This window comes from Streptomyces sp. NPDC003635 (assembly GCF_053587635.1).
Map to the genome: position 1 here is coordinate 56784 of NZ_JBSFOK010000004.1, position 54958 is coordinate 111741.

The window sequence follows — 54958 nt, forward strand, 5'->3', positions numbered from 1 at the left end:
GCTGCGGTCCAGCACGGTGGTGCTCGGCGGTATGGGAGTCGTCGCGGCGGCACTGACCTCCTGCGGTTCCGAGCCCGACCGCCGCTGCGTCGACCGGGACAGCTACACCTGGGACGGCTACAAGGTCATCGCGGACAAGAACTGCAAGTCCGGCTCCTCGGGCTCCTCCGGCTCGTCGTACGGCAAGAGCGGCAAGAAGAAGACCGGCGGTGGCTCCGACGCGGCCTGGTACTACGACGCCGAAGTCGACGGCGGCCGCGCCGACTACGGCACCTTCAGCCGCAGCGAGGCCGTCGACCGCGGCGGATTCGGCTGCTCCGGCTCCGGCAGCGGCGGCGGCTGAGACCCTCGGGACGCACCCCCATGGAACGCCGCACCATCGCCCCCCGCCCCGACTGGCAGCACACCGTCGAGGAACAGGGGTTGATCTACCCGCTCACCCGCTACCCCGACGACTCCCTGCGCCCGTACTGGGACGAGAGCGCCTACTACGTCTTCTCGCTGGAGGAGGTCGAGGCGCTGGAGGAGGTCGTCGAGGAACTGCACCGCATGTGCCTGCGGGCGGCGGACCACATCATCACCTCCGGGCGCCTCGCCGACCTCGGCATCACCGACCCGCGCGTGGCGGAAGCGGTCACCGAGGCCTGGCACCGCCGCGCCGAACTGCCCTCCGTCTACGGCCGCTTCGACCTGCGCTACGACGGCCGCGGCCCGGCGAAGCTGCTGGAGTACAACGCCGACACCCCCACCTCCCTGGTCGAGGCCGCCTCCCCGCAGTGGTTCTGGATGGAGGAGCGCTTCCCCGGCGCCGACCAGTGGAACTCCCTGCACGAACGCCTGGTCGCCGCCTGGAAGAAGCAGGCCGCCCTCCTCCCGCCCGGCAGCCCCCTGTACTTCGCGCACTCCTCCGCCGACGAACTCGGCGAGGACCTCATGACGGTCGCCTACCTCAAGGAAACCGCCGAGCAGGCCGGCCTGGACACCGACTGGATCTCCATGGAGGAGATCGGCTGGGACCGCCTCTCGGGCCGGTTCGTCGACAACCGGCTCCGCTTCATCCGCAGCTGCTTCAAGCTCTACCCCTGGGAGTGGCTCACCACCGACCGCTTCGCCGGTCACGTCCTGGACACCCTCGACAACGGCGGCGGCACGGGGACGACCCTGTGGATCGAGCCGGCCTGGAAGATGCTCCTGTCCAACAAGGCCCTGCTGGCCATCCTCTGGGAGCTCTACCCGGGCCACCCCAACCTCCTCCCGGCCCACCTCGACGGCCCGCGCGACCTCGCCCGCACCACCGGCTACGTCGCCAAACCCCTGCTGGGCCGCGAAGGCGCGGGCGTGACCGTCCACGAACCGGGTGCCGACCCCGTCATCCGCGACGAGCCCTGCTGCTACCAGGAGCTGGCGCCGCTGCCCGACTTCGACGGCAACCGGGTCGTCCTCGGCGCCTGGGTCGTCGAGGACGAGTCGGCGGGCCTGGGCATCCGCGAGTCCGGGGGACTGGTCACGGACGAGTACGCGCGCTTCCTCCCGCACGTGATCCTCTGAGGCCGGTACGGCGCACGTGATCCTCCGGTACGGCTCGATCCATGCCCGGGTCGACCCGATCGGCTACAGCCCCAGTACGAAACGGAGTTGGGCGAGCCCCCAGTCCAGGTCCTCCTTGCCGATCACCAGCGGCGGGGCGATCCGGACCGTGGCGCCATGGGTGTCCTTCACCAGCACACCCCGGTCCATCAGCTTCTCCGACACCTCACGCCCGGTGCCGTAGCGCGGTGCGATGTCAACGCCCGCCCACAGTCCCCGCCCCCGCACCGCCGTGACACGGCCGGTGTCGGCCAGCGCGGTCAGCTCCCGGTGCAGATGATCACCCAGCTCCGCCGAACGCGCCTGGAACTCGCCCGTCCGCAACATCGCGATCACCTCCAGCGCCACCGCACAGGCCAGTGGGTTCCCGCCGAACGTCGAGCCGTGCTCCCCGGGTCCGAACACCCCCAGCACCTCGGCCGAGGACACCACCGCCGACACCGGCACCACCCCGCCCCCGAGCGCCTTGCCCAGCACGTACATGTCCGGCACGACCCCCTCGTGCTCACACGCGAACGTCCGCCCCGTCCGCCCGAGCCCCGACTGGATCTCATCGGCCACGAAGAGCACGTTCCGCTCCCGGGCCAGCTGCCGCACCGCCGCCAGATAGCCGGACGGCGGCACCAGTACCCCCGCCTCGCCCTGGATCGGCTCCAGCAGCACCGCCACCGTGTTCTCGCTCAGCGCCGAACGCATCGCCGTCAGATCCCCGTACGGCACGATCTCGAACCCCGGTGTGTACGGCCCGAAGTCCGCCCGCGCCTCCGGGTCCGTGGAGAAGCTGATCAGGGTCGTCGTCCGACCGTGGAAGTTGTTGCCCGCGACCACGATCTTCGCCATCTCCGCGGGCACGCCCTTGACCCGGTAGCCCCACTTGCGGGCCGTCTTCACCGCGGTCTCCACCGCCTCCGCGCCCGTGTTCATCGGCAGCACCATCTCCATGCCGCACAACTGCGCCAGCTGCTCGCAGAACGCGGCGTACCGGTCGTGATGAAACGCCCGCGACGTCAGCGTCACCCGTTCCAGCTGCGCCTTCGCCGCCTCGACGATCCGCCGGTTGCGGTGCCCGAAGTTGAGGGCCGAGTAGCCGGCGAGCAGATCCAGATAGCGCCGCCCCTCCACATCCGTCATCCAAGCCCCGTCGGCCGACGCGACGACGACCGGCAGCGGCGCGTAGTTGTGCGCACCGTGCGCCTCGGCCGCGGCGATGAGGGTTTCCGTAGTGGTCACGGCACCTCCAGAAGACACCCGAAGACAAGCGGGACCCCCTTCCTATCCTTGCTCGGATGGTGGACGCGGGACCTTCACCCGACGGCGCGCCCGGTAGGCTGACCAGCGGGCCGTGACTGGCGCGCTGGGATGGGACCGACCATCGGGGAGCGGCCCGGTCGTGACTGTGTGCCGTGCGCCTGGGCCGAACCGTGAACGCTGAACGCCACGCCGTCCGGAGGCCGACTTGTCCGAGCAGCCCCTGTCCAACGAATCCACCGCCTTCCGCGCCGCCCTCGACGTCATCCGCGCCGTGGAGCCGCGGGTCGCCGACGCCATCGGCCAGGAGGTCCACGACCAGCGCGAGATGCTCAAGCTGATCGCCTCCGAGAACTACGCCTCCCCGGCCACTCTGCTGGCGATGGGCAACTGGTTCAGCGACAAGTACGCCGAGGGCACGATCGGCCGCCGCTTCTACGCCGGCTGCCGCAATGTCGACACCGTCGAATCCCTCGCCGCCGAACACGCCAAGGAGCTTTTCGGCGCCCGCCACGCCTACGTCCAGCCGCACTCCGGAATCGACGCCAACCTCGTCGCCTTCTGGTCCGTCCTCGCCGCCCGCGTCGAGGCCCCCGCCCTGGAGAAGGCAGGCGTCCGCCAGGTCAACGACCTCTCCGACGCCGACTGGGCCGAGCTGCGCCAGGCCTTCGGCAACCAGCGCATGCTCGGCATGTCCCTGGACGCCGGCGGCCACCTCACCCACGGCTTCCGTCCGAACATCTCCGGCAAGATGTTCGACCAGCGCTCCTACGGCACCGACCCGGCCACCGGCCTCCTGGACTACGACGCCCTGCGCGCCTCCGCCCGGGAGTTCAAGCCGCTGATCATCGTCGCCGGGTACTCCGCCTATCCCCGTCTGGTGAACTTCCGGATCATGCGGGAGATCGCCGACGAGGTCGGCGCGACCCTCATGGTCGACATGGCCCACTTCGCGGGCCTGGTCGCAGGCAAGGTCCTCACCGGCGACTTCGACCCGGTCCCGCACGCCCAGATCGTCACCACCACCACCCACAAGTCGCTGCGCGGCCCGCGCGGCGGCATGGTCCTGTGCGACGACTCCCTCAAGGACCAGGTCGACCGAGGCTGCCCCATGGTCCTCGGCGGCCCGCTCCCGCACGTCATGGCCGCCAAGGCCGTCGCCCTCGCCGAGGCCCGGCAGCCCTCCTTCCGGGACTACGCCCAGCGCATCGTCGACAACTCCCAGGCCCTCGCCGAGGGCCTGATGCGCCGGGGCGCCACCCTGGTGACGGGCGGCACGGACAACCACCTCAACCTGATCGACGTGGCCACCTCCTACGGCCTGACCGGCCGCCAGGCCGAGGCCGCGCTCCTGGAGTCCGGCATCGTCACCAACCGCAACGCCATCCCGGCCGACCCCAACGGCGCCTGGTACACCTCCGGCATCCGCATCGGCACCCCCGCCCTGACGACCCGCGGTCTCGGCACCGCCGAGATGGACGAGGTCGCCGGCCTCATCGACCGCGTCCTCACCACCACCGAGGCCGGCACCACCAAGTCCGGTGCCCCCTCCAAGGCCGCCCACGTCCTGGACGCGAAGATCGCGGACGAGATCTCCCGCCGGGCGACCGACCTGGTGGCCGGCTTCCCGCTGTACCCGGAGATCGACCTCGGCTGATCAACGCCCTGTTGAGTTGTCAAGGAGCAGCGATTCCCAGGATGACTCTCAAAGATCGATGAGCTGCTGACGCGGCCCCTCCCGCGGCGGTCCGGCACCCGGCCGGGCCGCCGCGCGGCGTATCGCGAGCGTGCCGCCCACCCCGGCCGCGAAGCCCACGGCCAGACCCGGCAGCGCCCACCACACGGCGTCCTCCGCCGGCGCCGGGCCGTCGGCCCCGGCCAAGGCGTGGGCACTCGGTTCGCCCAGTACTCCGGCCCGGTCGAGGTGCTCGAAGACCGAGCGGGGTGCCCGGTGCCAGCGGATGTCGTCGTCCTCCACCTCCGGCGCCGGATCCGAGCGCACCCACGGTGTGCCGTCCGCCGCGACCAGCAGCTGGTCCTGCCGCTCGACGGCCACGTCCCCACCCGGCGCCCGATGCGTCATGGGCCGCCCGCCCACCCCCGTCAGCCCCCACACCACCGTGATCCGCACCGGCGGATGGCGACCCTCGACCCAGGCCTCGGGCACCCGCTCCGTCCCCGTGTACATCGGCTCCAGCAGCTGCCACAGCCGGGCGAACCGCGGCTCCCCGGACCGCACCGAGGTCGGCTGCCCGACACCCCCACCGACCACCATCGCCAGGTCCGGTGCCTCCGTCGCGGCCCCCGCACCGCCCCCCTCCGCCTCGACCGCCCCGGCTGCCGCCGCCCCTCCGACCAGCACCAGCCCCACCGCTCCCAGCAGCACGAGCCGTGCCGCCGTTCGCCCCCTTCGGACCCTCATCCGTCCCCTCACCCTCCCCTGCCTCCCCCGCCGATCGCATCCGTGACTCACACGTCCCGCAGCTCCTGCCGAGGCCCCGGTTCCCCCCGACCGCCCAGCCGCAACCGTGCGGCGAAGGGCCGCAGGACCAGCGCCAGCGCCGCTCCCGCCGCACCCCCTGCCAGGGCCCACCACCAGCCGGTGTCGTCGTCCGACCGCGCTGTCGCCGTGCTCCGGGGCGCGGGCGGGGTTTCCGCCCCGGTCGCCTCGGCCGGAGCTTCCGCCGCCGCGTCGTCGCGATACACGTCCCGCAGGGAGAAGGCGGACAGGTCCTCCCCGGAGCCGGGGCGCTCCAGCAGGTCCAGGTCGGAGAGCAGGGCGCGGATGGGTCCGGGGTCCGCGGCGCGGTGCCAGCTGGGGGTCGTCGGATCGGCGGGGATCATCGCCCGGCGCATCCAGACGTCCTCGCCCTCGCTGACCGGGAAGATCCAGTCGATCCGCCAGGGGCTGCTGTCATGGATGAGCCAGGTGAGGGTGATCCGAAGGTCGGCCCGCACGCCCTCGGGCGGCGCCCGGAAAGAGCCCGCCCTGAGGAGGGAGTCCAGCCGGCCGTACTCCCGGTCCGAGTAGTACAGCCCTGCCGTCCGACCGGTCTCCGGCGAGACCAGGAACACGCTCGTCGGCCCCCCGGCCGACGCGGGCGCCGCACCCCACACGAGCATCGCCAGCGTCACCGTCAACGCCCCCGCCGACGCCGTCAGCCGGTGCCGTCCCGCCCTCGGTCCCCGCCCTCGACCGCGCATCCGAACCCCCAGTGAGTCGATTGCCGTCCGGCCCGTCCCCGAGCCGCGTGTCACTTCTGGTACACCGCCCGAGCCGCCGGGGTTCCCGTCCCCGGCCGACTATTCGGAGGTCTTCTCCAGCGACTTGGCGATCTCCACCGCCCGCTGTTTCGACGCCACCCCTTCCAGCCGGAGCGTGAGCGTGCCCTCGACCGCCGGGTCCGCCTCGTGCATCCACAGCAGCGTCGGCCCGGCCGTCCGCTCCTGGTGCGTGTGGGTGGAGCCGTCCGCGCCGATCAGGGGGAAGCTCAGCAGATGCGGGCGCGCGAACCACAAGGCGGTGTCCTGGGGCGCCGCGCCGTCCCCGGTGCCCAGGCTGATCCACTCCGGCTGCTCCCGCACGGTCTTCACGAAGGCGGGGTCCAGACGGGCCCGGAACTCGTCGAGACGGACCGTCCGCCCGTCCTCCTGCCAGCACAGGCTCACCAGGAACCGTCCGCTCGGCTGGTCCGTGACCGTCACCGCGTCCGGCGCGCCGAGCGCCTCCGGCACCACGGGGGCGAACCCCGCCCTGCGCTCGGCCCCCGGAAGCGACACCGACCCCGAGCCCGGACAGCGAGGCACCTCGGCGCTCGCCGACGGCCGGGCCGAGGGGTCGTAGCGCACCTCGACCCCGCCGAAGCCGAACCAGTCGAAGACCGCCGCCCGCACCGGGGGCGTGAGCACGAGCACCGTGAGCAGACCGCACAGCGCGGCCGTCAGCGAACGCCAGCGCGCCCGGGTCCACCGGCGTGCCGCGCGCAGCCGCTCCCCGGCCCCGGCCGGCTCGGCCACCGGGGTGGGGACGTGCTCGGCGAGTATCTGCTGCAGCACCCGCTCGACCATCGTCTCCGCGCCGTCGGCCCCGGGCCGGTCCAGGGACCTCCCGAGCGAGCGCAATTCCTCCGGCAGCCCGCGGCCACCCCCACCGTCGTGGGAACGACGCTCCTCATCCATGCTCCTCACCCCCTTCCCCGGGCTCGAAGTCCGGCAGCAGCCTGCCCAGCTTGCGCAGCGCGCGATTGAGCCGGGACTTCACCGTCCCCCGGGGCCAGCCCAGGGCCTGGGCCGTCTCCGGTTCGTCCATCTCCAGCAGATAGCGGTAGGTGACGACCAGGCGGTGCTCCTCGCTCAGCTTCTCCAGGGCGGCCAGCAGGGCCGCGCGGCGCTCCGTCCGCAGCGTCGCCGCCGCCGGGTCCGCCGATTCCGGTATCAGCGGCTCGGCCTCCACGAAGGCCGCCTCCCGGCCGGCGAGCGTGCGCTGCCGGGCCGCCGTCCGCACTGTGTTCCTCGTCTCATTGGCGACGATCGACAGCAGCCACGGCTTGAAGGCCGCGCCGTCCTTGAACCGGCCCAGCGCGCAGTACGCCTTCACGAAGGCCTGCTGCACCACGTCCTCCGCGTCCGCACCCGCGCCGAGCGCGGCGGCCGCCCGCAGGGCGATGCCCGTATGGGCACGCACCAACTCCGCGTACGCCTCCGGCTCTCCGGCGCGCACCCGGGCGATCACCGCGGCCTCATCGACGATGCGGCCCCCCTCCCGCGTTCTCACACCCTTGTTACACCGCCGGGGACGGATCGGTTCCCACCTGTTGCCGACCAGTTCGCCAAGGGTTCCGGATCGCCACCCGAGACCTGAGAGAATGGTGAACATGGCCTCTGATCGTCCCCGCGTGCTCTCCGGAATCCAGCCCACCGCAGGCTCGTTCCACCTCGGCAACTACCTCGGCGCCGTCCGCCAGTGGGTGGCCCTGCAGGAGACCCACGACGCGTTCTACATGGTCGTCGACCTGCACGCGATCACGGTCCCGCAGGACCCCGCGGAACTGCGGGCGAACACCCGGTTGGCCGCCGCTCAGCTGCTGGCGGCCGGCCTCGACCCGGAGCGCTGCACGCTCTTCGTCCAGAGCCACGTCCCCGAGCACGCCCAGCTCGCGTGGGTCATGAACTGCCTCACCGGCTTCGGCGAGGCCTCCCGCATGACCCAGTTCAAGGACAAGTCCGCCAAGCAGGGCGCCGACCGGGCCTCCGTCGGCCTGTTCACGTACCCCGTCCTGCAGGTCGCGGACATCCTGCTCTACCAGGCCAACGAGGTCCCGGTCGGCGAGGACCAGCGCCAGCACATCGAGCTGACCCGCGACCTCGCCGAGCGCTTCAACGGCCGCTTCGGCGCGACCTTCACGGTCCCCAAGCCGTACATCCTCAAGGAGACGGCGAAGATCTACGACCTGCAGGACCCGTCGATCAAGATGAGCAAGTCGGCGTCCACGCCGAAGGGCCTGATCAACCTTCTCGACGAGCCCAAGGCCACCGCGAAGAAGGTCAAGAGCGCGGTCACCGACACCGACACGGTCATCCGGTACGACACCGAGAACAAGCCGGGCGTCAGCAACCTGCTCACGATCTACTCGACCCTCACGGGGGAGGGAATCGCGGAACTGGAGCAGAAGTACGAGGGCAAGGGCTACGGTGCGCTCAAGACCGACCTCGCCGAGGTCATGGTCGAGTTCGTGACGCCGTTCCGGGAGCGGACCCAGCAGTACCTGGACGACCCCGAGACGCTCGACTCGATCCTGGCCAAGGGCGCGGAGAAGGCGCGAGCCGTCGCCGCGGAGACGCTGGCGCAGGCCTACGACAGGGTCGGCTTCCTGCCCGCCAAGCACTGAGGCGCACCACCGCACAGACGTACCACTGGGCAGAGCGCTGCACATCACTACGGTTGCGCCTGCCCACGGCACAGCCGTGGCCGTACAGTCGATAGCCGACGGCTGACAGAACCGACCGTCACGACGACAGGAGACGACGTGGGGACCGTAACGATCGGCGTGTCGATCGCGGTCCCGGAGCCTCACGGCAGCCTGCTCCAGGAGCGGCGCGCGGGCTTCGGCGACGCCGCTGCTCACGGCATCCCCACGCACGTCACCCTGCTGCCGCCGACCGAGGTGGCCGCCTCACTGCTGCCGGCGATCGAGGCGCACCTCGTCGCGGTCGCCGCCGCGGGGCGGCCGTTCCCCATGCGGTTGTCCGGCACGGGCACCTTCCGTCCCCTGTCGCCGGTCGTCTTCGTCCAGGTCGTCGAGGGCGCGGCGGCGTGCACCTGGCTGCAGAAGCAGGTGCGGCACCCGTCCGGACCCGTGGCACGGGAACTGCAGTTCCCCTACCACCCGCATGTGACCGTCGCGCACGGCATCGACGAGCCCGCGATGGACCGCGCGTACGAGGAACTCGCCGACTACGAGGCCGAGTGGCCGTGCACCGGGTTCGCTCTGTACGAGCAGGGCGCGGACGGCGTATGGCGCAAGCTGCGCGAGTTCGCCTTCGGCGGCGCGGTGGTGCCGCCGCAGGCCGGCCCCGTGGAGCGCGGGTCCATCCCGGCGAGCTAGCCCCCGGCCGCCGTCAGCCCTGGACCGGCAGGCTCGGGCCTAGACCGGCAGGCGTCGGAACAGCGCCCGTGGCATGTGCCGCAGCGCCGACATCACCACCCGGAGCGTCCCGGGCACCCACACCGTCTCCGCGCGGCGCCGAAGCCCCAGCTCGATCGCCGTCGCCACGGCCTCCGGTGTCGTCGACAGGGGGGCCTCCTCCAGCCCGGCCGTCATCTTCGAGCGTACGAAGCCCGGGCGTACGACCATGACGTGGGCGCCCGTGCCGTGCAGGGCGTCGCCCAGGCCCTGGGCGAACACGTCGAGGCCCGCCTTGCTGGAGCCATAGATGAAGTTGGCGCGGCGGGCCCGTTCACCGGCCACCGAGGACAGCACGACCAGCGAGCCGTGGCCCTGGGCCTGCAGAGCCCGGGCGCAGACCAGGCCCGCCGAGACCGCGCCGGTGTAGTTGGTCTGCGCGACGCGTACGGCGGCCAGCGGCTCGCGTTCGTCATGGGCCTGGTCGCCGAGGACGCCGAAGGCCATCAGAACGAGGTCGATGTCGCCCTCGGTGAAGACCTTGCCGAGCACCCACTCGTGGGACTCGGTGTCCAGGGCGTCGAACGCCACGGTGTGCACGCGGGCGCCCAGGGCCCGCAGTTGCTCCGCCGACTCCTCCAGGGCGGGGGTCGGGCGGCCCGCCAGCCACACCGTGCGGGTGCGGCGGGCGATCAGCCGCCGGGCGGTGGCCAGCGCGATCTCGGACGTGCCGCCGAGGACGAGCAGGGACTGGGGGAGGCCGAAGGCGTCCTTCATGACGGGCTCCTTAGGGGGAGGGGCGTAGGGCCGGTCTACAGACCCAGGCGGCGGGACAGGTCCGAGGTGAACACCCCGCGCGGGTCGGCCTCGGCGCGCAGCGCGCGGAAGTCGTCCACGCGCGGGTACATCGCCGCGAGCAGCTCGGGCCGCAGCCGGGAGTCCTTGGCGAGGTAGACGCGGCCGCCCGCCGCGGCCACCTCCTCGTCCAGTTCGTCGAGGAAGGCGCCGAGGCCCGGCAGGTTCGCCGGGACGTCCAGGGCCAGCGTCCAGCCCGCGAGCGGGAAGGACAGCCAGCCGGGGTCGGCGTCCCCGAAGCGCTTGAGGACGGCGAGGAAGGACGGGCAGCGGCGCTCCGAGACGCGCCGCACGATCCGGCGCAGGGCGTCTTCCTGGCCGTACCCGACGACGAACTGGTACTGCACGAAGCCGCCGCGGCCGTAGACGCGGTTCCAGTGGGGGACGCCGTCCAGGGGGTGGAAGAACGCGGAGATGCGCTGGAGCCGGCCGGTACGCGCGCGTGGGGCCTTGCGGTACCAGAACTCGTTGAACAGGCCGACCGTGCCGCGGCCGAGCAGGCCCTCGGGGAAGAGGGCGGGCGGGGACGGGAGCTGGGCGGGACGGAAGGCCAGCGGGTCCCTCCGCGCGCGCGTGCCCGCGCGCAGCGCCTCCAGGGGGGCGTGGTCGCCGCGGGTCAGCACCGCGCGGCCGGTGGCGGAGCCGCGGGCCAGGAGGTCGATCCAGGCCACCGAGTAGCGGTAGCGGTGGTCCGTGGCGGTGAGGCGGGCCATGAGGTCGTCGAGGTCCGTCGCGCGCTCGGTGTCCACCGACATCAGCGAGGTCTCGACCGGCAGCAGTTGGAGCGTGGCCGTCAGGATCACGCCCGTCAGGCCCATGCCGCCCGTGGTCGCGTCGAACAGGGGCGTGCCGCGGCTGACGGTGTGGATCGCGCCGTCGGCGGTGAGTAGTTCGAGGGAGAGGACGTGCCGGGAGAAGGAACCGGACACATGGTGGTTCTTGCCGTGGATGTCCGCGCCGATCGCGCCGCCGACGGTGACCTGGCGGGTGCCGGGGGTCACCGGCACGAACCAGCCGAGCGGCAGGAGGACCTCCATCAGGCGGTGCAGGGAGACGCCCGCGTCGCACAGGAGGGTGCCGCCGGTGGCGTCGATGGCGTGGATCCGGTCCAGGCCCGTCATGTCGATCACGGCTCCGCCGGCGTTCTGCGCCGCGTCGCCGTACGCCCGACCCAGGCCCCGCGGGATGCCGCCCCGGGCCCCGCAGTCACGGACGGCGGCCGCGGCCTCCTCGTACGTCCGGGGGCGGATCACGCGGGCGGTGGTGGGAGCGGTGCGGCCCCATCCCGTGACGGAAACGGTGTCGGCAGGCATGTCGGCGACCGTATCGCCGGTTTCGGGATGATTGGTTGTGAAACATCACATGCCTCCCCGAAATGGGTGATTAATGGGATGTCGCTCAATATTGCCGGAGTTCCGGCGGGGTCGGCGTGAACAGTGAGTCCACATGGACCAACTGGACCACCGAATCCTTTCGGCGCTGCGCGCGTACGGCGGTGACCCGCGCGTCGCCGGCGCCGCGCGCGCCCTGTCCTGGGCCGGCGAGCACGGTGCGCTGTGGCTGGCGGCCGGCCTCGCGGGCGCCGCCGTGGACGGCTCGCGGCGGGGCGCCTGGCTGCGCGGGACCGCGCTCACGGCAGGCGCGCACGTCGTGAGCATGGGCGTGAAGAGAGTCGTACGCCGCCCGCGTCCCTCACACGTCGAACCCCTGGTGCGCACCGCGGGCCGCCACTCCTTCCCGAGCTCCCACGCGGCCTCCGCCACCGCCGCCGCGATCGCCTTCGGCATGTTGGGAGCGCGCGGAGGATTCCGCACGCCCACGGCCCGTGCCGCCGCCCTCGCCACGACCCGCGAAGCCCTCCTCCCCGCGGCCCGTGCCGCCGCGCTCGTCACCGCCCGCCGCGCCCTCCCTCCCCTCGCCGTCGCCATGTGCCTCTCCCGGATGGTCGTCGGCGTGCACTACCCCTCCGACGTGGTGGCGGGCGCGGTGCTGGGGGCGTTCACGGCGGGCGTGGGAGCGCGCTGGATGGAGGCAGGCACGCATGACTGAGACCGCGCCCCTCGCCGGGGCAGCCGCCCGCACCCGCGAACCCGCGCTCCACGAACAACGCACGCCCCCACGCGACACCAACCCCCAGCCTCCCGCCCGCGGCCTCCTGCGCGGACTGCTCCGGACCGCCCGCCCCAAGCAGTGGGTCAAGAACGTCCTGGTCGTGGCCGCCCCGGCCGCCGCCGGAGAGCTCTTCACCACCCACGCCCTCACCCAACTCGCGCTGGTCTTCACCCTCTTCACCGCCTGCGCCGCGGCCGTCTATCTCATCAACGACGCCCGCGACGCCGAAGCCGACCGCGCGCACCCCACCAAACGGCACCGCCCGGTCGCCGCCGGACAGGTGCCCGTGCCCGTCGCCTACGCCGTAGGCGGCGCGCTCGCCGTCCTCGCGCCCGCCGCGGCCCTCTGGCTCAGCCACCCCCTCGTCGCCGCCCTGCTCGCCGCCTACCTCGGCATGCAACTGGCCTACTGCGTCAGCCTGAAGCACGTCCTGGTCGTCGACCTCGTCGTCGTCACGACCGGCTTCCTGATGCGGGCCATGGTCGGCGGGCTCGCCCTCGGCATCCCGTTGTCCCGCTGGTTCCTGATCACGACCGGATTCGGCGCGCTGTTCATGGTGTCGGCCAAGCGCTACTCCGAAGCCGTGCAGATGGCCGGGAAAGCGGGCGCCACGCGCGCGTTGCTCACCGAGTACACCACCGGATACCTCCGCTTCGTCTGGCAGCTCGCGGCCGGCGTCGCCGTCCTCGGGTACTGCCTGTGGGCCCTGGAGGAGGGCGGGGTCCCGCACACCAGCGTGCTGCCCTGGCGGCAGCTCTCCGTGGTCGCCTTCATCCTCGCGATCCTCCGGTACGCGGTCTTCGCCGACCGCGGCACCGCCGGTGAGCCCGAGGACGTCGTCCTGCGCGACCGCGCCCTCGCCCTGATCGCCGTGGTGTGGCTGGCCATGTACGGCCTGGCGGTGGCCAATTGGTGATCCGGCGTCACAGCCGATCCAAAGGCACGCGCGCGAACACGCACCGCCGCGAGCTCCTCGGCTTCGCCGCCGCCGGCCTGCTCGCCTACGCCGTCGACACCGCCCTCTTCGTCGCCCTGCGCGGACCGGCGGGCCTCGACCCGCTCACCGCCAAGGTGCTCTCCTTCGTCGCAGGATGCTCGGTCGCCTACGCGGGCAACGCCCTCGGCACCTACCGGCACACCCGGGCCGGCGGCCTCAAGACGTACTCCGCCTTCGTCGCGGTGAACATCGCCGGCGCCGCCGTACAACTGCTCTGTCTCGCCGTCAGCCACTACGGCCTCGGCCTCACCTCCCGGCGCGCCGACCTCGTCTCGGGTGCGGGAGTGGGCATGGCATTGGCGACTGTCCTGCGGTTCTGGGGAACCCGTACATGGGTTTTCCGGGATGAGGGGAGAGTCGGATCATGGACTGGCTGAAAAAGCTCCCCGGCGTCGGGCCGTACCTCGCCCGGCTGATGACCACGCACGCGTGGCGGTCGTACGAGCGCATGGACCGGGTGAAGTGGACACGGCTGGCCGCGGCGATGACGTTCACCAGCTTCCTCGCGCTGTTCCCCATGCTCGCCGTGGCCGCCGCCGTCGCGGCGGCCACGCTCAGCCAGGATCAGCAGGACACGCTGGAGGACAAGATCGCCGACCAGATCCCCGGCATCTCCGACCAGCTGAACATCGACGCACTGGTGGACAACGCCGGCACCGTCGGTCTCATCGCCGGTGCTCTGCTGCTGTTCACCGGCATCAGCTGGGTCGGCTCCATGCGCGAATGCCTGCGCGCGGTGTGGGAGCTGGACGACGAGGAGGACAACCCCGTCCTGCGCAAGGCGAAGGACGCGGGCGTCCTGGTGGGCCTCGGGGGCGCCGTGCTCGTCACGTTCGCCGCCTCCGCCGTGGCCTCCGCGATGGTCGGCCGGATCACGCGTGAGATCGGCATCGAGGACGGCGGCTGGGGCGGCGTCCTGCTGCGTGTCGTCGCCTTCTCGGTCGCCGTCCTCGCCGATTTCCTGGTCCTGCTCTACGTCCTCACCCTGCTGCCCGGCGTCGAACCGCCGCGCCGCCGGCTGATGGTGGCCGCGCTGATCGGCGCGATCGGCTTCGAACTGCTGAAGCTGCTGCTGAGCGGCTACATGCAGGGCGTGGCCGCGAAGAGCATGTACGGCGCCTTCGGGGTGCCGGTCGCCCTACTGCTGTGGATCAACTTCACCACGAAACTCGTGGTGTTCTGCGCGGCGTGGACGGCCACCGGCACCAAGGCGGAGGAGGTCACCGCCGACGACGTACCAGATCAGGCAGCGGCCACCGGCGGTTGACCAGGAACGCGCCCGCCGCGAGCAGCGCCAGCAGACCGCCGGTCACCCCGAGCGCGATGCCGATGCCGCTGGAGCCGCCGGCCGCCGCGCCCGCCACCGGCTGCTCCGACGAGGAGCCGCCGCCGGACCCGCCCCCGGCCTCACCCGAGTCCGAGCCCGATCCCGAGTCGGCGTCGTTGGCACCCGGCTGCGCGCTCGCCTCGGCCGCGCTCTTCGGCGGGACCAGCTCACCCACCGGCTGCACCTTGCCGGCCGCCTTGAAGCCCCAGTCGAAGAGCTTCGCGGTCTCCTTGTAGACCTCGTTGGACTCGTCCTTCTCCGGGTGCATGACGGTGACCAGCAGCACCCGGCCGTCGCGCTCGGCGACCCCGGTGAAGGTCGCGCCCGCGTTGGTGGTGTTGCCGTTCTTCACCCCCGCGATGCCCTGGTAGACCGGGACGTCGGAGTCCCCGCTCAGCAGCCGGTTGGTGTTCTGGATCTCGAAGGTGCCGCGGACCGACTTGCCCTTCTTGTTCTTCTTCGTCTCGCCCGGGAACTTCGCGTTCACGGTCGAGCAGTACTCCCGGAAGTCCTCCTTCTGCAGCCCGGAGCGCGCGATCAGGGTCAGGTCGTACGCCGAGGACACCTGGCCCGGGGCGTCGTAGCCGTCGGGGGAGACCGCCTCGGTGTCGAGCGCCTGGAGCTCCTCGGCATGCGCGTTCATCTGCGCGACGGTGTTCTTGATGCCGCCGTTCATCTTCGACAGCACGTGCACGGCGTCGTTGCCGGAGCGCAGGAAGACCCCCAGCCACAGGTCGTGGACGGTGTAGGTCTCGCCCTCCTTTATCCCGACCATGCTGGAGCCGGAGCCCACGTCCGCCAGGTCGGAGGGGACCACCTTGTGCTCGGTGGAGGACGGGAACTTCGGCAGCAGGGTGTCGGCGAACAGCATCTTCAGCGTGCTGGCCGGCGCGAGCCGCCAGTGCGCGTTGTGCGCCGCGAGCACCTCGCCGGACTCGGCGTCGGCGACGATCCAGGACCGCGCCGACAGGCCCTTGGGCAGCACGGGCACCCCGCTCGCCAGATCGACCTGCGTCCCCGGCTGTCCGAGCCGCTCGCCGCCCACCGTCGACATGGTCGCGGGGGGAGTGGCGGACGGCGTCGGTGACGGGCTCGGGGCCGCGTACGAGACGGGCGCGGTCAGCGCCAGGGACGACAGAAGTGCGGAAGTGACCAGCAGTGATCGCCTGGTGGTCTTCTGGGGTGCGGACACGGACGAGAACGTACAGGGCACAGCCGGTGAAGTCGTGCCCCGACCCCCACCCCGGCCACGGATCAGGACACGCGGCGGTGATACTGAACGTATGAAGCTCAGCCGTCCCGTCTCCTGGTTCCTGCTCGCCTTCGGGGTGTGGAGCTGGGTCATCTGGATCACTTTCGTCAAGAACCTCGTCAAGGACGGCAGCGGGCTCGCGTTCGACGACGCGGGCGATCCGACCGGGTACTTCTGGGTGCACCTGCTGCTCGCGGTCGTCTCCTTCGTATTGGGGACGGTCGTCGGGGGCATCGGGTTGCGCGGAGTGCGCGCATTGCGCCGGACGTCATAACCAGCGGCACCTCCCACCCAGGCAGAGAGATACGGCTCCGTGGTCCTCGTCTTCATCGCCCTCGTCCTGGCCGTCCTGGTGACGGCCAACTGGTACGTGTGGCGCCGCCTGTTCCGTGACACGACCAGCGGCCCCGGCTGGGTGCGGCGCGCGGGCGCGGTACTGATCGGCGGCGGCTGGCTGATGGCGTTCGGCGCGCTGATCGCCGAGCGCACCGGCGCGCCGTTCTGGCTCCAGCAGGTGCTGGCCTGGCCCGGCTTCCTGTGGCTGGCGCTCTCGATGTACCTGCTCCTGGGTCTGCTCGCGGGTGAGGTCGTACGACCGCTGCTGCGGCGCCGGCTGGAGCGGCGCAGCCCCGCCGAGGTGCCGGTACGGCGGGCCGAGCCCGTGCCGATGGGCGCTCCCACGACGCCGGGGCCCGACGAGGACGGCGCTCCCACGACGCCGGGGCCCGACGAGGACGGCGCCCCCACCACGCCCGGGCCCGACGAGGACGGCGCCCCCACCACGCCCGGGCCCGACGAGGACGGCCCCTCGCTGCTCGCCCCCTCCCGCCGCCTGTTCGTCTCCCGCGTGATCGGCGGGGCGGTGGCCGCGGGGGCCGTGGGGACGGTCGGTCTTGGCACGTACGGCGTGCTGAACGGCCCGAGTGTGAAGCGGGTCACCGTCCCGCTGGCCAAGCTCCCGCGCGGGGCGCACGGTTACCGCATCGCGGTGGTCAGCGACATCCACCTGGGCCCGGTCCTCGGGCGGGGCTTCGCGCAGAAGGTCGTCGACACGATCAACTCGACGCAGCCGGACATCGTCGCGGTCGTCGGCGACCTGGTCGACGGCAGCGTGCGGGACCTCGGCCCGGCCGCGGCCCCGCTGCGGCAGCTCAGGGCACCGGCCTACTTCGTCACCGGCAACCACGAGTACTTCTCCGGCGCCGAGCAGTGGGTCGAGGAGGTGCGGCGACTGGGCCTGCTGCCCCTGGAGAACGCCCGCACCGAACTGCCCTGGTTCGACCTGGCCGGGGTCAACGACATCGCGGGCGAGAGCGAGGGCCAGGGCCCCGACTTCGCCAAGGCGCTCGGCGACCGCGACCCGGCACGCGCGTGCGTGCTCCTCGCCCACCAGCCGGTCCAGATCCACGACGCCGTCGAGCACGGCGTCGACCTCCAGCTCTCCGGCCACACCCACGGCGGCCAGCTCTGGCCCGGCAACCTCGTCGCCGCGGGCGCCAATCCGACCCTGGCCGGACTGGAGCGCTACGGCGACACCCAGCTCTACGTCACCCGCGGCGCCGGAGCGTGGGGTCCGCCCACGCGCGTCGGGGCCCCGTCGGACATCACGGTGATCGAACTGGCCTCCAGGCGGACCTGATCCACCGGCCTGGATTCCGCCGCTGTGCGCCGCCTGTGAAACATGGCGGAAACACCGAAAGGTAAGTTCTTTCTCAACCCGCCAAATCCCCCTTCCGTCGGCTGAAAAACGTGTGATTAGGTGTGCCCGCCACTAGGGGAGTGGCATATCGCTGGGGTCCGGAAACGGGCCCGGGGAGGGCACCATGCGATCGGTTCGCATGCGGATTCTCGCGACGCTGCTCGTGCTGGCGGCCGTGGGAGCGGTCGGCTGGCAGCTGCTGCCGTCGCGGGGCGACGAGGACCGGACCATCACGGTCGGCACGACGGACGCGGTCACCTCGCTGGACCCGGCCGGCGCCTACGACGCCGGGTCCTGGGCGTTGTTCAGCAATGTCTTCCAGTCCCTGCTGACCTTCGAGCCGGGCGGCGCCGCGCCGGTCCCGGACGCGGCCGAGAGCTGCGGGTGGGAGGACGGCGGACTGCGCACCTACCGCTGCGAGTTGCGCGAGGGGCTCACCTTCCCGAGCGGGCGGACGATGACCGCGGAGGACGTCAAGTACTCGTTCGACCGGGTGCGGGAGATCAAGTCCGACGTCGGTCCCGCGTCGCTCTTCGACACGCTGGGCTCCGTGGATGCCGACGGGCTCACGGTGACCTTCCAACTCTCTTCGGCCGACGCTACCTTCCCGTTCAAGGTCGCCACGGGCGCCGGTTCCATCGTCGACCGCACCAAGTACCCGAAGAACGGCCTGCGGACCGACGAGGGCGTCGACGGCACCGGGCCGTACGAGCTCTCCTCGTACACGGAGGCCGACTCGGCGGTCCTGGTGCCCAACGGGAACTACCAGGGCGCCGTCCAGGACACCGGACGGCCGGTGAAGCTGCGGTACTTCGCGGACGCGGACAAGCTGGACCGGGCCTGGCGGGCCCGGCGGATCGACGTGGCCACGCGCCAGTTGCCGCCGAAGGTGCTGGCCGAGCTCGATCCCGGCGACCCGGAGCAGCGGGTGTCCGAGGCGGACAGCTCCGAGGTGCGCAATCTGTATCTCAACACCCGCGAGGGCTCACCGCTGCGGGACGTGCGGGTGCGGCAGGCGCTGGCCTGGCTGGTCGACCGGGAGAAGCTCGCGGCGACGGTGTACCGGGGGACCGTGGATCCGCTGTACTCGCTGATCCCCACCGGGATCACGGGGCATACGACGTCGTTCTTCGACACGTATCCGCGGCAGAACCCCGGCAAGGCGCGGGACCTGCTCGAAGCGGCCGGGGTCGAACTTCCGGTCCGGTTCACGTACGGCTACGCCACGGGCCGCGGCGCCGCCGAGGAGGAGGCCGCCGAGCTGAAGAAGCAGTTGGAGGCCGGTGGGCTGTTCCAGGTCGCGCTCAAGGGTTACGAGTGGACCGATTTCCAGAAGCGGTGGGCCACGGGGAAGCTGGACGCGTACGGCGTGGGGTGGGTCGCGGACTTTCCCGACCCGGACACGTACGGGGCGCCTCTGGTCGGTACCGGGGGAACCATGAACACCGGGTACTCCGACAAGGCGGTCGACCGGCTCATTCGAAAGAGCCAGCGATTCGCCGATCGGGCCGAGGCCGCGGACGACTTCAGGGCGGTGCAGCAGCTGATCGCCGAGGCTGTTCCGGTGATTCCGCTGTGGCAGGCCAAGGAGTATGTGGTGAGCAGCGCGGATGTGGGGGGCGGACAGTATCTGAGCGACGGGACGGGCGTATTCCGGCTGTGGCGCCTCGGATGGATTTAGCCGCGGACGGATTTGCCGGGACGGATTCAGCCTCAAACGGATTCAGCCTCAAACGGATTCAGCCTCAAACGGAGTTAGGTGACCAGGGTCACCGTCACCGTCAACCCCTCGCCCGGCGCCGTGTCCACCACCACCTCACCCCCGTGCGCCTTCACCACTCCCTGCACGATCGCCATGCCCAGACCGCTTCCCGCGCCCCCGCCCGCCCGGAAGAAGCGGTCGAAGACGCGCGCCGCGTCTTCCTGAGTGAGCCCCGGGCCCTTGTCCTCCACGGTCAGCCGTACGACGCCGTCCTCGCGGCGGACCCCCAGATGGACCGGCGTCTCGGGCGGGGTGTGGACGCGGACGTTGGTGGTGAGGTTGCCCAGGACCTGGCGCAGGCCCGACTCGTCGGCGCGGATCAGCAGGGCGCCGTCGGCGCAGACCGTGACCGGGCGCTCCGGTTGCTGCATGCGCAGGTCCTCCGCCGCGTCCCGGACCAGCCGGCTCACGTCGACATTGCAGAAGCGGAGTTCGGGCCGCTGGTCCAGGCGGGCCAGGCAGAGCAGCTCGTCCACCAGGCGGCCCATCCGGTCGGCCTCCGCGTTGACCCGCTCCCAGGCCCGCTTGCGCTGGTCGGGGTCGTTCAGCATGCCCTTGTCGTAGAGCTGGAGGTAGCCGCGTATGGCGGCCAGCGGGGTGCGCAGTTCGTGGGAGGCGTCCCCCACGAAGCGGCGGAGCTGGGCGGCGCTGCGCTCGCGGGTGCGGTAGGCGTGCTCCACCTGGTGGAGCATGGAGTTGAGGGCCAGACGCAGCTGTTCCACCTCAAGGGTCGCCTCGCGGCTGGAGGGGACGCGGCGGGTCAGATCGCCCTCGGCGATGGCCGAGGAGGTCTCCACCATGTCCTCCAGCGGACGCATTCTGCGGCTCACGCTGATCAGCGTCAGCCAGGCCAGGAGCGCCAGCAGCACGGTGCCGAAGGCGAAATCGAGCTTGATGGCCTTGGCCATGCCCTCGTGCAGGACGTCGGTGGAGGTGGCGATCAGCACGAGGGTGCCGTCGGCGAGCCGGGCGCCGATGACGCGGTACGGCATGTCGTCCACTCGGAGGTCGCTCGGTTCGGCCTCGGCGGCGAGGGCGGCGGGATCACCGGCCGCTTCGGCCACCGCGCGTTGCCGGGCGGTCGGCGCCAGCGGGCCGAGGGCGACCGGGCGGCCCTCGGCGTCGACGGCGACGAACACCGAATCCGTGGAGCTGGGCAGGGCCTCGGCGCCCTTCCCCGCGAACTGGTCCATGGCGATGCCCAGTTCGCCGAGGGACTCGATCTGGCGCATGCTGAACCCGGCGTTCTGCAAGGTGGCGCGGGTCGCCATGAGCTCGGAGTCGATCTTGCCGAGGAGATAGTGCCGGGCGGTCATCAGGCTGATCGCGGTCGCCGCGACGATGCCGAGAGCCAGCAGTGCCACGTTGGCCAGCGTCAGCTTGGCGCGCAGCGAGTGGATGCCGCGATGCCCCCGGCCCAGGCAGCGCAGCCTCATGCCAGTCCGTAGCCCACGCCCCGCCGGGTGGTGATGACCGGCGGTCCGAGGGTGTCCAGCTTGCGGCGCAGATAGCTGATGTAGGTCTCCACGACGGTCGACTCCGGCGGGGTGTGCTCGTACTGCCAGACATGCCGCAGGAGTTGCTCCTTGGGCACGATCCGGCCGCCGTTGCGCACCAGGAACCGCAGCAGGGCGTACTCGGTGGGGGTGAGCTCGACCGTACGGCCCGCCCGGTGCACCGAGTACGTCGACTCGTCCAGCTCCAGGTCGCCGTAGCGCAGCGGCGGGCGCTGGGGCAAGACGTCGGCGGCGCGGGTGCGGCGCAGTACGGCGCTGACGCGGGCGATCACCACGTCGATGTCGAAGGGCTTGGTGATGTAGTCGTCGCCGAAGCCGAGGGCGCCGACGATCTCGGCGGGCGAGTCGCGCGCGGTGAGGAACACCAGCGCCAGATCGGCTCGTGCCGCGCGCAGTTGGCGGCCGAGGGCCCGGCCGTCGCCGTCGGGCAGCATCACGTCGAGCAGCGCCACGTCCGGCCGGGTGCGCCCGGCCAGCGCCAGGGCCTCACGGGCGGTGCCCGCGGTCATCACCTCGAACCGGTGGTAGCGCAGGGCGATGGCGAGCACGTCCGCGATGCTCTCCTCGTCCTCCACGACCAGCACGGTCCCCGCAGCAGTGGTCATGCCCCCAGTATCGGCACGTCCACGGGCCACCGGGGCGGTTCCGTGCTTTGGAGTTCCTTGAGAGTCGAGCCCGTCGCATGTCCGCGCGCGAGCCGGGTCCCCAATTCTGGTGTTCAGGACCTGGGGGACCGACCGATGAAGGAGCGTTGAGCGTGGCGGCATTGGCACGGTGGTGCTATCGGCACCGGCTGGTGGTCCTGTTTCTGTGGGTGGGGACGCTGTTCGGCCTGGGCTTCGGCGGCACCGCCGCGGGCACGGACTACGCGAACGTCTTCTCCCTCCCGGACACGGACTCCAAGAGCGCGTACGACCTGATGGAGAAGGCCTTCCCGGAGCGCGCCGGAGACACCGACACGGTGGTGTGGAAGGTGGACGAGGGTTCGGTGCGGGACGAGGCGGTGACGTCCCGCATCGAGCCCGCACTCGCCAGGATCGGCACGCTCGACGGGGTGGGCGAGGTCACCGAGCCGACGGTGAGCGAGGACGGGCGGATCGCGTACGCCCAGGTCACCTTCAAGGAGCAGGCCAACGCCATCGAGAAGGAGGTGATCGAGGACCTCGTCGACATCGCGCAGGCCGCCGAGCAGGACGGTCTCCAGGTGGAACTGGGCGGTCAGGCCATCGCCCGCACCCAGGAGCCGCCGGCCGGCACCGCGGAGGCGGTCGGCATCCTCGCGGCGGCGATCGTGCTGTTCCTGGCCTTCGGCTCGCTGTTCGCGATGCTGCTGCCGATCGTCGTGGCGATCTTCGGCGTGGGCACCGGAATGCTCTCCACGATGCTGCTCAGCCATGTCACGGACGTGCCCGAAGTGGCGCCGCTGCTGGGGTCGTTGATCGGACTCGGCGTCGGTATCGACTACGCGCTGTTCATCGTCACCCGGCACCGGCGCGGCATTCTGCGCGGGGCGAAGCCGGAGGACGCGGCGGTGACGGCCCTCAACACCTCCGGGCGCGCGGTGCTGTTCGCGGGCGGCACGGTGTGCATCGCCCTCGCGGGCATGCTGGTGATGAACATGCGGTTCCTGGACGGCGTGGTCATCGCGACCTCGCTGACCGTGGTGCTCAGCGTCCTCGCCGCGATCACCCTGCTCCCGGCCCTGCTGGGCCTGCTGGGCCCGCGCGTGCTCAGCCGCCGGCAGCGGCGCCGGGTCGCCGCGACGGGACCGGAGCCGGAGGACGCGAGCGGGCTCGCGGCGCGCTGGTCGACGTACGTCCAGAGGCGGCCGCGCTCCATCGCGGCGGGCGCCTTCGTGGTCATGGCGGTGCTCGCGCTGCCCGTGCTGTCGATCCGGCTCGGCGCCACCGACCAGGGCAACCACCAGGAGTCGACGACCACCCGGCAGGCCTACGACCTGCTCGCCGAGGGCTTCGGCCCCGGCTTCAACGGACCGCTCCAGGTCGTCGTCGAGGGCCCGGCGCCCGAGTCGCTCGTCACCGCCATCGAGTCGACCGAGGGCGTGGCCCAGGTGGTCGCCGTGCCGCCCGCGAACGGGGTCTCGGTGATCAACGTGGTGCCGACGACCTCACCGCAGTCGGAACAGACCGACGTGCTCATCGACCGGCTGCGCGACGACGTCATCCCGCAGGCGGACGTCGAGGCCCATGTGGGCGGTGTGACGGCCGTGTTCAAGGACTTCGCGGCGGTGACCAGTGACCGGCTGCCGTACTTCGTCGCCACGATCATCGCGCTGGGCTTCCTGCTCCTGCTGGTGGCGTTCCGCTCGCTGGTCGTTCCGCTGACGGCCGCGCTGATGAACCTCATCGCGGCGGCGGCCTCCTTCGGCGTCCTGGTGGCGATCTTCCAGTGGGGCTGGGGCACCGAGCTGATCGGCGTCGGCAAGGAGGGCCCGATCACCTCCTTCCTGCCCGTGATCATGCTCTCCCTGCTCTTCGGCCTCTCCATGGACTACCAGGTGTTCCTGGTCAGCCGGATGCACGAGGAGTGGGTGCACACCAAGGACAACGCGCGGGCGGTCCGGGTGGGTCTCGCGGAGACCAGCCGGGTCATCAACTGCGCGGCCCTGATCATGATCTGCGTCTTCTCCGCGTTCGTTCTCAGCGGCGACATGGAGGGCGCGATGGCGGGCGTCGGTCTCGCGGCGGCGGTGGCCCTGGACGCGTTCATCCTGCGCACCGCGCTGGTGCCGGCCGCGATGCATCTGCTCGGCAAGTCCAACTGGTGGCTCCCGGCCGGCCTGGAGAAGCGGCTGCCGCATCTGGCGGTGGAGCCGAAGGAGGACGAGGCGGAGCCGGCACCGGAGGGCGGCGCCTCGGTCGTCCACGGCTTCATCCGTACGGCGGACGGCGACCCGGTGCCCGGGGCGGCCGTGACGCTGCTCACCAAGGGCGGCCGTCAGCTGGACCGGGTGACCTCGCTGGCGGACGGCTCGTACATCGTGGCGGTTCCGGCGCCGGGCACCTATCTGCTGGCGGCGACGGCCCCCGCGTACGGCTCACGCGCGCGGCACGTGGTGGTGGACGGGGAGCCGCTGGTGTACGACGTGGAGCTGGCCGAGGGGGAGCTGGACGCGGTCAACTGAGCAAGCGGTCAGGGGCGCTCGTCATCGGCGGGCGCCCCTTTCGGCTTTCCGGGATCCGGCATCATCCGGGTCATCCCCGGCAGGAAGTCCGTGAACAGCTCGTGCACCTCGCGGACGAGCGGGCGCAGCACCCGGAAGCGGGCCAGCGCGACGCCCCGCGCGGTGAGCCGGGCGCCCCGCGCGGCCAGCCGGTAGCTGCGCTCGCGGCCCTCAGTACGGTCGAAGATCCAGTACAGGACGAGGCCCATCTGGGAGAGCCACATCAACTCGGGCAGGACGTCTCGCAGTTCCTCCGGGACCTTGGTTTTCGTCGCCCCGGCCAGCACCTCCCGGTGGACGCCGATCGCCTCCACGCGCGCGTGCTCCGACTCCGGGGAGAAGGGGCTGAGCGGGGAGTCCGGGTCGGCGGCGTTCTTGAAGAACTGGACCGCGAACTCGTGGTACGGCGTGGCGACGTCCAGCCACGCCTTGAGCACCCCGGCGAGCCGCGCCTCCAGATCGGTCTCGCGGGCCAGGACCTCCCGGACCGCCACCCGGTGTTCGGCGGCGATCCGGTCGTAGAAGCCCTGGATCAGGTGCTCCTTGCCCTCGAAGTAGTAGTACGCGTTGCCGACCGAGACCCCTGCCTCCTGGGCGATGGCCCGCATGGTGGTCTTGTCGTAGCCGCGCTCCCGGAACAGCCGCATCGCCGTCTCCAGGATCAGCGCGCGGGTCTGCTCGGACTTGCTGGGCTCGGGGCTGTCGTTCTTCGAGGGCACGGAGCGAGACTAACCAGTGCTGGTCAGGACGACTGAGCCGCCTGGTACAGGTTCTGCGCGTCGGCCCCGAAGTACGGGCCGTACATGCGGTTGGGGAAGAAGTTGTACTTGAAGCTGTTCACCGACGACAGCAGTCCGGTGCCGGTGGACTCGTTGAACTGCGTGAACCACGGGCCGCCGCTGGAGCCGCCGGTCATGTTGCAGGTCATGCCGTGGTCGTTGGAGAGCAGGAAGTCCCGGCTGGTGTTGCCGGAGCAGTAGATGAACTTCTCGCCGTCGTAGGGACTCGCGGCCGGGAAGCCGAAGGAGTACATCCGCAGGTTGTAGCCGGTGTTGAAGGCGAGGCCCTGTCCGCCGACGACGTCCGTCAGCGACTGTCCGTTCAGCGGGGCCACGACGGCCGCGCCGATGTCGTAGTTGATGTCCTCGCTCGCCGTCCACTGCGGGGTGGAGAGCGTCTTCGACGCGGTCCAGCGGCCGTACGGGGACTGGCCGTCGTGGTAGCCGGGCACGAAGACCCAGTTGGTGTGCCAGGCGCCGTCCAGCTTCACGCAGTGGCCCGCGGTGATCACCGTGCTCTTGTTGGCGCTGGTGACGGCGTTGCCGGAGCAGGACGCGGTCCGGCCCTGGTAGCTGAAGAACACCCGGCCCGCCGTGGAGACCACGGCCCCGCCGCCGGTCCAGGCGCCGCCGCCGTTGGGGAAGGCCTGGATGCCGACGTCCGCCGGGGTGGTCGCGGCGGGCGTGGCCGGGACGGTGGACTTCGCGCCCGTGGCCGGCGCCGCGCCGCGGTGGCCGCTCGCGGAGAGCAGGTCCAGCGGCTCGGCCGACCGCATCCGCGCGGGCGTCCAGAAGGCGGCGGCCTTCTCCCGCGCCGCCGTCGTGACCGTGCGGACGACGGTGTCGGGCCCCGGCGCCGGTGCGGCGCTCACCGGCGCGGCCAGCGCGCCGGCGGTGAGCAGGGCGGTGACGCCGACCAGGAGGGAGCGGGATATCCGGGGTATGCCTCTCACGCGTACTCCTTCTGTGGGGGTGCGGAGTGGGTCGAAGCTGTCAGGAGCGTCCCACCTGAGCGGCATTTTGGAAGAGTGCATGCCAAGACGGTGGCCGAAATCCAGCCGCCCTCAGTCGGCGTCGCACCCCTTGGGGAGGTACATCCAGCCGAGCTCCGGCTCGTACCGCCATCCGTCCCGCCGCTGGTACGCCCGCCCGCCCCAGTGCGACCCCCGCCACTTGGCGGCGGCCAGGACGGCGCCCTTGGCCAGCAGCGTCCCGGTCGGGGTGCTCAGCCGGTGGGCGAGGCGCCGGTATTCGCGCAGCGCCCACAACACCGCGATCCAGGCCGCCGCTTCCCGGTAGACCTGCCCGCCGTCACCCACGACGGTGATCTCGTCCAGCGTGGAGCCGAGCCCCGGGAACCGGTGCGCCGCCTCCGCGGACCCGGCGGGTACGAACTCCAGCTCCACCAACTGCGCCTGCCGTTCGAGCCAGTCGCGCAGGAAGGAGCACAGCGAGCACTCGGCGTCGTACAGGACGGTGAGCCGGTGCACCGGGACGCGTGCGGCCTCGGCGGCGCTCACGCGCGGACCCAGTCCTGCGGGGCGACCGGCGGCACCTGCTCGCGCTCCATCACCCCGCGCCGGCGGATCTTGTTGAGCACGTAGACGTTGCCCAGATGCATCACACCGAGCACCAGCAGGACGACACCGAGCTTGGTCGACAGGGCCTCGAAGACGCCGCGGGTGTCGGTGATGGTCTCGTCGTCGCTCAGGTACAGGGCGACGAAACCGAGGTTGACGAGATAGAAGCCGACCACCAGCAGGTGGTTGACGGCGTCGGCGAGCTGCTCGTTTCCGCGCAGGACGTCGGAGAGGAAGATGCGCCCGTTACGGCTGAGCGTGCGGGCCACCCAGACGGTCAGGGCGATGCTGACGACCAGGTAGATGACGTAGGCGATGACCGTGCGGTCCATGCCGGGCCCCCTTGTTGAACGCGTTCAAAACGCTGACGGGGATGACTGTAGACCTGTCTTTGAACGTGTTCAACTCACTGGCGGGGCCCCGCGTGAGGTCCGCGTCACACCCTCCGGCCGAGCGCCGGGCGCTTGGAGTAGTCGGTGAACCCGAAGACGTTCCCCCAGGGGTCGGCCACCTCGACGGTCCATCCCGTGGCCACCGGGAACGGCTCGTCCAGCGGGACGATCCCGGCCTCGGCGAGCCGCCGCGCCGCCGCTCGGGCGTCCGGTACCTCCAGCCACACGCGGGGCGAGGGCCAGGGCGGCGGCCGGTGGCCGAGTCCGTCCTCCGCCCGCAGCAGGATTCCGGGCGTCTCCTTGCCCACCTTCAGCAGCGCGATCCCCGCCTCGTCGAAGCGGAACCCCACCGCGAACCCGGCGCGTTCGTAGAAGTCCACGGCCTCGCCGAGGTCGCCGACCGGCAGCAGCACGTTGTCGAACCCGAGCAGTTCGTACGACTCGTCATCTGACACACAGTCAGAGTAGGTGGATGATCGGCGCGATCCCGGGATTGTCAGCGGCGGCTCGTACAGTCGGCCCATGGGACAGGTGACGTTCGTCGACGAGACGACCACGGGGGAGCGCGCGACCGGCCCACGGCTCGAGGTCGCGGAGGAGCGGCTGACGGTCCGGGAGCTGATCCGGCGCCGGACGCGTCGGGAGGCCGACCGGGAGCGGGCCCTGCGGGCCTTCGCCGGGAACGGCCTGCTCGTCCTGGTCGGTGACCGCCGGCTCCTCGACCTGGACGAGGAGGTCGAGCTCACCGCGGACACGGAGGTCACCTTCCTGCGGCTCATACCCCTGGTCGGCGGCTGACGAGGGCGCGCCGGAGAACGCCGAGGGCCCCGCTCCGAAAGGAGCGGGGCCCGGGGTGACACACCCGAAGGGGCGTCAGAAGCGGCGGGTGATCAGGGCCTTCTTGACCTCGGCGATCGCCTTGGTGACCTCGATGCCGCGCGGGCAGGCGTCCGTGCAGTTGAAGGTCGTGCGGCAGCGCCACACGCCGTCCTTGTCGTTCAGGATCTCCAGGCGCTGCTCGCCGGCCTCGTCACGCGAGTCGAAGATGAAGCGGTGCGCGTTGACGATGGCCGCCGGGCCGAAGTACTGGCCGTCGTTCCAGAAGACCGGGCACGAGGACGTGCAGGCGGCGCAGAGGATGCACTTCGTCGTGTCGTCGAAGCGCTCGCGGTCCTCGGCCGTCTGCAGGCGCTCACGCGTCGGCTCGTTGGTGTCCTTCGTGATCAGGAAGGGCATCACGTCGCGGTACGCCTGGAAGAACGGCTCCATGTCCACGACCAGGTCCTTCAGGACCGTCAGGCCCTTGATGGGCTCGACCGTGATCGGCTTCTCGGGGTTGATGTCCTTGATGAGGGTCTTGCAGGCAAGACGGTTCTTGCCGTTGATCCTCATCGCGTCCGAGCCGCAGATGCCGTGGGCGCAGGAGCGACGGAAGGTCAGCGTGCCGTCCAGGTCCCACTTGATCTTGTGGAGGCCGTCGAGCACACGCTCCTTGGGGTCGATCTCCAGCTGGAAGTCTTCCCACACCGCCTCGGCGGCCACCTCGGGGTTGAAGCGGCGGATCCGGAAGGTGACCGTGATGTAGGGGGACGCGGCGGACTCCGCCTCCACCTTGTCCAGAACGGGGGTTGCCATCAGTACTTACGCTCCATCGGCTGGTAGCGGGTCTGGACGACCGGCTTGTAGTCGAGACGTACGGACTCCGTGCCGTCGTCGCCCACCTCGCGGTACGCCATGGTGTGGCGCATGAAGTTGACGTCGTCGCGGTTGGGGTAGTCCTCGCGGTAGTGACCGCCGCGGGACTCCTTGCGGGCCAGCGCCGACACCGCCATGACCTCGGCCAGGTCCAGCAGGTTGCCCAGCTCGATGGCCTCCAGCAGGTCGGTGTTGAACCGCTTGCCCTTGTCCTGGATCGAGACGTTCCGGTAGCGCTCGCGCAGCTCCGCGATCTTCTCGACCGCCGTCTTGATCGTCTGCTCGGTGCGGAACACCATGACGTTCGCGTCCATGGTCTCCTGCAGCTCCTTGCGCAGCTCGGCCACCCGCTCGGTGCCCGTGGAGGTGCGCAGGCGCTCCACCTGGTCGATCACCAGCTGAGCCGGGTTCTCCGGCAGCTCGACGAACTGGGCCTTCTGCGAGTACTCCGCCGCCGCGATGCCGGCCCGGCGGCCGAAGACGTTGATGTCCAGGAGGCTGTTGGTGCCCAGACGGTTGGCGCCGTGCACCGACACGCACGCGACCTCGCCGGCCGCGTACAGGCCCGGGACGACCGTGGTGTTGTCCGCCAGGACCTCACCCTCGACGTTGGTCGGGATGCCGCCCATGGCGTAGTGCGCGGTGGGCTGGATCGGGATCGGGTCCGTGTACGGCTCGATACCGAGGTAGGTACGGGCGAACTCGGTGATGTCCGGGAGCTTCGCGTCCAGCTGCTCCGGCGGCAGGTGGGTGAGGTCGAGGTAGACGTGGTCGCCCTCGGGACCGCAGCCGCGGCCCTCACGGATCTCCGTGTAGATGGAGCGGGACACGACGTCACGGGACGCGAGGTCCTTCATGACCGGCGCGTACTTCTCCATGAAGCGCTCGCCGTCCTTGTTGCGGAGGATGCCGCCCTCACCGCGGGCGCCCTCCGTCAGCAGGATGCCCATGCGCCAGATGCCGGTCGGGTGGAACTGGAAGAACTCCATGTCCTCCAGCGGCAGACCCCGGCGGTAGACCGCCGCCTGGCCGTCACCGGTCAGCGTGTGCGCGTTGGACGTCACCTTGAAGAACTTGCCGCAGCCGCCGGACGCGTAGATCACGGCCTTCGCCTGGAAGACGTGGATCTCGCCGGTCGCCAGCTCGTACGCGACGACACCGGCCGACTTCCGGACGCCGTCCACCTCGGTGATGAGCTGGTCCAGGACGTAGAACTCGTTGAAGAACTCCACGCCCTCCTTGACGCAGTTCTGGTACAGCGTCTGGAGGATCATGTGGCCGGTGCGGTCCGCGGCGTAGCAGGACCGGCGCACCGGGGCCTCGCCGTGGTTGCGGCTGTGGCCGCCGAAGCGGCGCTGGTCGATGGTGCCGTTCGGGGTGCGGTTGAACGGCAGGCCCATCTTCTCCAGGTCGAGGACCGAGTCGATGGCCTCCTTCGCCAGGATCTCGGCGGCGTCCTGGTCGACCAGGTAGTCACCGCCCTTGACCGTGTCGAAGGTGTGCCACTCCCAGTTGTCCTCCTCCACGTTGGCCAGCGCCGCGGCCATGCCGCCCTGCGCGGCGCCCGTGTGGGAGCGGGTGGGGTAGAGCTTGGTGAGCACCGCGGTGCGGCTGCGCTTGGTGGACTCGATGGCCGCGCGCATGCCCGCGCCACCGGCGCCGACGATGACGGTGTCGTACTTGTGGATCTTCATGATTCTCGCAGCCCCGTGCCTAGCGGATGTTCGGGTCGAAGGTGAAGATCACCAGCGTGCCCAGCAGGATGGTGAACGCCGTGGCGGTGTAGAGCAGGCCCTTGAGCCACAGCCGCGTGTTCGCGCGCTCCGCGTAGTCGTTGATGACCGTGCGCAGGCCGTTCGCGCCGTGCAGAGTCGCGAGCCAGAGCATCAACAGGTCCCAGACCTGCCAGAACGGGGACGCCCAGCGGCCCGCGACGAACGCGAAGCCGATCTTGGAGACGCCGCCGTCCAGCACGAGCTGGATCAGCAGGTGGCCGATGACGAGGACCACCAGCACGATGCCGGACAGGCGCATGAAGAGCCAGGCGGCCATCTCGAAGTTGCCGCGGGTGGACCGCGGGGTCTTCTTGGTGCGCTTGCGCGGGGCCTCGATGAGCGGGGCCGGGTTGTCGACGTTGTACACGGAGGCGCCCTCGACGGGGCCGATCCCGGACGCGGTCTTCTCAGTCGTGGACATGGGCGTCAGCTCCCGAAGAGTTCACGAGCGGCGTGGCCGAGGAGGGGGTAGATCGCCCCCAGCATCAGCACCAGCCACAGACCGACGGCGGCCCAGAGCATCTGCTTCTGGTAGCGCGGGCCCTTCGACCAGAAGTCGACGGCGATGATGCGCAGACCGTTGAACGCGTGGAAGAGGACGGCGGCCGAGAGGCCGTACTCCATCACAGCGATGATCGGCGTCTTGTAGGTCGCCACGACCTCGTCGTAGGCCTCGGGGGAGACCCGCACGAGTGCGGTGTCCAGCACGTGAACGAACAGGAAGAAGAAGATGAGGACGCCGGTGACTCGGTGAGCCACCCAGGACCACATTCCTTCCCGGCCGCGGTACAGCGTTCCAGCCGGCACGGAAGTCCCTCCGGGAGCGGGGATTGGGGCCGCGCCGGCTTGTGCTGTCGGTCGGGCCCGGCCGGGTACGGTCCACCGGCCCCCAGCATCGTAGCGACGGTTGCCTGCGGCGCTTACGCCGGGCCTACCTGTGTGATCAAACTGGCACGCGGATGGGTGAGGGGCGGCTAACGGGGTGGGGTGGTCCGTTGCCTGCCGAGTGCGGGGCCGTGGGGGCTGGTCCCGCCCCGCGGCGCAGGCGCCGAGGTCACGACCCCCGCGCTCCTGACGAGGTTCCCCAGCCGCCCTCTGGCAAGGCGCCGCAGTTCCTCCGCCGCCACCACCCGTTCTTCCTCCGGATCGTTTGTCAATCGTGACCGGATGCCTGCCAATGCGTGGTTCAGGGCTTCCCCCGCGCTCAGGTCGTCCAGGTAGATCACGAACACATGTCCGAACTTTGCCTCATATGCCGCATTCGCGGCGTTCAGGGCCATATGCGCCGCCGAGTACGCCCCCTCGGGCAGGGCCGGCAGCGTCTCCGCCGACAGGGCCTCCGCCAGGTCGGCCGGTGTCAGGTCGTACGCCGCTTCGTCGGAGGCCGCCAGGAGGGCGTCCACGGTGGGGTACGGGCGGTGGGTCGCGATGCGGTGGGCCCAGCGGAGGCTGTGCAGGCAGGTCAGCAGGGTGCGCCGGAGCTCGTCGGCGGGTGCCGTGTTGGAGTGCTCCGGGATGGCCACTCGGCCAGGCAGATGTGTGGGCGTCACGTGTGTTTCGGCAGGGGATGCTGTGAGAGATGTGGCGCCACGTTATCGACAGTGGGCGTGACACGTCCGACGGATGCCCGAATTTCAGCCGAACGGGAGAGTTTCGGAACCTCTCGTGGACGCACGCGAGGCGTGGCGGTCGTACGTTGGCTGAGTGAGCCAGCACAGGCGCCGGGCGCCGGAGAAGAAGGTCGGGCAGCGGGCCCTCCTGGTCGGGGCCGTGGTCGCCGCGTTCGGGGTGGGCCTGGGGCTGTGGGCCTCCGGCGGTGACGGCGACAGCGCATCGACCGGGTCCGCGGTACGGCAGCCGAGCGGCGAGTCCTCGTCCCGGTCGGGGCGCGCCTCGATGCCCGCGGCCGAGCCGACGCCGAGTCCCAGCCGGTCCTACGCGCTGTCCAGTACGCCCGAGACCATCCCCGCGGTCCGCTCGCACACCCCGGCGCGCGGGCCCGGGTGGCGTGCGGTGCGGGGGGAGCGGGTGGTCGTCTCGGACGCGGATCTGGCCGACGAGGGCCGGCTGATCGCCCAGGAGCTGGGGCTGACCTACGCGGGCGAGAAGGACGACGTGCTGGCCGGGGACGTACGGCTGTCGCTCAACGACGACGAGGGGGCGGACCCGGAGTCGTACACCATGACCGTGCGCGGCGGCCGGGTGAACATCAGCGGGGCCGCCGACGCGGGCGTGTTCTACGGGACCCGAACGCTGAAACAGGCGGTGCACGGCGGCGCCACGGCGCCGGAGGGCGTCGTACGCGACGAGCCGGCCAAGCCGGTGCGCGGGTTCATGCTGGACATCGCGCGCAAGAACTTCACCGCCGACTGGATCGAGGACCGGGTCCGGGAGCTGGGCGATCTGAAGTTCAACCAGCTGGGGCTGCACTTCTCCGACGACCAGGCGTTCCGGATCGAGTCGACCTCGCACCCCGAGATCGTGTCCGACCCCCATCTGACGAAGGCGGAGGTCCGCAGGATCGTCGACGTCGCGGCCGCCCGGCACATCACGGTGGTGCCCGAGATCGACTCGCCGGGGCACCTGGGCGCGGTGATCGCGGCCCATCCGGACCTGCAGTTGCGCAACGCCCGGGGCGAGGCGACCCGCGGGGCGATCGACATCTCCAAGGACGAGTCCCACGACATCGTCGACGACCTGCTCAACGAGTACGCCGAACTGTTCCCCGGTGGTCAGTGGCATCTCGGCGGCGACGAGTACCAGGCCCTGACCGTGTCCGACCCCGAGGCGTCCTTCCCGCAGCTCGCGACCGCGGCGCGGGAGGCGTACGGCTCCGGGGCGACCGTCGAGGATCTGGCCACCGGCTGGCTCAACGACCGCGCCGCCACGGTCCGCGTCCACGACAAGACGCCCCGGGCCTGGAACGACGGATTCTTCCGCGGCACCTCCGTCAAGGCCGACCAGGACATCCAGGTCGCCTACTGGACCGGCAAGGAGATCGGCGCCCGGCCGCCGGCGGAGTATCTGGCCGAGGGTCGCGAGCTCATCAACTACAACGACGAGTTCCTCTACTACGTCCTCGGGCAGCCGCAGACCTTCGTCTATCCGACCGGGCAGCGGATCTACGAGCAGTGGACCCCGCGCGTAGTGCGCGGCACCGAGGCCGTCCCGGCGAAGTACGACGGCCAGATCCTCGGCGGCTCCTTCGCCGTCTGGTGCGACCTCGCGAACTCCCAGACGCAGGACCAGGTCGCGGCCGGCATCCGCATGCCGCTGCGCGCGACCGTCGAGAAGCTCTGGAACCCGGGGACGCCCGGGCAGTCCTGGGCGGACTTCAAGGCGCTGGCCGACCGCCTGGGCTGAGCGACGGCAGGGACGTACCGCGAAAGGAATGGACGTACGGCGCCGCAGAACCGTATGTTCCGCATGCCGCGCATGAGGTTCTGGGGAGAGCCGTGCGCGGGTACTTCCACGCATCGCACCCGGGGGGACGCCTCACCATGCTCGAGAATCCGCATGCCCAGTACTCGATCGCACCGGCCGCCTGGTTGCGGTCGCCGATCGGGCTCGGGCGGGCCGCCGCCGCGGCGCTCGGCGTCGTCATCGCCACCGACCTGTTCGCCCTCTGGACCGACGTCGTCCTGTACGACGTGGTGAGCGACCTGGCCGACGGCTCGGGGTTCGTCTCGGTGGAGCGGGCCGACCGGGCGGACCGGATCTTCGCCGCGGGTGGTGTCATCCAGACCGTCGCGCTCCTCGTGAGCGCCGTGCTCTTCCTGTGCTGGTTCCACCGGGCGCGGGTCAACGCCGAGGTGTTCAACCCGTACGGGCACCGGAAGAAGCGGGGCTGGGCGATCGGCGGGTGGTTCACCCCGGTCGTGAACCTCTGGTTCCCGCGCCGGATCACCCTGGACATCTGGGACGCCAGCAGCCCCTGGGGCGCGCCGAGGCCGCACGGGTTGGTCAACGCGTGGTGGACGTTCTGGGTCATCGAGCTGATCGCCGGGCGGGCCGCGTTCACCGCGTACCGCAAGGCCGAGACGCCCGAGGAGATCCAGAACGCCCTGCAGCAGATCCTGTTCGCGGACGTCGTCGACATCGTCGCGGCGGCCCTCGCCATCGCCGTGGTGCTGAGGCTGACCCGCATGCAGCACGAGAAGGCCCTCGCGGGCCCCGCCCCTGTGCCCGCCTAGACACCGGATTGTCCGAATCGGCTGCGAACGGGCGTGCGGCTGTGGTGTATTCGGCCGCGGCAGAACCGAACAGCCAGGGGGAACGGACATGGGCTACTGGGGGTACTTCGTCGTGGGGCGTGCCGAGCGGCCGCTGGCGGAGCTGGCCGCGCTGGCGGGCGCGCCGGGACTGACGCTGCGCCAGGAGGCGCCGGACGGCTGGCAGGTCTGGGAGTACCCGGTCGGTGAGGGCGAGGTCGGGAACATGCATGAACTCGCCCACCAGACCGGGGAGCCCGCGCTGTTCGGCTACGTCATGGACAGCGACTGCGTCGTGGTGGAGGCGGCCGGGCCGGAGAGCGGGGCGTGGACCACCTGTCTGGCGCGCGAGGCCATGGCGGCACGGCTCGGCGCGGGGGAGGGGCTCTTGCTGGAGGACTACTTCCTCCAGCCGCGCGACGCCGCCGAGCGTGCCGTCGCGTGGGCCGCCGAGGCCGGGCACACGGTGCCGGCCGAGCCGCTGCTGGAGGTGCTCAGCGCCGAACCCGATCCCTTGGCCGAAAACCTCTTCTTCCGACTGCTCGATCGGCTCGGGGTGGTGCCCCTGTGACACTCCGGGCCAGTTGCACGCAGTAAGGGGAAGTGCGGCCTCCGTAAGGGAAGACCGCAGGCGAGGGAGGCGTGGATGAGTCTGGTGGAGCTGATAGCTCAGGCCGACGAACGCGGACTGGCCGCCAGCGGCTTGGCTTGTTTGGATCGGTGTGTGCCGCTGCTCGGCGGCGACGACGAGCTGCTGCGACCGCTGTGGGCGACGCTCACCGAAGGCGGTGACACCGGCCTGTGGGGCGAGCGCCTGGACCAGGTGCGCGGCAAGCTCGGCGCCGGGGAGGACCCCACCGAGGACGATGCCGCCGTCCTCGCCCGCCGCATGCTCGACGCCGCCCCCTCCTCGCCCGCCGCCGCCGAGGTCCGCGTCTGGGCCGACGCCTGCTCGGTCGCCTCGCTCCAGATCCACCGGCTGCTCGACACCGCCGCGGACGACGCCCCGGTCGACGCCCGCCGGGAGGGTCGCACCGAGGGCATGCCGCCGCTCGTCGCCGCCGAACTGCGCCGCCAGGTCACCGTCCTGGAACTGCTCGCCGGGCACGGCGCGGGTGGACTGCGGCAGGCGCTGGAGGTGTCCGTCGAGGGGCGCCGCGTCCTGCGCGCGGTGGTGTCGCGGCGGGCGCGGGGGCGGGTCTGAACCACCCCGCTCTCAGACCAGCAGCCACTTGACCACCGCGTCGCCGTGGTACGCGGTCTGCGCGTAGAACGCCGTCAGGTCCCGGTGCGCGGAGGCGAAGGCGCTCCGCACGTCCAGCTCCGCCCCAGGCATGCCGTAGGGGCGCATCAGCGCCTCGCGGGCCCCTCGCCACAGCTCCTCGAAGTCGGCCTTCTCCAGATACGCGGCGACGCGGCCGGTCTGGGCGGCGGTGAGCAGCAGGAACGGGGGCAGGGAGGCGTCGCGGTGGAAGACCGGACGGCCGCCCAGCACCACCTGGGTGCGCGGGCCCTCCGGCGCGTGGTGCGGGGGGAATCCGGCGTAGAGGAGCTCGTGCTGGAGGTAGGCCTTGTCCAGCACCTCCTCACGGTGCCGGCCGATCCGCTCCCGTACGGTCTCCCAGTCGTCGGCGAACAGTCGCTCGAACCAGGTCGCGCTGTTGCGCAGTGCCGGGGGCGGCACCGCGCGCAGATGGAAGTACATGCTCATCAGTGACTGGAGCGCACGGCGACGGTCAGATGTCACACCCCGGTTCCGAGGGCGTCCTGTGACCGTCCTGGGGTGGAGGTGGGGCGGTCCTGCGCCGGTTGCGGGCAGCCTCCCGGATCGGGGTGACGAAACCCGCGGTGATCGCGCTCTTGGGGATGTGACGACTGAGCAGCAGACCAGGCCCTCAGCCTCGGCGAGGCCAGTGCGATGGGCGGCGGACGTGGTGTCGACGATGCGTGAGGGGGCGCGGCTGCGCCTCGACTACTCCGCGCAGAGCCTGTGGCGGGTGGACCGGATGATCGCCGATCTGCGCCGCGAGGGCACGCCGCCCGCCGCCGTGGACAGCGTGCTGCGCGGGCTGGGGGCGTACGCCGGTGAGGTGATCGTCCGTCAGACCGGCGCCGAGTGGTGGGCGACCGGTGGCGACCACTGGATACGCACCCCCGACGGCCGGATGTGGGACCCGATCGACGAGGCCCGCCGCACCTTCACCGCGGACGGATCGCTGCGGCTGCTGTGCCGCGACGCGACGAGCGGGAGCTGAGCGAAGTTCAAGGCCGACCCGCCGGGGCTGACGGAGGAACGGAAACGGCCGGGACCCACGCAGTGGAGTGGGTCCCGGCCGTTTCGCTGCTCGCCGTCAGGGCGCGAGCACCTGCCCCAGCCCGCCGTCCGTCGGCGTGCCCAGGGTGGTCTTGCTGTAGATGAGCGAGTCGCCGTAGCCGAGGCCCGTGCTGTTGCTCGGGATGTGCAGCAGGATGCCGTCCGTGCCGTCCTCGCCGTCGGCGCCGATGGTGAGGTCGGCGCGGCCGTAGCCGGACAGGTCGGTCAGCGACACGGACGTACCGAACAGGTCGCCCGCCTCCGCGGTGCCGGGGACGTTCGTGGTGTCCTGCGAGACCGCCGACGCGCCGGTGCCGGTGAGCCCGGTGGAGCCGCCCTTGACCAGGACCACGGTGCCCGCGTTGGCGTGGTTGACGCCGGAGCGGGTGAGGTCCTCGCCGCGCGCACCGGTCAGGACGTCGGCGTAGCCGTCGGCGTCGACGTCGCCGGCCGAGACGGAGATGCCGAAGGCGTCGCCGGACTCGTTGCCGCCAGGGACACCCGCGGTGTCCTGGTGGACGACCTTCATGCCGGTGGTGGTGAACCCGGTCGACGTGCCGAACAGCATGGTGATCTGCCCGCCCGAGATGGCGCCCGACTCCGAGGCGACCGGCTGGCCGATGACGATGTCGTCGTAGCCGTTGCCGTTGAAGTCACCGGAGGCTATGGAGCGGCCGCCCTTGACCGAGAGCACCCCGGCCTTGGTCAGACCGTTCGCCGAGCCCGCGAAGCGGACCACGCGGCCGATGCCGCCGCTGTCGCGGTAGTTGAGGGCGACGTCCGCGTAGCCGTCCCGGTTGAAGTCCCCGGTCGTGGCGTCGAGGTACGCGATCGCCCCGGTGGCCGTGGTGAGGGCGCCGTACGTCGTCGAGCCCCCGGTCAGCCGGACGTCATAGCTGCCGCCCTTGCCGGTTCCCGCGGAGAAGACGTCCGCCTTGCCGTCGCCGTTGAAGTCGCCGACGGTCACGGCCGAACCGAGCTTGGCGCCGGCCGCGGTGACGCCGGACGTGGTGAACGAGTAACCGGTGTTGAGGGCCGGGCCGTACAGCACCGTGACCTGGCCGCGGTCGGCGTTGCCGCTGGTGTCGTCCTCGCCGGGGGAGCCGATCGCGAGGTCGGCGTGGCCGTCGCCGTTGACGTCGCCCCAGGCGGTCGCGGCGCCGAACGAGTCACCGGACTCCGACGTGCCGGGGACGCCGGTGGTGTTCTGGGTGAAGCTGATCCGCGCCGCCGTGTCCGGGCCGTCGATCCCGCCCGGGACCACGGTGACCCGGTTCGCCTTGGGCGTGCCGGCGACCAGGTCGCTGACGCCGTCGCGGTTGACGTCGGTGGTGGTCAGGGCGTGCGAGATGCCCGGGGTCCTGGCGAGCGAGGCGATGCTGCCGAGCTTGGGGTAAAGGTTGAGGCCGGGGCAGGCCGTGGCGTTGGTGTCCTTGTGCCCGAACACCCTCGGCAACGTGATCTGCTGGCCCTCGGCGACCTTGTTGCCGCTGTAGTTCAGGGGCGCCCGCGAGGTCAGCGTGACCTTGCCGGTCGGGTCGATGCCGTACATGCCGAACTTCCACGCCACGACCCGCGCAATGGCGTCGAGGGCCGCGTTGCTCGGCTTCGCCGTCTCGAAGTTGCCGATGTAGGAGATGCCGAGGGTGTCGGTGTTGAAGCCGGCGTCGTGCGCGCCGGTCACCGGCAGGTCCATGCCGCCGCTGCGGCCCTCGAAGATCTGGCCGCACTTGTCGACGACGAAGTTGTAGCCGACGTCGAAGTAGTCCTGACCGAAGTGCGCCTGCTGGATCGTGCGCATCCGGGCCGCGGACTCGGCGCAGGAGAGCGTGTTGTCGCTGTCGACGCCGGTGTGGTGGATGACGGCGGCCTTGATGTCGGTGCCGTAGCTCGGCGTGCCGTTGTAGTCCGTGGACGCGCCCCACTCGGCCTGCGTGATGATCGGGGGCTTGACGACCGTGGAGGGGCGGGGCGTCGGGACCGTCGAGGTCGGCGTGGGCGTCGGGGTCGTGGTCGTGGTCGGGGTCGGCGAGCCGGTCGGGGACGCCGAGGCCGTCGTCGAGTCGGTCGGCGACGGGGAGCCGGTCACGGTCTCCGTGGGAGCGGCCGAGGACGGGCTGGGAGAGGTGGTCTCCGCGGCGAAGGCGGCGGGCTCGAGCCCGCCCTCCGGGTCCGTCCCCGGGTCGAGCAGCTTCACGTCCATCCCCGCGGGCTGGCCGCCGGTCTCGGTGCCGTCGGCGTTCACCACCCGCACCTCGATGCCGTCGGACTCACCGGTCCACACCGACTCCGTACCGCCGCGCAGCGCGGCGCGCTCGGCCTCGGCGCCGTCGGCCTGGCTCGGCTCCAGGACCAGTTCCTGCCACCCGGACCACTCGCCGGTCTCGGCGTCCCGGGTACGGACCTCGGGCGTGCCCTTGGTCTTCGCCTCGGGGTCGTCCCAGGTCACCACGACCGCGCTGAACTGCTCGGTGTCCCGCTTGTCGAGGCCCTTGCGGCCGCCGCCCTCGTTCTGCAGCTTCAGCGTGTGCACCGACGGCTCGCGCTCCGCGGCCTTGTCGTCGGAGGGCGAGGACTGATCGGCCATGGCGTACGTGACGACCCCCGCCCCGCTCAGCACGACCGCTCCGACGGTCAGCCAGGCTCGCCGCCTGAGACTGAGCGGCTTGTACGCATGGGTCCTACGAGGACTCAACTACCCCACCCCTATTGATTGGACACGATCGCCACACCTGTAACAGGCGTGCCTTCCCCTTAGCGTCGGGACCGCGCCAAACGTCACCCGGGAAAATGGTTGTACGGGGCCGCACATTTTCTGTGTGTTCATGACCACATCCGGGACCTGTGATGCTCGTGTGACCGGATCCGCTGGACGCGGTGGGGGAGTCGAAAGGGTTCCCCCGCGATCGAGCGGAGGGGTGGGGCCGATGGACCAGGCGCACGAGCGGGTGGCCCACGCGGGCCGGATGCGTGGGTGCGCGGCCGCCTTCGTCGCGCGGGTCGCCGTCCGGGGCCGGCTCCCGCTGGACTACTCCGTGGCCAGCCTCCGGGTCGTCGACTTCCTGATCGACGGCCTGCGCAAGGGCGGCGCCGACCGCGAGCGGGCCCGCGAGACGCTCTTCGGCCTCGGCGCGTACGTCGGTGAGGTGCTGGTGCGCCGGGCGGGCGGGGTCTGGGTCGACCTCGACGCGCACCAGCGGGACTGGTTCGGCCAGTCGGTCGGCGTACGGATGCCGGACGGCCGGGTCTGGAACCCGCTGGGCAAGGTCCACAACCGCTTCGACACCGGCGGCCCCGAGGAGTCGTTGCAGATTTTCTACCTGACCCTGCACGGCCGGGCCCGGCCGGTCGTGGCCTGAGACGGGTGAGGGGGACGCGGCCGCTGTGACACTTCTGTGAAGCCCGGCGCTGTTGATCGTGAGGGCGGGGCGTGCCACGGAGGCACGGGTCCGCTGTGAACTCGGTTCGGACGAGGACAGTACTTGGGCCAGGGAGCGGAACCCCGTCGCACGCACGCGTACGACGGGGAGCTGGGCGCGGCCGTCGCGCGAGCGCAGGAGGGCGACGAGGCGGCCTTCGCGGTCGCCTACCGGATCGTGCAGCCCGGACTGCTCGGCTACCTGCGCGGCATCGTCGGCGACGACGCCGAGGACGTGGCCTCCGACGCCTGGCTGGAGATCGCCCGGGACCTCGGACGGTTCAAGGGTGACGGAGCGGGCTTCCGGGGCTGGAGCGCGACCATCGCCCGGCACCGGGCGCTGGACCACCTGCGCAGGCAGCGGGTACGGCCGCGGGCCGCGGCGACCGAACAGGACGTGCTCCATCTGCCGGGACCGCACAGCACGCACGACCAGGCATTGGAGTCCATCTCCACCGAGCGCGCGCTGGACCTCGTCCGCGGGCTGCCGCGGGACCAGGCCGAGGCCGTGCTGCTGCGCGTGGTCGTGGGGCTGGACGGCCCGGCGGCCGCCCGGGTCCTCGGCAAGCGCCCCGGCGCCGTGCGCACCGCCGCGTACCGGGGTCTGAAGCGCCTGGCGAGCCAGCTCGGCGTGGAAGGTGTGACGGATGACGACCCCCGGACGCTGGGGGAGTCGAAATGAACGAAGAGGGAAGCGCGGGCGTACGACCCGCGGGAACCCTCGCACGCGCGTCGGACAGGAACGGAAGCGGACATGGGTGAACAGCTGAGCGACGGCGGGGCCGCCGGCCGTCGGCCTGCCCACCCTGACGCCCCCGCCTCCCATGAGACCGGCACCCGCCGCGAACTGGAGGCGCTGCTCGCCGCCGCCATGCGCCCGGCCGAGGTCGACGGCGAGCGCGAGCGGCGCGCCGTCGCCGCCTTCCAGGCCGCCCGGGACGCGGGCGCCCACCGGGCCCGCACCCGGCGCCGGGACGACTGGCGGCCCCGGGCCCCCCGCCGCACCGTCCGCTCGCTGCGGGCCACGCTCTCCCTGTTCTTCGCGAGCCTCGCCCTCGGCGGGGCCGCCTTCGCCGCGATCGGCACGACGGGGTCGTCGACCGACTCCGCCGGCTCTCCCGGGGACCGCGGCACCTCCACCCCGTCCTCCCAGGCCCCCGTCCGGCCGGGCACCTCCGCGCCGACGGGCGCCGACACCCCGACCGACCGTCCGGCCACCGCCCAGGACATCGAGGCCAGGTGCCAGGCGTACGACCGAGTGGGGGGCCACGGCAAGGCGCTCGGCGCGACGGCCTGGCGGCAGCTGACCGAGGCGGCGGGCGGCGCGGAGAGAGTAACCGCGTACTGCGCGGAACAGCTCGAGCGGGCCGAGGCGGAGAGCAGGCCGGGCGCTCAGCCGAGCGGGCTGCCGAGTGCCGAAACGGGCGCCGAGCCGGGCGCGGAGAAGGACAACGGCCGCGGCAGGGCCGACAAGAAGGACTGACCCGGCGGGCCCCGGAGCCGGGTGCCCGGGCAACGGCGTCCGGTGCCGAGGCAACGGCCGGGGCCGCCACCCCCCACAGGAGAGGCCCCGGCCGTCGCGCGGCACGGGCCGCGCGGCGGCCCGTACTCCCTACAGCGCCATGAGTGCGTTTTCTGTCACACCCCGGGCCGTCACGAGCGGGTTGCACCTTGTACGGACATGGACGAGCAGCGGTTTCAGGTCGTAACGTGCCTTTCGCGCCGGACGGGGAAAGTTGAATGTGCACCCACCCCGTCGGCGGGCCGCCGAGCCGGGGCCATCCACCCGACCATCTACCGAGGTACCGAGTGCTGGGGGACGACGCGGAGCTGACGGCCGCGCTGCTTGCGGCACAGGACGGGGACGAGACCGCGTTCCGGACTGTGTACCGCTCGGTGCATCCGCGGCTGCTCGGATACGTACGGACACTGGTCGGCGACCCGGACGCCGAGGACGTGGCGTCGGAGGCGTGGCTGCAGATAGCCCGCGACCTGGACCGCTTCGACGGGGACGCGGACCGCTTCCGAGGCTGGGCCGCCCGGATAGCCCGCAACCGGGCGCTGGACCACATACGCATGCGCGGCCGCCGCCCCGCCATAGGTGGCGACGAGACGGAACTGACCGGCCGGGCAGCCGAGTCCGACACCGCGGGCGAGGCCATCGAGGCCCTGGCCACCGACAGCACCCTCTCCCTGATCGCCCGGCTGCCGCAGGACCAGGCCGAGGCCGTCGTCCTGCGCGTGGTCGTGGGCCTCGACGCGAAGTCCGCCGCGGCGACCCTGGGCAAACGCCCGGGCGCGGTACGCACCGCGGCGCACCGAGGTCTCAAACGCCTCGCCGAACTCCTCGGCGACCGCCCGCAGACCGATCCGGAATCGGCCGGCGTCCTCGACGCCCTGCCGGCCCAGCGAGAACCGCGCGACCGCGCGGTGACGTCCGCCAGTGTGACGCATACGCGTGCGCGGACGCAGAAGGATGTGTGATGGCCGACGAGCAGTACAGATGGCTGGACCGGGAGACGGCGGAACGTCTGCTGAGCGGGGAGCCACTGGACGCTGTCGACGCGGCCGACCGGGACCAGGCGGAACGCCTCGCCAAGACGCTTGAGGCACTGACCGCCGAACCCCCGCCGACCAGCGCCGAACTCCCCGGCGAGGCCGCCGCGCTGGCCGCCTTCCGCGCCGCCCGCGCCGACACCTCCGCGCCCCTGGGACACCCCCCGCGCCCCCACGCCTCCGACGCCGGACTCGTCCGCATCGGGGCCCGCGGGCGCGGCACCCGCCGTCCCCTCTGGGGGCGCCCGTTGCGCCTGGGCCTCGCCGCCGCGCTCGCCGTCGGCATGGTCGGCGGGGTGGCGGTCGCGGCCTGAACCGGAGTCCTGCCGACGCCCTTCGGCGGCGACGAACCGGTGGCCCCCGCCGCCTCGGTCTCGGCCGCCGTACCGGCGCCCGAACAGCCGCTCGTGTCGCCGTCCGCGAAGGAATCGTTCGAGAGGGAGACCGCGCCCGACGAGACGAGCGCGCCACCCGAGCGCCCGGATCCGTCCCGGCAGAGCCCCGACCCCCGAGCCACGCCCGGGGACGCGGAGGACCACGCCGGCGGTTGGTGGAAGGGCGCCGCCGGCTCGGCCTGCCGCGACCTGCGCGAGGGCAGGCGCCTGTCGGACGACGTGCGCAAAGCCCTGGAAGGCGCGGCGGGCGGCCCCCGGCGCGTGTCGACGTACTGCCAGGACCTGCTCGGCGGCCTGGGCGCCGGTGACGGCGAGGCCGAGAAGGGCGACGGCGGGATCAAGGGCAACGGCAAGGGTGACGACGAGGACGACGAGGACGGCGACGGGAAGGGCAACGGCAGGGGTGACGGCCACGGCCACGGCCGCCCCGAGCGCCGCACCGACGGCGCCGCCCCCGTGACCCCGTCGGTGTCACCGGCCCCCCTCGCCCCGGCGGCCTCGCCCGCCCCGACGTACTCAGCGCTGTGATCTGCGGCTCCGCAGGACGACACGCCCACTGACCTGCGGTTTCGTAAGCCGCTTAACTTTTTTTGCGCGGGGTGTGACGTTTTCGCCGATCCCGGCGCAGTATTCAGTGAGCCGACTGGTCATCGGCCGTCGCACTGAGCCGGGGTTCCCCCCGTACCTACGGCTCGTGCACCTGGCGCGGGCGGGACACGTTCCCCCGGTCCCGTCCGCGCCCCACACTCACCCCGAGGCCGCGCGGCTACCAGGAGACGACGACCTTGTCGCCGTTCCTCACCTGCGCGAACAGCTCCGCGATGGCGGCCTCGTCCCGGATGTTGACGCACCCGTGCGAGGCGCCCGCGTACCCGCGGGCGGCGAAGTCCGACGAGTAGTGCACCGCCTGGCCCCCGCTGAAGAACATCGCGTACGGCATCGGTGAGTCGTAGAGCGTGGAGTGGTGGTACCGGGACTTCCAGTACACCTGGAACACGCCCTCCCGGGTCGGCGTGTACTCCGAGCCGAAGCGCACCGACACCGTGCTGAGCGTCCGGCCGCCGACCATCCAGCGCAGGGTGCGGCTCGTCTTGTCGATGCACAGCACCCGGCCCGTCAGACAGCGCGGATCCGGCTCGGCCGCGGGCTGCCCGCCCATCAGGTACAGATCCCACGTCCCGGGCTCCCGCGTCATCTTCAGCAGTCGCTTCCAGGTGACGGTGTCCGTCTCACCGGTCCGCGGCAGCCCGCGCTTGCCCTGGAACCCCTTGACCGCCCGCTCGGTCAGATCGTCGTACGTCCCGGTCGGCCCGTCGAAGAGCCAGGCGACCTGGCGCAGCCGGGCCTGGAGCTCGCGGACGTCCCGGCCGCTGTCACCGCGGGACCAGAGCACCTCGGGCGGCTCGGGGGAGGGCGCCTTGCTCGGCTTGGCGTCGTCCGGTGCCCCGGACGGCGTACCGGACGGCTTGCTGCTGGGCAGTTCGATGCGGATCGGGGAACGCCCGTCCCCCTCCGCCGCCTCGACCGTGCAGCCGGCGCACACGACCGCGAGCGCCGCCGCCGAGGCGAGCGCGCCCGTCGATCTCCTCTTGCTTCCCATCCGACCCCCAGTGCCGCCGATGTCCTTATGGATGCTCCCCGCGGATGACTGGTTGCGAACGGCGGTGCATCGTGGTGACCGAGACCTGTGTCCGACACCTGGCTGCGGAGCCTGTGACCGGGGCCGCATCGAGGCTGTGAGCAAGGTCCCAGCGTGCTGCACTCCTCCGGGTGTGCGTCGCGCCGCTACAGTCCGTCGAAGGGTCGGTCTGTACCAGTGAGTAAGCAGCGAGCGACAGCTCGGCGGGAGGCAACACACCATGGCGCGCGAGTCGGAGTCCGGACTGCCCATCGAGCCGGTCTACGGGCCGGATGACCTGGCGGGCTGGGACGCGGCCGAGAAGCTGGGCGAGCCGGGGTCGTACCCCTTCACCCGGGGCGTGTACCCGTCGATGTACACCGGCCGCCCCTGGACGATGCGTCAGTACGCCGGTTTCGGCACGGCGACGGAGTCCAACGCCCGCTACAAGCAGCTGATCGCCAACGGCACGATGGGCCTGTCGGTCGCCTTCGACCTCCCCACCCAGATGGGCCACGACTCCGACGCGCCGATCGCGCACGGCGAGGTCGGCAAGGTCGGCGTCGCCATCGACTCGGTCGACGACATGCGGGTGCTGTTCGGTGGCATCCCGCTGGACAAGGTCTCGACGTCGATGACGATCAACGCGCCGGCGGCCCTGCTGCTCCTGCTGTACCAACTCGTCGCGGAGGAGCAGGGCGTCAGCGCGGACAAGCTGACCGGCACGATCCAGAACGACGTGCTGAAGGAGTACATCGCCCGTGGCACGTACATCTTCCCGCCGAAGCCGTCCCTGCGGCTGATCGCCGACATCTTCAAGTACTGCAAGGCCGAGATCCCGAAGTGGAACACGATCTCGATCTCCGGCTACCACATGGCCGAGGCGGGTGCCTCCCCCGCGCAGGAGATCGCGTTCACCCTGGCGGACGGCATCGAGTACGTCCGTACGGCGGTCGCGGCGGGCATGGACGTCGACGACTTCGCGCCCCGCCTGTCGTTCTTCTTCGTGGCCCGTACGACGATCCTGGAGGAGGTCGCCAAGTTCCGCGCGGCCCGCCGGATCTGGGCGCGGGTGATGCGGGAGGAGTTCGGCGCGAAGAACCCCAAGTCCCTGATGCTGCGCTTCCACACGCAGACCGCCGGCGTGCAGCTGACGGCCCAGCAGCCCGAGGTGAACCTGGTCCGCGTGGCCGTGCAGGGCCTCGGCGCGGTGCTGGGCGGCACCCAGTCGCTGCACACCAACTCCTTCGACGAGGCCATCGCCCTCCCCACGGACAAGAGCGCCCGGCTGGCCCTGCGGACCCAGCAGGTGCTGGCCTACGAGACGGACGTGACGGCCACCGTCGACCCGTTCGCCGGCTCCTACGTCATCGAGAAGATGACCGACGACGTCGAGGCGGCGGCCCTGGAGCTGATGAAGAAGGTCGAGGACCTCGGCGGCGCGGTCACGGCCATCGAGCACGGCTTCCAGAAGAACGAGATCGAGCGCAGCGCGTACCGCATCGCCCAGGAGACCGACTCCGGCGAGCGGGTCGTGGTCGGTGTCAACCGCTTCCAGCTGGACGAGGAAGAGCCGTACGAGCCGCTGCGCGTGGACCCGGCGATCGAGGCCCAGCAGGCGGAGCGGCTGGCGAAGCTGCGGGCCGAGCGGGACCAGGAGGCGGTGGACGCCGCGCTCGCGGCGCTGAAGAAGGCGGCGGAGGGCGAGGACAACGTCCTGTACCCGATGAAGGACGCCCTGCGCGCCCGCGCCACCGTGGGCGAGGTGTGCAACGCGCTGCGGGAGGTCTGGGGGACCTACGTGCCCTCGGACGCCTTCTGAGCGGCTGACCGTCTCGCCCCGCGAAACCCGGAATCGGAGTGTCGTACCCCCGTGCGACACTCCTTTCCATGTTCGGTGTCATCGACCTCCCCACCTATCTCGCGGGCCTGATCCTGATCGTGCTGCTGCCCGGTCCCAACTCGCTGTACGTGCTGTCCGTGGCCGCCCGCAAGGGCGTTCGCGCCGGCTACACCGCCGCGGCCGGCGTGTGGTGCGGGGACACCGTGCTGATGACCCTGTCCGCGGCCGGAGTGGCCTCGCTGCTGCAGACGAACGCGCTGCTGTTCGGGATCGTGAAGTACGCCGGCGCCGGCTATCTGACCTGGCTGGCGGTCGGGATGCTGCGAGCCGCGTGGGGGATGTGGCGGGCCCGGCGGGAGCAGGCCGTCCAGGACGCCCCGGCGCCCCCCGGTGACGAGCGGCCCTACCGCAGGGCGTTCGTGATCAGCCTGCTCAACCCCAAGGCGATCCTGTTCTTCGTCGCCTTCTTCGTGCAGTTCGTCGATCCGGGGTACGCCTACCCGGCGCTGTCCTTCGTCGTCCTCGGCGCCTTCGCCCAGATCGCGAGCTTCCTGTACCTGAGCGCGCTGATATTCAGCGGCACCAAGCTGGCCGCCGCCTTCCGGCGCCGCAAGCGGCTGTCGGCGGGGGCCACTTCGGCGGCGGGCGCGCTGTTCTTCGGATTCGCGGTGAAGCTGTCGCTGGCCAGTGGTGCGTGACGAAGCTGTCGCTCGCCGGTGGCGCGTGATCACAGGCCGAAGCGCGCCAGATAGGCGGGCAGCGTGTCGGCCGTGTCACCCGCCCAGCCGACATAGCCGTCCGGCCGCACCAGGAACAGCCCCTTCCCGTACGACGCCTGCTCCGGCCCGCTGACGGCCCGTACCGCCTCCGGCAGCCCGGGTGCCGGCAGGCCCACCGCCACCAGCGTCCAGTGCGGCCCCCGGAAGACGTCGAACAGCCGTACGCCGTCCAGGACGCCGTCGGGTGCGCGGTCGCCCGCCCGGAGCGGACCCGGCGCCCCGCGGGTCTCCACGGTCAGGGACGAGTCGCGGTACCCCAGGCCCAGTTGGCGGGTCGCCCCGCCGCGCCTGGTCCGGCCGCGGTGCACGCTCGTCGACAGGCCGAGCACCTGCGCGGCGATCGGCCGGCGCTCCTCCTCGTAGGTGCCGAGGAGGCCCGCGTCCGCCCCCTCCCGCAGCACCGCACCCAGCTTCCAGCCGAGGTTGTAGGCGTCCTGCACGCTGGTGTTCAGGCCCTGCCCGCCGGCCGGGGAGTGGATGTGCGCGGCGTCCCCGGCGAGGAGGACCCGCCCGGCGCGGAAGGCGTCCGCGAGGGCCGCCCGGGGCCGGAAGTCCGAGGCCCACCGGACCTCGGTGACGGCCTCGGGCGCGAGGTGGGAGCGGGCGCTCACGGTCTTGCGGATCCCCTCCGGGGAGAGGTCGACGTCGGTGTCCACCGGGAACTGTGCCACCACCTGGAAGTCCGCCGTGCCCGCGAGCGGGCAGATCGCCAGGAAACCCTCGCCCTCGCCGCTCGGCGGGAAGACGTGCCAGTTCTCCCGGTCGAGCCCGTCGATCCGTACGTCCGCCACGAGCACCGGCTGCGGATCGACGGTCTCCCCCGCCATCCCGATCCCGAGCGCCCGGCGTACGGTCGACCGCCCTCCGTCGGCGGCGACCACGTACCGCGCCCGGACGTCGGGCCCGCTCGCGAAGCGCGCGGTCACGCCCTCGGCGTCCTGCGCGAGCCCGACGACCTCCCGCCCGAAGCCGACCCTCCCGCCCAGCTCCCGCAACCGGTCGAAGAGGATCTCCTGCGTCCGCCACTGCGGCACCATCCACGGCTCGTTGTACGGCGAGTCCTCCGTCGGCTCGGCGGGCTCGAACATCTGGTGCTCGCCCACCCGGCGCCCGTCCTGCCAGATCATCCCCACGGGATAGCTCCCGCCCGCCGCCCGGACCGCCCCGAGCACCCCCAGATCGTCGAACACCTCCATGGTCCGGGGCTGGATCCCCTTGCCACGGGAGCCGGGGAACAGTCCCTCGGCCCGCTCCACCACCAGCGCGTCCACTCCCCGCCGGGCGAGATCGACTCCGAGGGCGAGCCCCGTCGGGCCCGCGCCCACGATCAGTACGTCCATGGCGACCCTCTCCTTAACGCTGTTAAGTTTCACTGACGACGAGAGTGGCCTTAACGCCGTTAAGCTGTCAAGCGTGAACACGGAACGCCGAGCCCCCCTCGACCGCCGCCGGGTCGCCGTCACCGCCCTGGAACTCCTCAACGAGGTCGGCCTCGACGGCCTCACCCTGCGTGCCATCGCCAAGGAACTGGACGTCAAGGCGCCGGCCCTGTACTGGCACTTCAAGGACAAGCAGGCGCTGCTGGACGAGATGGCGACCGAGATGTACCGCCGGATGATCGTGGGCACCGCGCCGGACCCGGCCGACACCTGGCAGGAACGCCTGCTGAAGTCCAACCGCGGCCTGCGCGCGGCCCTGCTGGGCTACCGCGACGGTGCCAAGGTCTTCAGCGGCTCCCGCTTCACCGGCATCGAACACGCCGAGCAGATGGAGGACACCCTGCGCCTGTTCACGGCGGCGGGCTTCGCCCTGCCCCAGGCGGTCCGGGCGACGATGACGACGTACTCGTACACCCTCGGCTTCGTCACGGAGGAGCAGGGGCCCAGGCCCGTCGCCGACGAACGCGCCCACCTGCTGACCGACTTCCCCTTGTCGGCAGCGGCGGGCGCGGAGATCTTCGCGAACTACGACGAGCACTTCGAGGAGGGCTTGCGGCTCGTCATGGCGGGGGTCGAGGCGACTTACCTCAGGGGCGCGGGGAACTGCGCGCCAAGCCCCCACCGGCCCGCGGCCGACGACGCATCCGCCGCACCGCCCGAGTGACGATCGGTGGCAGCAGGTCAACAGCCAGCGCCCGAGGTCGAGACCTCCGGGGCTTCCCGGCGGACGGGGCGACCGGTGCTGCCACCTCCACCGGCTCCACATAGTGTCGAGAGGTGGGGAAGGTCGGCGGCTGCATCCCGCGCGAGCGGACCCGCACCAGCCGATGCCCCGCGGCCTCCTGCACACTCAGCCCGCAGTCCTCCCGCGCCCGGAGCATCGCCAGCAACTCCTCCTGCACCGGCCCGGGATCCCCCCATGTGCCGTACAGCTTCTGCGTGCTCAGACACACCGGCCGCAGCCCCCGGTTGAGCACCGCCTCCCAGGCCGCGACGGACACCCCGGGCGTGTGCTCGGACCGGAAGTCGTCGAGCACCACGATCCCGTCGGGCACCAGCAGGGACTGCGCGGCCCCGATGTCGTCGTACACATGCTCGTACAGATGAGAGGCGTCGATGTGGACGAACCGGCATGTGCCCGGCGCGACTTCCCCCGTGATCAGGGAGCTCGGCCCCTGGATCACCCGGGGCAGATCGTCGTGAAACGCCAGATAGTTCCGCTCGAAGGCCTGCCGCGTCAGTGACGCGTACGACTTCGACGCCTCCGCCTGGTTCGCCCCGTCCGGCGCGTCGCTCTCGAAGAGGTCGCAGACCGTGAAGGTCTCGCCGGGGCGCAGATGCCGGCCCAGCAGGATCGCGCTCTTGCCCAGGTAGGCCCCGAGTTCCAGCAGGTCACCCCGCTGTCCGAGGGCCTCCTGGCGCCTGAGGAACCAGGTGAACAAGGTCTGGTCGAGCGCCGGGAACCAGCCCGGCACATCGCCGAGCTCACCGGGGAGTACGGGGGTCTGCTGTGCGTTGGCCATACGACGAGCCTGCTCACTGGGGTGCGGACAATCCATCACCGGGCTGAACGTCCGGTGAACAACGGCTACCCGCAGTGTTGCCGCCCCCGGCGCTCAGCGCATCTTGGTGAGGGCCGTTCGGAGGCGTGGCGTCAGCGGCTTCTCGACGTAACGGTTCATCAGCCAGGCCAGCGCCAGCATGAAGGCGATCGTGAGAGTGAAGGTCGCCCACGAGGACAGCTCGAGGTCCTGGTGGAGGGTCTTGATGACCACCCAGCCCAGGTGCTCGTGCACCAGGTAGAAGGGGTACGTCAGCGCCCCGGCCACGGTCAGCCAGCGCCAGTTCGCCCAGTTCAGCCAGCCGAGCGCGATGGCCGCGACCGCCACGAAGCCGAGGGTGACGATCAGCACGATGCCGAACGAGGTGCGGTGGGCGAAGGCGTCCGGGCCGGGCGCCCGCCACAGGTTCTGCACCGCGTAGTGCTGGCCGACCAGCCAGCCGACCCCGACGATGCCCCAGCCGTAGGCGTCCCGCCGGTCGCGGTGGACCAGGTAGAGGCCGACGCCGCCGATGAAGAAGGGCGCGTACTCGGGCATCAGGACCAGGTCCAGCAGCGGTTCGTTCGCGGCCTCGGCGATGACCGCCGCCAGCGTCCAGATCCCGCAGAACATGATCACGCGCTGCCTGGTCGCGCCGGGCAGGACCACGCACAGCGCGAACAGGGCGTAGAAGCGCACCTCCGCCCACAGGGTCCAGCACACCCCCAGCACCCGGTCGACGCCCAGGGGCTGCTGAAGCATCGTCAGGTTGACCAGGGCGTCGCTCGGTGAGACCGCCTTGTAGGCGACCATCGGCAGCGCGAACACCGCCGTCACCAGCAGCACCGCCACCCAGTAGGCGGGCAGCAGCCGGGAGGCGCGGGAGGCGAAGAAGGACTTCAGCGGCCGCCCCCAGCCGCTCATGCAGATCACGAACCCGCTGATGACGAAGAAGATCTGGACGCCGAGACAGCCGTACGCGAAGAACTCGTGCAGTGTGGGGAACTGGACCGTCGGTGAGCTGCCCCAGGCGGCTGTGACCTCGCCGCCGCGTCCGCCGTAGTGGTAGGCCGCCACCATCAGTGCCGCGACCAGTCGCAATCCGTCCAGGGCCCGTAGCCGGGATTCCCGCGGTGCCGTCCGGGCCGCCCTCCGCGGCGGCTCGATCACCGTTCGGACGGTCATGCTGGTCACAGAAATTCCCCTTGCCAGGTGTTCCTCATGAGGGTGGAGCTAGGCACGTTAGTCCGAATCACAGGCATGTCTTGGGTGCCCTGCCAACGATTAGCCCTGTAGTACCTATCAGTTCACCTGAACGTCGTTTTGCCTTCCTAATTTTTCTCAGCATCCCCCCACGGATAATCAGACGGTTTCACGATCCCCCCACCCGCCGGCAAACCGCGGCAAACACAGCATTGGCTTGGCAAATACCAGGAGTGCCATGACGAGGGTCCAGAACAGACGGGCACGTGCGCGTGGAGGGGAGCTGGACGACTGTTTGCGTGCCTGCGCGGTGCACAGCGGCAAAATCGTCGGCAGCGTCGACCGCCGGCGCATCGAACTCGCCGAGCAGCTCAGAAAGCTGCTCGTCGCGTGGGGAACCGCCCCCGCCGCCCCCGCACCCGCCCCGGCGACCGGCGCGACCGCGCTGCTCAAGCGCGCCGTGAAGGGCGCCGCGACCCCCGCCGCGGGCATCGGCAACGAACTGCTCGACGCGCTGCTCGCCGTCGCCAACCAGGCGCTCAAGTGCGGCTACGACGACGAGTTGAACCTCGCCCTGGTGATCAGCGACACCGTGCTCGCCCAGCGCAAGAACTCCCGGGCCGGCTGGCGGCTGCGCGCCCGCCTGATGGAGACGCTCGGCGAGGACGCCGAGGCGCTGGAGGCGTACGAGAAGTACCTCGGGCTCACCGACGACGACGGTTTCGGCGTCAAGGCCCGCATCGCCGGCCTGCGCACCGCGGGCGACCGCGAGCGCGAACTGCTCGCCGTGCTGCGCCGCCAGTGCCCGCGCGCCGAGGAGTTCACCCGCGGTGACACCACCGAGGTGTGGGCCGAGGGCCTCGCCGCGCACGCCGTCGGCGACTGGGCCGCGGCCGAACCCCGGCTGGTGGGAGCGCTCCTGGCCATGGCGGACGCCCCGGCGAACGACCGCCAGGAGCTGCTCGGCCAGTACCTGGACCTGCGGATCGCCCTCGACACCGATGTCACCGCCCTGACCGAGGTGCTGGCCCTCTACGCCGAACAGCGCCGCAGCCGGATGCGCGGCCCGGTCGCCGACCCCACCGTCGGCGGGGTGCAGTGGATCAGCCTCGGCGAGTTCCGCAACCGCATCGCCGGGAAGTCGATCTGCCTGATCGCCAACTCCGGCCGGGTGGGCGCCAGTTCGATGGGCGCCGAGATCGACGCCTACGACCTCGTGGTGCGCTTCAACTCCTTCAGGATCGACCCCAGGCACACCGGCAGCCGTACGGACATCCACGCGACGATCCACAAGCACGGCTTCAACTGGGAGAAGCGGGTCGACACCCGGCTCGTCTTCGGCGGGGTCTCCGGCGACTGGAAGTGGTCGCTGCGCAACCGCCTGGTGCCCGGCGCCCAGACCCACCTGGGCGACGAGTCGCTGCGCTGGCCCGTGCGCAACATCGGCAAGCTCTCCACCGACGTCTGGTCCGGCATCCCGACCACCGGGTTCAACATGCTGTACCTGCTGGACTTCCTGGACGTCAGCCCGAAGCTCGACCTGATCGGCTTCGACTTCTACGAGAGCGGCGCCTACCGCGTGCAGGAGGCCATGAAGCTCGCCATCACCTCCGTGCACGAGTACACCAGCGAGAAGGCATGGGTCATGGAGCGGGCCCAGAGCGTGACCGACATGAGGATATCCCTGCGATGACCACGACCACCCTGCCCGCGACGCAGGCTCCCGTCACCGACGCGGCCGCCCTCACCGGCAAGCGCCGCATGGCCTTCGCGTCCTACGTCGACGAGAACTACCTCCCCGGCTTCCTCGTCCTGCTGCGCAGCCTCGCCCTGTCCAACCCGACCGTGTGCGAGGACTTCGTCGTCCTGTACGACGATCTGCGCCCCGGCTCCGTCGCCAGGATCCGCGCGCTGCACCCGCGGATCGTCCTCAAGCGGGTCAACGACACGCACTACGACTCGTACAAGAAGGGTGACCAGGACAACTACCTGGTCCGCAAGGCGTACTTCATCCTCGACGTCTTCCGGCTGCGCGAGTACGACACCGTCATCACCCTCGACACCGACATGGTCGTCCTCGGTGACCTCGGCGAACTGCTGAAGCTGCGGGAGGGCCTCGCGGCCGTGCCGCAGTTCTTCTACGGCCAGCACAAGCTCAACTCCGGTCTGCTGGTCATCCAGCGCGAGTACCTGAGCGACGAGTTCTGCGCCAAGCTGGACGCCACCGGCCGCAGCGGCGACTACGAACTCGACAAGCACGACCAGGGCATCCTCAACGCCGTCCTGGACGGCGACTTCGTCCGCCTGGACCCGCGCTACAACTTCGTCAAGCGGCGCCTGTCCGGTGATCTGCCGGTCCCCGAGGACACCGCGATCCTGCACTTCACCGGCCGCCACAAGCCGTGGCAGGGCGGTGAGTCCGGGTACAGCCTGGCCGAGGAGAAGTGGCGCGAGTTCGAGCTGTCCGACGCCGAGTTCCACGCCGAGTACCTCTCGAAGTCCGGCGGCCTGCACCACGACCTGATCGTGCACTACGGCACCCCGCACGTCGCCCGCACCGGCGATGTCGAGACCGCCCGCAAGGTCGCCGCCGCGCACATCGCCTCCGGTGACTACCAGGACGCCGTGGACGTCCTGGAGAGCGTCCGAATCCCGCTCGACGAGGCCTGGCCGCACGAGGTGCTGGGCCACGCCCTGATGAGCGTCTCGCGCTACGACGAGGCCAAGGCCCAGTTGCTGCTGGCGACGGCCGCCCCCAACCGGGCCGCCACCGCCTACGCCCGGCTGGCCCAGGTGGCCTGGGTGCACGGCGACAACGCCGGGGCGCTGAAGTACGCGACGGCCGGCATGTCCGTCGACATCACCCACCGCTCCAGCCGCCTGTGGGCGCAGCGCGCCGCCTCCGTCCCGGCCCAGGAGCTGGGCGCCCCCGAGGACCAGTTGGCGCACGTCGCCTTCTACATGGACCGTCAGGGCAACGCGGGCGACAAGCTGCTCCCGGAGAGCGTGCGCAGCGCCTTCGGCCCGGACACCACCTCCCGCCGCTGGCACTCGGTGCACGCCCACCGGCTGTTCGACGAGGCCGCACTGGAGCGCGTCAACGCCCGCCGGGGTCTGGTCATCGGCGGTGGCGGTCTGTTCATCCCGGACACCATGCCCAACGGCAACAGCGCCTGGCAGTGGAACGTGCCGGACGAGCTGATGCGCCGGATCGACGTGCCGATCGCGGTGTACGCCGTGGGCTTCAACGCCTTCGA

At 71.3% G+C, this 54958-nt stretch carries 56 protein-coding genes and 1 riboswitch (2 of these 57 only partly in view); of the genes, 30 read left to right on the forward strand and 26 right to left on the reverse strand.

The window, feature by feature from the left end; translation table 11 throughout:
• Positions 1-343: the 3' portion of a hypothetical protein gene (locus tag ACWDRW_RS05525; protein WP_451720515.1), read on the forward strand. It extends 20 nt beyond the left edge of the window; only the last 343 of its 363 coding nucleotides appear in the window; its start codon lies off the left edge, out of view; it ends in the stop codon at positions 341-343.
• 20 nt (positions 344-363) lie between these two features.
• Positions 364-1548: a glutathionylspermidine synthase family protein gene (locus ACWDRW_RS05530; RefSeq protein WP_451720518.1), complete on the forward strand. Its 1185-nt coding sequence runs from the start codon at positions 364-366 to the stop codon at positions 1546-1548.
• A 63-nt stretch (positions 1549-1611) separates the two neighbouring features.
• On the opposite strand, the gene rocD is transcribed toward ACWDRW_RS05530, so the two are convergent.
• Complete coding sequence (rocD, locus tag ACWDRW_RS05535) at positions 1612-2817, reverse strand: ornithine--oxo-acid transaminase (protein ID WP_451720521.1); 1206 nt, start codon at positions 2815-2817, stop codon at positions 1612-1614.
• 102 nt (positions 2818-2919) lie between these two features.
• Positions 2920-3009, forward strand: a riboswitch (ZMP/ZTP riboswitch).
• A gap of 34 nt (positions 3010-3043) precedes the next feature.
• Here rocD and ACWDRW_RS05540 point away from each other — a divergent pair.
• Positions 3044-4492 (forward strand): glycine hydroxymethyltransferase, encoded by a 1449-nt coding sequence (locus ACWDRW_RS05540; RefSeq protein ID WP_451720524.1) that lies wholly within the window; start codon positions 3044-3046, stop codon positions 4490-4492.
• A gap of 48 nt (positions 4493-4540) precedes the next feature.
• On the opposite strand, the gene ACWDRW_RS05545 is transcribed toward ACWDRW_RS05540, so the two are convergent.
• The 4 genes from ACWDRW_RS05545 to ACWDRW_RS05560 all read right to left on the reverse strand — a co-directional run bounded on the left by ACWDRW_RS05545 (position 4541) and on the right by ACWDRW_RS05560 (position 7609).
• A complete protein-coding gene (locus ACWDRW_RS05545) occupies positions 4541-5257 on the reverse strand; it encodes a hypothetical protein (protein ID WP_451720527.1) in 717 nt (238 codons plus the stop codon).
• A 47-nt stretch (positions 5258-5304) separates the two neighbouring features.
• On the reverse strand, positions 5305-6039 hold the full coding sequence (locus tag ACWDRW_RS05550) for a hypothetical protein (protein ID WP_451720530.1): 735 nt from the start codon (positions 6037-6039) through the stop codon (positions 5305-5307).
• Between the two features lie 99 nt (positions 6040-6138).
• Complete coding sequence (locus tag ACWDRW_RS05555) at positions 6139-7014, reverse strand: hypothetical protein (protein ID WP_451720533.1); 876 nt, start codon at positions 7012-7014, stop codon at positions 6139-6141.
• Positions 7007-7609 (reverse strand): RNA polymerase sigma factor, encoded by a 603-nt coding sequence (locus ACWDRW_RS05560; protein ID WP_451720536.1) that lies wholly within the window; start codon positions 7607-7609, stop codon positions 7007-7009. The genes ACWDRW_RS05555 and ACWDRW_RS05560 overlap by 8 nt, the downstream gene beginning before the upstream one ends.
• Positions 7610-7709: 100 nt before the next feature.
• On the opposite strand from ACWDRW_RS05560, the gene trpS reads away from it, so the two are divergent.
• Positions 7710-8723, forward strand: a complete 1014-nt coding sequence (trpS, locus tag ACWDRW_RS05565; protein WP_451720539.1) for a tryptophan--tRNA ligase — start codon at positions 7710-7712, stop codon at positions 8721-8723.
• Between the two features lie 138 nt (positions 8724-8861).
• Entirely contained in the window at positions 8862-9440 is a 579-nt protein-coding gene (locus ACWDRW_RS05570) for a 2'-5' RNA ligase family protein (RefSeq protein WP_451720542.1), read from the forward strand.
• A 39-nt stretch (positions 9441-9479) separates the two neighbouring features.
• On the opposite strand, the gene ACWDRW_RS05575 is transcribed toward ACWDRW_RS05570, so the two are convergent.
• Together ACWDRW_RS05575 and ACWDRW_RS05580 are read right to left on the reverse strand one after the other, a co-directional pair.
• Positions 9480-10235, reverse strand: a complete 756-nt coding sequence (locus ACWDRW_RS05575) for a decaprenylphospho-beta-D-erythro-pentofuranosid-2-ulose 2-reductase (RefSeq protein WP_451720545.1) — start codon at positions 10233-10235, stop codon at positions 9480-9482.
• Between the two features lie 35 nt (positions 10236-10270).
• Positions 10271-11626 carry an FAD-binding protein gene (locus ACWDRW_RS05580; protein WP_451720548.1) on the reverse strand — a complete coding sequence of 452 codons (1356 nt, stop codon included), beginning with the start codon at positions 11624-11626 and terminating at the stop codon, positions 10271-10273.
• A 133-nt stretch (positions 11627-11759) separates the two neighbouring features.
• Between ACWDRW_RS05580 and ACWDRW_RS05585 the strand changes: the two genes are divergently transcribed.
• The 4 genes from ACWDRW_RS05585 to ACWDRW_RS05600 are packed head-to-tail and all read left to right on the forward strand — an operon-like array spanning position 11760 to position 14689.
• Positions 11760-12362 (forward strand): phosphatase PAP2 family protein, encoded by a 603-nt coding sequence (locus ACWDRW_RS05585; RefSeq protein ID WP_451720551.1) that lies wholly within the window; start codon positions 11760-11762, stop codon positions 12360-12362.
• Complete coding sequence (locus ACWDRW_RS05590; RefSeq protein ID WP_451720554.1) at positions 12355-13341, forward strand: decaprenyl-phosphate phosphoribosyltransferase; 987 nt, start codon at positions 12355-12357, stop codon at positions 13339-13341. Before ACWDRW_RS05585 ends, ACWDRW_RS05590 begins: the two co-directional genes overlap by 8 nt.
• Complete coding sequence (locus ACWDRW_RS05595; protein ID WP_451720556.1) at positions 13335-13799, forward strand: GtrA family protein; 465 nt, start codon at positions 13335-13337, stop codon at positions 13797-13799. Before ACWDRW_RS05590 ends, ACWDRW_RS05595 begins: the two co-directional genes overlap by 7 nt.
• A complete protein-coding gene (locus ACWDRW_RS05600; protein ID WP_451720559.1) occupies positions 13787-14689 on the forward strand; it encodes a YihY/virulence factor BrkB family protein in 903 nt (300 codons plus the stop codon). The genes ACWDRW_RS05595 and ACWDRW_RS05600 overlap by 13 nt, the downstream gene beginning before the upstream one ends.
• On the opposite strand, the gene ACWDRW_RS05605 is transcribed toward ACWDRW_RS05600, so the two are convergent.
• Positions 14643-15941: a D-alanyl-D-alanine carboxypeptidase family protein gene (locus ACWDRW_RS05605; protein WP_451720562.1), complete on the reverse strand. Its 1299-nt coding sequence runs from the start codon at positions 15939-15941 to the stop codon at positions 14643-14645. The two genes, ACWDRW_RS05600 and ACWDRW_RS05605, sit on opposite strands and share 47 nt — an antisense overlap.
• 91 nt (positions 15942-16032) lie before the next feature.
• On the opposite strand from ACWDRW_RS05605, the gene ACWDRW_RS05610 reads away from it, so the two are divergent.
• From ACWDRW_RS05610 to ACWDRW_RS05620, 3 genes are all read left to right on the forward strand, one after another.
• Positions 16033-16275 (forward strand): SCO4848 family membrane protein, encoded by a 243-nt coding sequence (locus ACWDRW_RS05610; RefSeq protein WP_186281261.1) that lies wholly within the window; start codon positions 16033-16035, stop codon positions 16273-16275.
• A gap of 39 nt (positions 16276-16314) precedes the next feature.
• Positions 16315-17640, forward strand: coding sequence for a metallophosphoesterase (locus ACWDRW_RS05615; RefSeq protein WP_451720565.1), 1326 nt, complete (start codon positions 16315-16317; stop codon positions 17638-17640).
• 184 nt (positions 17641-17824) lie between these two features.
• Positions 17825-19381 carry an ABC transporter substrate-binding protein gene (locus ACWDRW_RS05620; RefSeq protein WP_451720568.1) on the forward strand — a complete coding sequence of 519 codons (1557 nt, stop codon included), beginning with the start codon at positions 17825-17827 and terminating at the stop codon, positions 19379-19381.
• Positions 19382-19455: 74 nt separating this feature from the next.
• On the opposite strand, the gene ACWDRW_RS05625 is transcribed toward ACWDRW_RS05620, so the two are convergent.
• Together ACWDRW_RS05625 and ACWDRW_RS05630 are read right to left on the reverse strand one after the other, a co-directional pair.
• Positions 19456-20898, reverse strand: coding sequence for a sensor histidine kinase (locus ACWDRW_RS05625; protein WP_451720570.1), 1443 nt, complete (start codon positions 20896-20898; stop codon positions 19456-19458).
• Positions 20895-21584 carry a response regulator transcription factor gene (locus ACWDRW_RS05630; RefSeq protein WP_451720573.1) on the reverse strand — a complete coding sequence of 230 codons (690 nt, stop codon included), beginning with the start codon at positions 21582-21584 and terminating at the stop codon, positions 20895-20897. Before ACWDRW_RS05630 ends, ACWDRW_RS05625 begins: the two co-directional genes overlap by 4 nt.
• Before the next feature lie 161 nt (positions 21585-21745).
• Here ACWDRW_RS05630 and ACWDRW_RS05635 point away from each other — a divergent pair, with 161 nt between their 5' ends.
• Complete coding sequence (locus tag ACWDRW_RS05635; RefSeq protein ID WP_451720936.1) at positions 21746-24124, forward strand: MMPL family transporter; 2379 nt, start codon at positions 21746-21748, stop codon at positions 24122-24124.
• Positions 24125-24132: 8 nt separating this feature from the next.
• Here the strand turns inward: ACWDRW_RS05635 and ACWDRW_RS05640 are convergent, their stop codons facing one another.
• The 5 genes from ACWDRW_RS05640 to ACWDRW_RS05660 form a co-directional block, all read right to left on the reverse strand.
• The gene (locus ACWDRW_RS05640) at positions 24133-24882 is read right to left on the reverse strand and encodes a TetR family transcriptional regulator (RefSeq protein WP_451720576.1); all 750 of its coding nucleotides are present in this window, start codon (positions 24880-24882) and stop codon (positions 24133-24135) included.
• Positions 24883-24905: 23 nt separating this feature from the next.
• Positions 24906-25895 carry a trypsin-like serine peptidase gene (locus ACWDRW_RS05645; protein ID WP_451720579.1) on the reverse strand — a complete coding sequence of 330 codons (990 nt, stop codon included), beginning with the start codon at positions 25893-25895 and terminating at the stop codon, positions 24906-24908.
• A 111-nt stretch (positions 25896-26006) separates the two neighbouring features.
• The gene (locus ACWDRW_RS05650; RefSeq protein WP_451720582.1) at positions 26007-26462 is read right to left on the reverse strand and encodes a thiol-disulfide oxidoreductase DCC family protein; all 456 of its coding nucleotides are present in this window, start codon (positions 26460-26462) and stop codon (positions 26007-26009) included.
• Positions 26459-26854, reverse strand: a complete 396-nt coding sequence (locus ACWDRW_RS05655) for a hypothetical protein (protein WP_451720585.1) — start codon at positions 26852-26854, stop codon at positions 26459-26461. Before ACWDRW_RS05655 ends, ACWDRW_RS05650 begins: the two co-directional genes overlap by 4 nt.
• A 104-nt stretch (positions 26855-26958) precedes the next feature.
• Entirely contained in the window at positions 26959-27369 is a 411-nt protein-coding gene (locus ACWDRW_RS05660) for a VOC family protein (protein ID WP_451720588.1), read from the reverse strand.
• 67 nt (positions 27370-27436) lie between these two features.
• On the opposite strand from ACWDRW_RS05660, the gene ACWDRW_RS05665 reads away from it, so the two are divergent.
• On the forward strand, positions 27437-27712 hold the full coding sequence (locus ACWDRW_RS05665) for a hypothetical protein (protein ID WP_451720591.1): 276 nt from the start codon (positions 27437-27439) through the stop codon (positions 27710-27712).
• 75 nt (positions 27713-27787) lie between these two features.
• Here the strand turns inward: ACWDRW_RS05665 and ACWDRW_RS05670 are convergent, their stop codons facing one another.
• From ACWDRW_RS05670 to ACWDRW_RS05690, 5 genes are all read right to left on the reverse strand, one after another.
• Complete coding sequence (locus tag ACWDRW_RS05670; protein WP_451720594.1) at positions 27788-28549, reverse strand: succinate dehydrogenase iron-sulfur subunit; 762 nt, start codon at positions 28547-28549, stop codon at positions 27788-27790.
• On the reverse strand, positions 28549-30303 hold the full coding sequence (sdhA, locus tag ACWDRW_RS05675) for a succinate dehydrogenase flavoprotein subunit (protein ID WP_451720597.1): 1755 nt from the start codon (positions 30301-30303) through the stop codon (positions 28549-28551). Before sdhA ends, ACWDRW_RS05670 begins: the two co-directional genes overlap by 1 nt.
• A gap of 19 nt (positions 30304-30322) precedes the next feature.
• Positions 30323-30805 (reverse strand): succinate dehydrogenase hydrophobic membrane anchor subunit, encoded by a 483-nt coding sequence (locus tag ACWDRW_RS05680; RefSeq protein ID WP_451720600.1) that lies wholly within the window; start codon positions 30803-30805, stop codon positions 30323-30325.
• Between the two features lie 5 nt (positions 30806-30810).
• Entirely contained in the window at positions 30811-31191 is a 381-nt protein-coding gene (sdhC, locus tag ACWDRW_RS05685) for a succinate dehydrogenase, cytochrome b556 subunit (protein WP_451720603.1), read from the reverse strand.
• A gap of 167 nt (positions 31192-31358) precedes the next feature.
• Complete coding sequence (locus ACWDRW_RS05690) at positions 31359-31934, reverse strand: 2-oxo-4-hydroxy-4-carboxy-5-ureidoimidazoline decarboxylase (protein WP_451720606.1); 576 nt, start codon at positions 31932-31934, stop codon at positions 31359-31361.
• A 154-nt stretch (positions 31935-32088) separates the two neighbouring features.
• On the opposite strand from ACWDRW_RS05690, the gene ACWDRW_RS05695 reads away from it, so the two are divergent.
• From ACWDRW_RS05695 to ACWDRW_RS05710, 4 genes are all read left to right on the forward strand, one after another.
• The gene (locus ACWDRW_RS05695; RefSeq protein ID WP_451720609.1) at positions 32089-33747 is read left to right on the forward strand and encodes a beta-N-acetylhexosaminidase; all 1659 of its coding nucleotides are present in this window, start codon (positions 32089-32091) and stop codon (positions 33745-33747) included.
• A 137-nt stretch (positions 33748-33884) separates the two neighbouring features.
• A complete protein-coding gene (locus tag ACWDRW_RS05700; protein WP_451720612.1) occupies positions 33885-34577 on the forward strand; it encodes a DUF4328 domain-containing protein in 693 nt (230 codons plus the stop codon).
• A gap of 88 nt (positions 34578-34665) precedes the next feature.
• Positions 34666-35166, forward strand: coding sequence for a hypothetical protein (locus ACWDRW_RS05705; protein ID WP_451720615.1), 501 nt, complete (start codon positions 34666-34668; stop codon positions 35164-35166).
• 75 nt (positions 35167-35241) lie between these two features.
• Positions 35242-35799: a hypothetical protein gene (locus ACWDRW_RS05710; RefSeq protein ID WP_451720618.1), complete on the forward strand. Its 558-nt coding sequence runs from the start codon at positions 35242-35244 to the stop codon at positions 35797-35799.
• A 12-nt stretch (positions 35800-35811) separates the two neighbouring features.
• On the opposite strand, the gene ACWDRW_RS05715 is transcribed toward ACWDRW_RS05710, so the two are convergent.
• Complete coding sequence (locus ACWDRW_RS05715; RefSeq protein ID WP_451720621.1) at positions 35812-36306, reverse strand: DUF1877 family protein; 495 nt, start codon at positions 36304-36306, stop codon at positions 35812-35814.
• Between the two features lie 157 nt (positions 36307-36463).
• Here ACWDRW_RS05715 and ACWDRW_RS05720 point away from each other — a divergent pair, with 157 nt between their 5' ends.
• On the forward strand, positions 36464-36850 hold the full coding sequence (locus ACWDRW_RS05720) for a hypothetical protein (RefSeq protein ID WP_451720624.1): 387 nt from the start codon (positions 36464-36466) through the stop codon (positions 36848-36850).
• A 96-nt stretch (positions 36851-36946) separates the two neighbouring features.
• On the opposite strand, the gene ACWDRW_RS05725 is transcribed toward ACWDRW_RS05720, so the two are convergent.
• Entirely contained in the window at positions 36947-39604 is a 2658-nt protein-coding gene (locus ACWDRW_RS05725; protein ID WP_451720627.1) for an FG-GAP-like repeat-containing protein, read from the reverse strand.
• Between the two features lie 232 nt (positions 39605-39836).
• On the opposite strand from ACWDRW_RS05725, the gene ACWDRW_RS05730 reads away from it, so the two are divergent.
• From ACWDRW_RS05730 to ACWDRW_RS05755, 6 genes are all read left to right on the forward strand, one after another.
• Entirely contained in the window at positions 39837-40268 is a 432-nt protein-coding gene (locus ACWDRW_RS05730; RefSeq protein WP_451720630.1) for a hypothetical protein, read from the forward strand.
• Positions 40269-40391: 123 nt separating this feature from the next.
• A complete protein-coding gene (locus ACWDRW_RS05735; protein WP_451720633.1) occupies positions 40392-41009 on the forward strand; it encodes an RNA polymerase sigma factor in 618 nt (205 codons plus the stop codon).
• A 72-nt stretch (positions 41010-41081) separates the two neighbouring features.
• Positions 41082-41810 (forward strand): hypothetical protein, encoded by a 729-nt coding sequence (locus tag ACWDRW_RS05740; protein ID WP_451720635.1) that lies wholly within the window; start codon positions 41082-41084, stop codon positions 41808-41810.
• A gap of 326 nt (positions 41811-42136) precedes the next feature.
• The gene (locus tag ACWDRW_RS05745) at positions 42137-42811 is read left to right on the forward strand and encodes an RNA polymerase sigma factor (protein ID WP_451720638.1); all 675 of its coding nucleotides are present in this window, start codon (positions 42137-42139) and stop codon (positions 42809-42811) included.
• Positions 42811-43197 (forward strand): hypothetical protein, encoded by a 387-nt coding sequence (locus ACWDRW_RS05750; protein WP_451720641.1) that lies wholly within the window; start codon positions 42811-42813, stop codon positions 43195-43197. The genes ACWDRW_RS05745 and ACWDRW_RS05750 overlap by 1 nt, the downstream gene beginning before the upstream one ends.
• Positions 43198-43236: 39 nt before the next feature.
• Positions 43237-43806, forward strand: coding sequence for a hypothetical protein (locus ACWDRW_RS05755; RefSeq protein ID WP_451720644.1), 570 nt, complete (start codon positions 43237-43239; stop codon positions 43804-43806).
• A 238-nt stretch (positions 43807-44044) separates the two neighbouring features.
• Here ACWDRW_RS05755 and ACWDRW_RS05760 read toward each other — a convergent pair whose 3' ends face one another.
• On the reverse strand, positions 44045-44878 hold the full coding sequence (locus ACWDRW_RS05760) for a L,D-transpeptidase family protein (protein ID WP_451720647.1): 834 nt from the start codon (positions 44876-44878) through the stop codon (positions 44045-44047).
• Positions 44879-45137: 259 nt separating this feature from the next.
• Here ACWDRW_RS05760 and ACWDRW_RS05765 point away from each other — a divergent pair, with 259 nt between their 5' ends.
• Both ACWDRW_RS05765 and leuE read left to right on the forward strand, forming a co-directional pair.
• On the forward strand, positions 45138-46718 hold the full coding sequence (locus ACWDRW_RS05765) for an acyl-CoA mutase large subunit family protein (RefSeq protein ID WP_451720650.1): 1581 nt from the start codon (positions 45138-45140) through the stop codon (positions 46716-46718).
• A gap of 68 nt (positions 46719-46786) precedes the next feature.
• On the forward strand, positions 46787-47437 hold the full coding sequence (gene leuE / locus ACWDRW_RS05770) for a leucine efflux protein LeuE (RefSeq protein WP_451720653.1): 651 nt from the start codon (positions 46787-46789) through the stop codon (positions 47435-47437).
• A gap of 29 nt (positions 47438-47466) precedes the next feature.
• On the opposite strand, the gene ACWDRW_RS05775 is transcribed toward leuE, so the two are convergent.
• Positions 47467-48858, reverse strand: a complete 1392-nt coding sequence (locus ACWDRW_RS05775) for an FAD-dependent oxidoreductase (protein WP_451720656.1) — start codon at positions 48856-48858, stop codon at positions 47467-47469.
• 73 nt (positions 48859-48931) lie between these two features.
• Between ACWDRW_RS05775 and ACWDRW_RS05780 the strand changes: the two genes are divergently transcribed.
• Positions 48932-49621 (forward strand): TetR/AcrR family transcriptional regulator C-terminal domain-containing protein, encoded by a 690-nt coding sequence (locus ACWDRW_RS05780; RefSeq protein ID WP_451720659.1) that lies wholly within the window; start codon positions 48932-48934, stop codon positions 49619-49621.
• Here ACWDRW_RS05780 and ACWDRW_RS05785 read toward each other — a convergent pair.
• Together ACWDRW_RS05785 and ACWDRW_RS05790 are read right to left on the reverse strand one after the other, a co-directional pair.
• Complete coding sequence (locus ACWDRW_RS05785) at positions 49545-50480, reverse strand: class I SAM-dependent methyltransferase (RefSeq protein WP_451720662.1); 936 nt, start codon at positions 50478-50480, stop codon at positions 49545-49547. The genes ACWDRW_RS05780 and ACWDRW_RS05785 overlap by 77 nt on opposite strands.
• Positions 50481-50573: 93 nt before the next feature.
• Positions 50574-51683 (reverse strand): acyltransferase family protein, encoded by a 1110-nt coding sequence (locus ACWDRW_RS05790; RefSeq protein ID WP_451720665.1) that lies wholly within the window; start codon positions 51681-51683, stop codon positions 50574-50576.
• 256 nt (positions 51684-51939) lie between these two features.
• Between ACWDRW_RS05790 and ACWDRW_RS05795 the strand changes: the two genes are divergently transcribed.
• The gene (locus ACWDRW_RS05795; RefSeq protein WP_451720668.1) at positions 51940-53394 is read left to right on the forward strand and encodes a glycosyltransferase family 29 protein; all 1455 of its coding nucleotides are present in this window, start codon (positions 51940-51942) and stop codon (positions 53392-53394) included.
• On the forward strand, positions 53391-54958 hold the 5' portion of the coding sequence (locus tag ACWDRW_RS05800) for a glycosyltransferase (RefSeq protein ID WP_451720671.1). Its footprint extends 757 nt past the window's final position; only the first 1568 of its 2325 coding nucleotides appear in the window; it begins with the start codon at positions 53391-53393; its stop codon lies off the right edge, out of view. Before ACWDRW_RS05795 ends, ACWDRW_RS05800 begins: the two co-directional genes overlap by 4 nt.

What these genes read in the sequence shown, in the direction of transcription:
- ACWDRW_RS05680 (WP_451720600.1), bottom strand. Translation starts at nt 30,805, where the DNA reads ATGTCCACGACTGAGAAGACCGCGTCCGGGATCGGCCCCGTCGAGGGC.
- ACWDRW_RS05710 (WP_451720618.1), top strand. Translation starts at nt 35,242, where the DNA reads ATGAGTCTGGTGGAGCTGATAGCTCAGGCCGACGAACGCGGACTGGCC.
- ACWDRW_RS05545 (WP_451720527.1), bottom strand. Translation starts at nt 5,257, where the DNA reads ATGAGGGTCCGAAGGGGGCGAACGGCGGCACGGCTCGTGCTGCTGGGA.
- ACWDRW_RS05600 (WP_451720559.1), top strand. Translation starts at nt 13,787, where the DNA reads ATGGACTGGCTGAAAAAGCTCCCCGGCGTCGGGCCGTACCTCGCCCGG.
- ACWDRW_RS05765 (WP_451720650.1), top strand. Translation starts at nt 45,138, where the DNA reads ATGGCGCGCGAGTCGGAGTCCGGACTGCCCATCGAGCCGGTCTACGGG.
- ACWDRW_RS05590 (WP_451720554.1), top strand. Translation starts at nt 12,355, where the DNA reads ATGACTGAGACCGCGCCCCTCGCCGGGGCAGCCGCCCGCACCCGCGAA.
- ACWDRW_RS05530 (WP_451720518.1), top strand. Translation starts at nt 364, where the DNA reads ATGGAACGCCGCACCATCGCCCCCCGCCCCGACTGGCAGCACACCGTC.
- ACWDRW_RS05795 (WP_451720668.1), top strand. Translation starts at nt 51,940, where the DNA reads ATGACGAGGGTCCAGAACAGACGGGCACGTGCGCGTGGAGGGGAGCTG.
- ACWDRW_RS05665 (WP_451720591.1), top strand. Translation starts at nt 27,437, where the DNA reads ATGGGACAGGTGACGTTCGTCGACGAGACGACCACGGGGGAGCGCGCG.
- ACWDRW_RS05705 (WP_451720615.1), top strand. Translation starts at nt 34,666, where the DNA reads ATGGGCTACTGGGGGTACTTCGTCGTGGGGCGTGCCGAGCGGCCGCTG.
- ACWDRW_RS05740 (WP_451720635.1), top strand. Translation starts at nt 41,082, where the DNA reads ATGGGTGAACAGCTGAGCGACGGCGGGGCCGCCGGCCGTCGGCCTGCC.
- ACWDRW_RS05775 (WP_451720656.1), bottom strand. Translation starts at nt 48,858, where the DNA reads ATGGACGTACTGATCGTGGGCGCGGGCCCGACGGGGCTCGCCCTCGGA.
- sdhA (WP_451720597.1), bottom strand. Translation starts at nt 30,303, where the DNA reads ATGAAGATCCACAAGTACGACACCGTCATCGTCGGCGCCGGTGGCGCG.
- leuE (WP_451720653.1), top strand. Translation starts at nt 46,787, where the DNA reads ATGTTCGGTGTCATCGACCTCCCCACCTATCTCGCGGGCCTGATCCTG.
- ACWDRW_RS05625 (WP_451720570.1), bottom strand. Translation starts at nt 20,898, where the DNA reads ATGAGGCTGCGCTGCCTGGGCCGGGGGCATCGCGGCATCCACTCGCTG.
- ACWDRW_RS05575 (WP_451720545.1), bottom strand. Translation starts at nt 10,235, where the DNA reads ATGAAGGACGCCTTCGGCCTCCCCCAGTCCCTGCTCGTCCTCGGCGGC.
- ACWDRW_RS05580 (WP_451720548.1), bottom strand. Translation starts at nt 11,626, where the DNA reads ATGCCTGCCGACACCGTTTCCGTCACGGGATGGGGCCGCACCGCTCCC.
- ACWDRW_RS05610 (WP_186281261.1), top strand. Translation starts at nt 16,033, where the DNA reads ATGAAGCTCAGCCGTCCCGTCTCCTGGTTCCTGCTCGCCTTCGGGGTG.
- ACWDRW_RS05555 (WP_451720533.1), bottom strand. Translation starts at nt 7,014, where the DNA reads ATGGATGAGGAGCGTCGTTCCCACGACGGTGGGGGTGGCCGCGGGCTG.
- ACWDRW_RS05550 (WP_451720530.1), bottom strand. Translation starts at nt 6,039, where the DNA reads ATGCGCGGTCGAGGGCGGGGACCGAGGGCGGGACGGCACCGGCTGACG.
- ACWDRW_RS05700 (WP_451720612.1), top strand. Translation starts at nt 33,885, where the DNA reads ATGCTCGAGAATCCGCATGCCCAGTACTCGATCGCACCGGCCGCCTGG.
- ACWDRW_RS05750 (WP_451720641.1), top strand. Translation starts at nt 42,811, where the DNA reads ATGGCCGACGAGCAGTACAGATGGCTGGACCGGGAGACGGCGGAACGT.
- ACWDRW_RS05790 (WP_451720665.1), bottom strand. Translation starts at nt 51,683, where the DNA reads ATGACCGTCCGAACGGTGATCGAGCCGCCGCGGAGGGCGGCCCGGACG.
- ACWDRW_RS05785 (WP_451720662.1), bottom strand. Translation starts at nt 50,480, where the DNA reads ATGGCCAACGCACAGCAGACCCCCGTACTCCCCGGTGAGCTCGGCGAT.
- ACWDRW_RS05760 (WP_451720647.1), bottom strand. Translation starts at nt 44,878, where the DNA reads ATGGGAAGCAAGAGGAGATCGACGGGCGCGCTCGCCTCGGCGGCGGCG.
- ACWDRW_RS05620 (WP_451720568.1), top strand. Translation starts at nt 17,825, where the DNA reads ATGCGATCGGTTCGCATGCGGATTCTCGCGACGCTGCTCGTGCTGGCG.
- ACWDRW_RS05585 (WP_451720551.1), top strand. Translation starts at nt 11,760, where the DNA reads ATGGACCAACTGGACCACCGAATCCTTTCGGCGCTGCGCGCGTACGGC.
- ACWDRW_RS05730 (WP_451720630.1), top strand. Translation starts at nt 39,837, where the DNA reads ATGGACCAGGCGCACGAGCGGGTGGCCCACGCGGGCCGGATGCGTGGG.
- ACWDRW_RS05715 (WP_451720621.1), bottom strand. Translation starts at nt 36,306, where the DNA reads ATGAGCATGTACTTCCATCTGCGCGCGGTGCCGCCCCCGGCACTGCGC.
- trpS (WP_451720539.1), top strand. Translation starts at nt 7,710, where the DNA reads ATGGCCTCTGATCGTCCCCGCGTGCTCTCCGGAATCCAGCCCACCGCA.
- ACWDRW_RS05655 (WP_451720585.1), bottom strand. Translation starts at nt 26,854, where the DNA reads ATGGACCGCACGGTCATCGCCTACGTCATCTACCTGGTCGTCAGCATC.
- ACWDRW_RS05630 (WP_451720573.1), bottom strand. Translation starts at nt 21,584, where the DNA reads ATGACCACTGCTGCGGGGACCGTGCTGGTCGTGGAGGACGAGGAGAGC.
- ACWDRW_RS05670 (WP_451720594.1), bottom strand. Translation starts at nt 28,549, where the DNA reads ATGGCAACCCCCGTTCTGGACAAGGTGGAGGCGGAGTCCGCCGCGTCC.